This is a genomic window from Chitinispirillales bacterium ANBcel5, from assembly GCA_029688955.1.
GTDB lineage: Bacteria > Fibrobacterota > Chitinivibrionia > Chitinivibrionales > Chitinispirillaceae > Cellulosispirillum > Cellulosispirillum alkaliphilum.
On record JARUKZ010000034.1, the window covers coordinates 1 to 43,586 of the forward strand.

The 43,586-nt window shown below is 44.4% G+C and carries 39 protein-coding genes and 1 riboswitch; of the genes, 31 read left to right on the plus strand and 8 right to left on the minus strand.

Annotated elements, in window-relative coordinates; translation table 11 throughout:
• Positions 1–894: 894 nt before the first annotated feature.
• The gene (locus QA601_14910; GenBank protein MDG5816384.1) at positions 895–1,341 is read right to left on the minus strand and encodes a transposase; all 447 of its coding nucleotides are present in this window, start codon (positions 1,339–1,341) and stop codon (positions 895–897) included.
• Positions 1,342–1,444: 103 nt separating this feature from the next.
• A complete protein-coding gene (locus tag QA601_14915; protein ID MDG5816385.1) occupies positions 1,445–2,158 on the minus strand; it encodes an alpha/beta hydrolase in 714 nt (237 codons plus the stop codon).
• 455 nt (positions 2,159–2,613) lie between these two features.
• On the opposite strand from QA601_14915, the gene pflB reads away from it, so the two are divergent.
• Together pflB and pflA are read left to right on the plus strand one after the other, a co-directional pair.
• Positions 2,614–4,875, plus strand: coding sequence for a formate C-acetyltransferase (gene pflB / locus QA601_14920; GenBank protein MDG5816386.1), 2,262 nt, complete (start codon positions 2,614–2,616; stop codon positions 4,873–4,875).
• A 20-nt stretch (positions 4,876–4,895) separates the two neighbouring features.
• Positions 4,896–5,645, plus strand: coding sequence for a pyruvate formate-lyase-activating protein (gene pflA / locus QA601_14925; protein ID MDG5816387.1), 750 nt, complete (start codon positions 4,896–4,898; stop codon positions 5,643–5,645).
• Between the two features lie 112 nt (positions 5,646–5,757).
• On the opposite strand, the gene QA601_14930 is transcribed toward pflA, so the two are convergent.
• Positions 5,758–7,932 carry an SUMF1/EgtB/PvdO family nonheme iron enzyme gene (locus QA601_14930; protein MDG5816388.1) on the minus strand — a complete coding sequence of 725 codons (2,175 nt, stop codon included), beginning with the start codon at positions 7,930–7,932 and terminating at the stop codon, positions 5,758–5,760.
• A gap of 762 nt (positions 7,933–8,694) precedes the next feature.
• Here QA601_14930 and QA601_14935 point away from each other — a divergent pair.
• Positions 8,695–9,441, plus strand: a complete 747-nt coding sequence (locus tag QA601_14935) for a hypothetical protein (protein ID MDG5816389.1) — start codon at positions 8,695–8,697, stop codon at positions 9,439–9,441.
• Positions 9,442–9,893: 452 nt separating this feature from the next.
• Here the strand turns inward: QA601_14935 and QA601_14940 are convergent, their stop codons facing one another.
• Positions 9,894–11,192, minus strand: a complete 1,299-nt coding sequence (locus tag QA601_14940; GenBank protein MDG5816390.1) for a glycoside hydrolase family 5 protein — start codon at positions 11,190–11,192, stop codon at positions 9,894–9,896.
• 532 nt (positions 11,193–11,724) lie between these two features.
• Here QA601_14940 and nifH point away from each other — a divergent pair.
• The 14 genes from nifH (at position 11,725) to QA601_15010 (ending at position 24,629) form a co-directional block, all read left to right on the plus strand.
• On the plus strand, positions 11,725–12,546 hold the full coding sequence (gene nifH, locus QA601_14945; protein ID MDG5816391.1) for a nitrogenase iron protein: 822 nt from the start codon (positions 11,725–11,727) through the stop codon (positions 12,544–12,546).
• A 39-nt stretch (positions 12,547–12,585) separates the two neighbouring features.
• Positions 12,586–12,924, plus strand: a complete 339-nt coding sequence (locus tag QA601_14950) for a P-II family nitrogen regulator (protein MDG5816392.1) — start codon at positions 12,586–12,588, stop codon at positions 12,922–12,924.
• A 2-nt stretch (positions 12,925–12,926) separates the two neighbouring features.
• Positions 12,927–13,340 (plus strand): P-II family nitrogen regulator, encoded by a 414-nt coding sequence (locus QA601_14955; protein MDG5816393.1) that lies wholly within the window; start codon positions 12,927–12,929, stop codon positions 13,338–13,340.
• Positions 13,337–14,971 carry a nitrogenase molybdenum-iron protein alpha chain gene (gene nifD, locus QA601_14960; GenBank protein MDG5816394.1) on the plus strand — a complete coding sequence of 545 codons (1,635 nt, stop codon included), beginning with the start codon at positions 13,337–13,339 and terminating at the stop codon, positions 14,969–14,971. The genes QA601_14955 and nifD overlap by 4 nt, the downstream gene beginning before the upstream one ends.
• A gap of 33 nt (positions 14,972–15,004) precedes the next feature.
• Positions 15,005–16,387 carry a nitrogenase molybdenum-iron protein subunit beta gene (gene nifK, locus QA601_14965; protein ID MDG5816395.1) on the plus strand — a complete coding sequence of 461 codons (1,383 nt, stop codon included), beginning with the start codon at positions 15,005–15,007 and terminating at the stop codon, positions 16,385–16,387.
• Between the two features lie 121 nt (positions 16,388–16,508).
• A complete protein-coding gene (nifE, locus tag QA601_14970) occupies positions 16,509–17,882 on the plus strand; it encodes a nitrogenase iron-molybdenum cofactor biosynthesis protein NifE (protein MDG5816396.1) in 1,374 nt (457 codons plus the stop codon).
• On the plus strand, positions 17,875–19,233 hold the full coding sequence (locus tag QA601_14975; protein ID MDG5816397.1) for a nitrogenase component 1: 1,359 nt from the start codon (positions 17,875–17,877) through the stop codon (positions 19,231–19,233). Before nifE ends, QA601_14975 begins: the two co-directional genes overlap by 8 nt.
• Positions 19,234–19,246: 13 nt before the next feature.
• A complete protein-coding gene (locus tag QA601_14980) occupies positions 19,247–19,759 on the plus strand; it encodes a GNAT family N-acetyltransferase (protein MDG5816398.1) in 513 nt (170 codons plus the stop codon).
• A 4-nt stretch (positions 19,760–19,763) separates the two neighbouring features.
• Complete coding sequence (locus QA601_14985; GenBank protein ID MDG5816399.1) at positions 19,764–21,041, plus strand: radical SAM protein; 1,278 nt, start codon at positions 19,764–19,766, stop codon at positions 21,039–21,041.
• Positions 21,042–21,077: 36 nt separating this feature from the next.
• Positions 21,078–21,380, plus strand: a complete 303-nt coding sequence (locus tag QA601_14990; protein MDG5816400.1) for a (2Fe-2S) ferredoxin domain-containing protein — start codon at positions 21,078–21,080, stop codon at positions 21,378–21,380.
• A 7-nt stretch (positions 21,381–21,387) separates the two neighbouring features.
• Positions 21,388–22,461 (plus strand): hypothetical protein, encoded by a 1,074-nt coding sequence (locus tag QA601_14995; GenBank protein ID MDG5816401.1) that lies wholly within the window; start codon positions 21,388–21,390, stop codon positions 22,459–22,461.
• A complete protein-coding gene (gene modA, locus QA601_15000) occupies positions 22,461–23,282 on the plus strand; it encodes a molybdate ABC transporter substrate-binding protein (protein ID MDG5816402.1) in 822 nt (273 codons plus the stop codon). Before QA601_14995 ends, modA begins: the two co-directional genes overlap by 1 nt.
• On the plus strand, positions 23,279–23,950 hold the full coding sequence (modB, locus tag QA601_15005; protein MDG5816403.1) for a molybdate ABC transporter permease subunit: 672 nt from the start codon (positions 23,279–23,281) through the stop codon (positions 23,948–23,950). Before modA ends, modB begins: the two co-directional genes overlap by 4 nt.
• Positions 23,951–23,954: 4 nt before the next feature.
• Positions 23,955–24,629, plus strand: a complete 675-nt coding sequence (locus tag QA601_15010; protein MDG5816404.1) for an ATP-binding cassette domain-containing protein — start codon at positions 23,955–23,957, stop codon at positions 24,627–24,629.
• Between the two features lie 156 nt (positions 24,630–24,785).
• Here QA601_15010 and QA601_15015 read toward each other — a convergent pair whose 3' ends face one another.
• From QA601_15015 to QA601_15025, 3 genes are read right to left on the minus strand one after another with little or no spacing between them, the layout of a single operon-like run.
• The gene (locus QA601_15015) at positions 24,786–25,133 is read right to left on the minus strand and encodes a hypothetical protein (GenBank protein ID MDG5816405.1); all 348 of its coding nucleotides are present in this window, start codon (positions 25,131–25,133) and stop codon (positions 24,786–24,788) included.
• Positions 25,134–25,139: 6 nt separating this feature from the next.
• Positions 25,140–25,604 carry a hypothetical protein gene (locus QA601_15020; protein ID MDG5816406.1) on the minus strand — a complete coding sequence of 155 codons (465 nt, stop codon included), beginning with the start codon at positions 25,602–25,604 and terminating at the stop codon, positions 25,140–25,142.
• A 60-nt stretch (positions 25,605–25,664) separates the two neighbouring features.
• Positions 25,665–25,868, minus strand: a complete 204-nt coding sequence (locus tag QA601_15025) for a hypothetical protein (protein MDG5816407.1) — start codon at positions 25,866–25,868, stop codon at positions 25,665–25,667.
• 1,637 nt (positions 25,869–27,505) lie between these two features.
• Here QA601_15025 and QA601_15030 point away from each other — a divergent pair.
• From QA601_15030 to QA601_15095, 14 genes are all read left to right on the plus strand, one after another.
• Complete coding sequence (locus QA601_15030; GenBank protein MDG5816408.1) at positions 27,506–27,961, plus strand: transposase; 456 nt, start codon at positions 27,506–27,508, stop codon at positions 27,959–27,961.
• A gap of 772 nt (positions 27,962–28,733) precedes the next feature.
• Entirely contained in the window at positions 28,734–29,555 is an 822-nt protein-coding gene (locus QA601_15035) for a hypothetical protein (protein MDG5816409.1), read from the plus strand.
• 165 nt (positions 29,556–29,720) lie between these two features.
• Positions 29,721–29,920, plus strand: a riboswitch (cobalamin riboswitch).
• A gap of 313 nt (positions 29,921–30,233) precedes the next feature.
• On the plus strand, positions 30,234–31,637 hold the full coding sequence (locus QA601_15040; protein ID MDG5816410.1) for a cobyrinate a,c-diamide synthase: 1,404 nt from the start codon (positions 30,234–30,236) through the stop codon (positions 31,635–31,637).
• On the plus strand, positions 31,638–32,270 hold the full coding sequence (locus tag QA601_15045; GenBank protein MDG5816411.1) for a precorrin-8X methylmutase: 633 nt from the start codon (positions 31,638–31,640) through the stop codon (positions 32,268–32,270).
• A 23-nt stretch (positions 32,271–32,293) separates the two neighbouring features.
• Entirely contained in the window at positions 32,294–33,844 is a 1,551-nt protein-coding gene (gene cobI / locus QA601_15050) for a precorrin-2 C(20)-methyltransferase (GenBank protein ID MDG5816412.1), read from the plus strand.
• On the plus strand, positions 33,841–34,917 hold the full coding sequence (gene cbiD, locus QA601_15055; GenBank protein ID MDG5816413.1) for a cobalt-precorrin-5B (C(1))-methyltransferase CbiD: 1,077 nt from the start codon (positions 33,841–33,843) through the stop codon (positions 34,915–34,917). Before cobI ends, cbiD begins: the two co-directional genes overlap by 4 nt.
• The gene (gene cbiE / locus QA601_15060) at positions 34,910–35,548 is read left to right on the plus strand and encodes a precorrin-6y C5,15-methyltransferase (decarboxylating) subunit CbiE (protein MDG5816414.1); all 639 of its coding nucleotides are present in this window, start codon (positions 34,910–34,912) and stop codon (positions 35,546–35,548) included. Before cbiD ends, cbiE begins: the two co-directional genes overlap by 8 nt.
• Complete coding sequence (gene cobM / locus QA601_15065; GenBank protein MDG5816415.1) at positions 35,545–36,300, plus strand: precorrin-4 C(11)-methyltransferase; 756 nt, start codon at positions 35,545–35,547, stop codon at positions 36,298–36,300. The genes cbiE and cobM overlap by 4 nt, the downstream gene beginning before the upstream one ends.
• Entirely contained in the window at positions 36,287–37,093 is an 807-nt protein-coding gene (locus QA601_15070; protein ID MDG5816416.1) for a cobalamin biosynthesis protein, read from the plus strand. Before cobM ends, QA601_15070 begins: the two co-directional genes overlap by 14 nt.
• Positions 37,090–37,824 (plus strand): precorrin-3B C(17)-methyltransferase, encoded by a 735-nt coding sequence (gene cobJ / locus QA601_15075; protein ID MDG5816417.1) that lies wholly within the window; start codon positions 37,090–37,092, stop codon positions 37,822–37,824. The genes QA601_15070 and cobJ overlap by 4 nt, the downstream gene beginning before the upstream one ends.
• Positions 37,799–38,590: a precorrin-6A reductase gene (cobK, locus tag QA601_15080; GenBank protein ID MDG5816418.1), complete on the plus strand. Its 792-nt coding sequence runs from the start codon at positions 37,799–37,801 to the stop codon at positions 38,588–38,590. Before cobJ ends, cobK begins: the two co-directional genes overlap by 26 nt.
• 320 nt (positions 38,591–38,910) lie before the next feature.
• Positions 38,911–39,795 carry a TIGR02147 family protein gene (locus tag QA601_15085; protein ID MDG5816419.1) on the plus strand — a complete coding sequence of 295 codons (885 nt, stop codon included), beginning with the start codon at positions 38,911–38,913 and terminating at the stop codon, positions 39,793–39,795.
• Positions 39,792–40,991, plus strand: a complete 1,200-nt coding sequence (locus QA601_15090) for a hypothetical protein (GenBank protein MDG5816420.1) — start codon at positions 39,792–39,794, stop codon at positions 40,989–40,991. Before QA601_15085 ends, QA601_15090 begins: the two co-directional genes overlap by 4 nt.
• A 37-nt stretch (positions 40,992–41,028) precedes the next feature.
• Entirely contained in the window at positions 41,029–43,080 is a 2,052-nt protein-coding gene (locus QA601_15095; GenBank protein MDG5816421.1) for a carbohydrate binding domain-containing protein, read from the plus strand.
• A 194-nt stretch (positions 43,081–43,274) separates the two neighbouring features.
• Here the strand turns inward: QA601_15095 and QA601_15100 are convergent.
• Positions 43,275–43,586 (minus strand): hypothetical protein (locus QA601_15100; GenBank protein ID MDG5816422.1); only part of this gene is annotated, 312 nt, incomplete at its 5' end.

Consider the following 43,586-nt stretch of genomic DNA (forward strand, 5'->3'; position numbering starts at 1 on the left):
CAGAAGCCTAAATGAGTAAGAATAGTTCTATAGGTAACATAAACAATACTAACACATTAGGGTGTGTCACCAGAATGGCTCATTTAGTACTCTAATGCGACCTTTCTGGTCAGCTGATTGCCTATTCAGTACTCTTGATGGAGCTTTCGGACTACAAGGACTACCTATTCAGAACCCATTCGTTCCCCTCTGAGCGTTGGCACCAGGGGCATTATAATCCTTTTTTATACGAATGTAACCTTGGGGTTTTTCCTGCGCACCAAAGGTGCACAATTCTATAGCCAGGGGCAACGCCCCTGGTGACGGTAAAGATAAATATCTAGCCCCGAAGGGGCGCCACTCAAATAAGGCGTCGGGCATTTTCCCTGCAAAATCAGGGGCATTATAATCCTTTTTTATACGAATGTAACCTTGGGGTTTTTCCTGCGCACCAAAGGTGCACAATTCTATAGCCAGGGGCAACGCCCCTGGTGACGGTAAAGATAATCATCTAGCCCCGAAGGGGCGCGACTCAATTTTCATTCCTGCGTACCAAACAAAATAATTCTTCAATAATAAGGCGTCGGGCATTTTCCCTGCAAAATCAGGGGCATTATAACCCTTTTTTATACGAATGTTAACCTTGGGGTTTTTCCTGCGCACCAAAGGTGCACAATTCTATAGCCAGGGGCAACGCCCCTGGTGACAGTAAAAATAATTATCTAGCCCCGAAGGGGCGCCACTCAAATAAGGCGTCGGGCATTTTTCCTGCAAAATCAGGGGCATTATAACCCTTTTTTATACGAATGTTAACCTTGGGGTTTTTCCTGCGCACCAAAGGTGCACAATTCTATAGCCAGGGGCAACGCCCCTGGTGACAGTAAAGATAATCATCTAGCCCCGAAGGGGCGCGACTCAATCCCAAACATATTTTTCATCATATTCAATTTTGTATAGTTCCAAAAACTTTCTGTACTCTTGCTGAAATGTAACAACTTTATGATGTTCCTTCTGAATCTGTATGTATCGAATTAATTTCTCAATTTGTGATTCTCCGATTGAAAAAGCACCGTACCCGCTCTGCCAGGAAAAAATTGGAACCCCCACGTTTTTCATCCATTTTGAGGTTGATTTTTTTACCTCTTCCATAAGATCACACAACGCTACGGTTCGTGAATGGCAGCAAAGTATATGAACGTGATCAGCGGCACCACCAGTTTGTAATGAAGGGCATTTCAGGTTGCTTAAAATTGCTGTTATATAGGCGTACAATCGTGGTTGGAGATCATCGTTTATCAATGGTGTTCGGTTTTTAGTGCTGAATACAAGGTGAAGCAGGATACGTGATAATGATTGGGGCATAAATACGATCCTTTGTTGCGCCCCTTTGGGGCTTCAAAATTATTCCTTTTTGGTCCAGGGGCGCTGCCCCTGGCTATAGAATAACGCCCCTTTGGGGCTCATTTTAATCTGTATCAGCCATCTCACTAAGCACTCCCGCTGTGCCCTCAGGATCTAAAAGGTGAAGATCATGTTCGGTGGCAATCTCACGGTACAGCCAACCCTCGCTCTTTGCTTTCCTGGCAAACGGAATCAAAAAGCCTGCTTCAGATTGGGTGCAGTGAACAAACCCATGTTGCACTCGATCGACATCACCGCTGAGGTGTATCGGTTCTGTGTTTGTGTTTAGTGGCTGTGGACGCATGCGCTTTATGTAGTTCTCCCGAACGCTCTCCGGAATTACTCCTTCAGGGGGATAGACTACCGATGGGTAGGGTATCATCTTACCATCCAACTCTTTTGCGGACCGCATTAGTGTTTCTGCTACTTCCGGTGGAACAAGATCTATGAGGCGATCACCATCCCGGGGAAAAAAAGCATCGATATAAGTTAACAGTTTTACCTTTTCAGGTATGCGGTCTGCCACCCCGGTAATGACCATGCCACTGTAACTGTGTCCACACAGTATAACATCACTGAGCATTTCGAACTGAAACAGTGCCAGTATATCCTCGATATGATCTGACAAACCGATATCGGTACCGATGTGGGACCGTTCACCCAAACCGGTAAGGGTAGGGGTGAAAACCTCATGACCCCGCTGTCTGAGCAGCCCGGCAACAGGTGTCCATTCCCATCCACCACCCCAACCACCGTGGACTATCACAAATGTAGCCAAAGAGAGCCTCCTTAAAAGTACAATCTTGATTACTGAACTATGCCCACCTTTATGCAAAAAGTGAGCCATGATTTGGAGCTTTCTGCATATAACCAATTTTCATTGCAATCATTTTCCCCTGCTGTTTCGTTCCTCCTTCTACTTTGCCGCTATTTGTTCTTTAATCACCCCCTCAGCCTTCCTGCTTAGATGATGGCACCGATATCTCCTTCTTTTTTTTCCACTTAATCCGGCATTTTTATTGCAAAAGATACATCTGTTAGCCAAAACCGGGTTAAGCTTTCGGCTGGAAAATCGGATAGTGCTTTGCCTGTGGTTGTGCTAAGCAGTATATTATTCTTAGAAGATGATAATCATTATCAATAAACCCCGGTCTCTTATCGGGGCAAAAAAAGAGGCTACAACTAAAGCTTCTACTATCGGATCTGGCTGACAGAAAAGCAAGGATGGTAAAGATGAACAATCGTAATCAACCAGGAAAAGAGCAGGAAGTACTTCGCAAACCATTCAGGCCAGGCAACTGGAATAAGGAGATCGACCTTCGGGACTTTATCCAGCGCAACTACACCCCTTATACCGGTGATGATACTTTTCTCAAGGGGCCAACCGGGCGGACCAAAGCAGTCTGGCAAAAGACGACAGTTTTGCTCTCCCAGGAGCTCAAAAGAGGCGGCATGTATGATCTTGATGTTAAAACGATCTCCACAATTGTCAGCCATAATCCAGGATATATCGATAAGGATAATGAGCTGATTGTTGGCGTGCAGACCGATGCGCCGCTTAGACGGGCGATCATGCCCTATGGTGGTATCAGAATGGTTGAAAAGGCCGCCCAAGCCTATGGCTACAAACTGGACCCCACAGTAAAAGAGATTTTCCAGCAGTATCGCAAAACTCATAATGACGCGGTTTTTGACGCCTACACCAGTGAAATGAAAGCTGCAAGAAATGCGGGTATTATTACCGGGCTTCCCGATGCCTATGGACGGGGGAGAATAATTGGCGACTACAGGCGGGTCCCGCTCTATGGAGTAGACCGACTCATTGAGGATAAGCAGGAGCAGCTCGAGTCCCTTGAACTGGATTTAATGGAAGAAAATACCATAAGGGCCAGGGAAGAGATCTCTGAACAGATCAGAGCATTAAAAGAGCTTATTGAGATGGCTAAAAGTTATGGTTATGATATAACCCGGCCCGCACAATCGGCCAAAGAAGCGGTGCAGTGGCTTTATTTTGCCTATCTTGGTGCAGTGAAGGAACAAAATGGTGCTGCCATGAGCATCGGGCGTATCAGTACGTTTCTTGATATCTATATGGAAAGGGATATCCAGGCGGGGGTACTAAGCGAAAAAGAGGCGCAGGAACTTATCGATGATCTGGTGATAAAGCTTCGTTTGGTCAGATACCTGCGTACACCCGATTATAATGAACTCTTTTCCGGTGATCCGACCTGGGTGACCGAAGTGATCGGTGGTACCGGAATGGATGGGCGGACACTGGTTACCCGAACCAGTTTTCGAATCCTGCAGACCCTTTTCAATCTTGGACCGGCACCGGAGCCAAACCTGACAGTGCTGTGGTCAAAAGACCTGCCGCAGGGTTTTAAGGATTTCTGTGCAAAAGTCTCTATAAAAACAAGTTCCATTCAATACGAAAATGATGATCTCATGCGTCGGTACTGGGGTGATGATTACGGTATTGCCTGTTGTGTTTCAGCCATGCGAATAGGTAAACAGATGCAATTCTTTGGTGCCAGATGTAACCTGGGTAAAGCGCTTCTTTACGCGATCAATGGGGGCCGGGATGAGATGAGAGGCATACAGGTGGGGCCGCGTTTTGAACCGATTCTCAGTGAATATCTGGATTATGATGAGGTGATGAGTAAGTTTGATGCTTATCTGGAGTGGCTTTCACTGCTGTATATCAACACACTAAATGTTATCCACGCTATGCATGATAAATACGCCTATGAACGTATTCAGTTTGCGCTCCATGACCGGGACATATTCAGGACCATGGCTTGTGGAATCGCCGGATTATCCGTTGTCGCTGATTCTCTCTCGGCAATGAAACACTCTAAAGTTAAGGTGATCCGTGATGAATCCGGGATGGCTGTCGATTTTGAAGTAGAGGGAGAGTATCCAAAGTTTGGCAATAACGATGACAGAGCGGATCAGATAGCGGTTGATCTTATTGAGCGGTTTATGAAAAAGCTATACAAACGTACTACGTATCGTAACTCCAAACCAACCCTTTCTGTGCTTACTATCACATCCAATGTTGTGTATGGAAAGAAAACGGGGAGCACTCCTGATGGCAGAAAAGGTGGTGAACCATTTGCCCCCGGTGCAAATCCCATGCATGGCCGTGATTCAAAGGGAGCTTTGGCATCACTGGCGTCTGTGGCGAAACTTCCGTATGCCTATGCTCAGGATGGTATCTCCTATACCTTTTCCATTGAGCCGGCATCACTTGCCAAATCCGAATCCGATCAGATAAAAAATTTGCGATCATTGCTCGATGGATATTTCGCGCAGATGGGGCATCATATAAATGTCAATGTTCTTGACCGGGCCATGCTGCTGGACGCAATCGATCATCCGGAAAAATACCCTCAGCTTACGGTAAGGGTTTCGGGATACGCGGTAAATTTCACCAAGCTTACCCGGGAACAGCAGCTTGATGTTATTAACAGGACTTTTCATGCTAAGTTTTAGCCACAGAGGTGTCGGTAAAGATGACTTCACCTATAGCAAGAGTTGGTACTATTCACTCGATCGAGACCTTTGGAACTGTAGACGGGCCGGGGATACGGTATACCATTTTTTTTCAGGGCTGTCCTCTGCGGTGCAGGTATTGCCATAACCGGGATACCTGGAATACCGAAGGGGGGCGGCAGGTAACAATTGATGAGCTTCTGGAGGAGATAGAGCAGTACCGGCCATTTCTGGAATCTTCAGGGGGCGGGGTTACCGCTACCGGTGGTGAACCCCTTCTGCAGGCTGAGTTTTTGTGTGAGTTATTTAGTGAACTAAAGGCCAGGGAAATCCATACAGCACTGGACACTTCTGGTTTTACAGCGATCACTCCTGTTGTCAGGCAGCTTCTTGAGGTAACAGATCTGGTGTTACTGGATATCAAACATATAGATGAAGAGAAACACAAAAAGTTGACTTGTGTTTCCAATGGATGGATTTTGGAGTTTGCGCAGTATCTTTCGCGGAACAATAAAACGATGTGGATCAGGCACGTTGTTCTGGAAGGGTATTTTGAAGACGATCAGAGCGATCACCGTCTGGCTGAATTCGTTAGAAAACTATCCAATGTGGAGAGAGTTGAGCTTTTGCCGTATCATTCAATGGGGGCTTTTAAATGGGAAGCGCTGGGTCTTGAATATCCTCTGGAGGGAATCGAACCGCCCTCTGCGGAGAAGATGGAGGCGGTTGTTGAGATATTCAGGGCTCATGGTATTGAGGTTACGGTTTAGAAAATGCTGTTTTAATTGAGTAAGACCTGTTCGGACAGCACTATTACCCGTAGGTTGTAAAAATACATATATTGACTAGCCCCTTGCCTCGCAGGGGCTATCTGTTTGAGTTTCACTCACACCCGCCCGGTGGACACGGCGCCGGCACAAATGTAGAATGCCCGTTGTCCATGCGAGAATAGAGCGAAGACCCTTCACCCTTTGGGACCTCCCCTTCGCAGATGCTACCGCAGGTGGCGCTGAAGGCAGCACTGTTGTTTTCGGTTACAGAGAACATCCGAAAGTCTCCCCGTTCATACGCCATAAATGAGTTATGATAGAGTGTTCCATTATCATCTATGGCATAGAGGTAATCGGCTGTATAGCCGTCTGAATGCGTAATGCGCAGGAAGGTGTTGTTGACTGTAAACCATTCGCCGTTGGCAAGCATTACGCTGCTTGATCGTTGATTGACGGTGAACCTGAATTCATCAGGGTCTATGTCTTTTCTGTAGTGGTGTACTCCTCCGGCGCTGCTGTTGTCCTGGAACCATCCATGGTCTGGTCCGTCGAGTAGCCGTGGGTCTTGCTCTCTGGCCGACTCCGGAATGTTGATCATGTCCACCATTCTATAGTTATCACCGGCAGAAGCTGCTAATTGGGCTCCGCTCTGCAGATCGGATATGGAAGGTTTTTCGTAATAATCGGTGGACTCTTTTACTATTCTTCCTATGTAGCCGCGGCTTCCGAAACCGAAGCCCTGATCGGAAATAAGAGAAGCCTGAGTTTCATCAAGAAAGATATAGGCAAAATGTACACTGGATCCTGAATTGGGAACAAACACAAACGCAATGTTATTTGAAGTAAACCACTGACCGTTAGTGGTGCCTAATCGTGCGGTTCCGTCCTCCCAAACCCTTAGATCAAAACTACCTATGGCTATTGAACCTACCGTCCAGTGTGCATCGCTGCCGGTTACCCAGCGTGGATCGCGGTAAGAATTCACCGGTTCGTCCCCCATCTGCGGAGCGCTAAGTTCGCATGGTGGAACCATCTCCGGCGGGTAGTTCATCTCAGCCGAGACAGCCAAACGCAACGCGGGACCTGCACCTTCAATTGAGCGGATCAGGCGTCCTGTAATATTGTCGACTGTTCCCTGGGCATCACGTCGTGTTTTTTGAGTGTGCTGCCCGCTGGCCGGCCCTACGGGATCTGTTCCTCCTGAATGCGTGGAATTCCAACTGTTATATGCCCATTCTTCACCGACACCTATTCTGTCCATTCTGCTCAGGTGATTTTTTGCCGCGTACTCCCATTCTGCCTCTGTAGTCATGCGATACCGACGACCTGTTAACTGGCTTAACCGGCAGGCAAATTCCATGGCATCGTACCAGGTCATACCTGTGTGGGAGTCCTCAGGACGGCCGAAACCCGAAGGGCTTTGTTCCATTACTGCTTCCCACAGACCCCTTGTCACCTCGGTTTTACCAATGAAATAGCTGCTGACTGTCACACCCGAAACGGGGTCTGTATCGGGTGGGCAGTTATCGCTTTCGCATCCTATAGTAAATGTGCCGCCAGGGATGAAGAGCATCTCAAAAGATTCACCGTTTACAGTTTCCGTGAAATCGTCCAACTCAACTGCTATTGCTTCCAGTGTGATATCAATGTCTTCCAGGATATAGCCGCTCAGAGGATAGCGTTTCGTGGCGTATCCGAAAGCGGCAACGACCAGTGTATCTACAAAATCAGACTGGACTGCTGCTGATCTATGAAGCTCAGAAGTTCTAACTGTACTGGTTTTGCTGTAGCTGGTAAGATCAAACCCCCTCTGATTCGCTGTTACATATCTGAATACACTCCTGTTGCCATCATGGAGCACAGAAACAACATAAACACCTGAACCAAGCCTGTTCATCGGTAATGCTACTCTGTTTAACCCTGGGTTTAGCTGCCCGGAAGTATATTCATACACCTTTCTTCCGGACATGGAATAAACCGATAATCCGATATCAGACGGTGTTGTAAGGTTAACATCTACACCATTACCTTTAAGCGCGGCATAGGGGGTAGAAGGCTGTATACGATTTTTGGTAATTGAGGTAGTCTCAGGGGTAAGTACAAACTGGCCATCAGAGTTGGTGAAGGTAGTTATGCTCTGATCGCTTTGAAGCTTCACTTCTGCATTTTCTACCGGGTTACCCGATTTATCAACTACACTACCTGCCAGGCTAACTTCACCGGCACTAAGTGATGAGTAAAGAAAGGTAACCAGCATGATAACTGAACAGAATGATTTTTTAGTCATGATCGATGACTCCCTCAATTAAGTAAGTGTTGTCTTTTCAAAGCAAAGCAGGGCAGTAAATTTGGTTGATTGCAAGAGCGCGTGTTATCCCATTATTCAGTATTGATAGTACCAGGTTTTGTTTCTGATTATTTTTTAATACTCATTATTTAGGGATAGTACTGCTCCAAATGGCTCCACCAATAGTCCCTTCAAAAATTGTAATATAAAGGAAAGGGTTTAAAAAAACACTGCATATTTGGCAGAGCAGGATGATTCTGTTGAATAGAGTATCAACAAACCTGGGTTTGGATAACTACTTTTTTCTTCAGTATTGACGTTTATGCTCTGATTATGGAGACTATGGCCTACTACGCAGTAGCAATGCTACTGAGGCTTAGATTTCAGGATTCTATTACTCATAATACTGTTTAGCCCTATAGTGGATAAGCTTACCTTTGCATGATCGAATCTATAAACGACATTTCATTAAGAATTGGCTCGACCACTTGGTAAAAACAGCATTGAAACGAACTGTTACCCACAACTAAATCCTTTTGCTTTGTTTTCAGCTTTATTTAATCCACAACCTCACTTCTTGGAAAAACTGTAATTTGTGCGAATTGATTGCAATTTTGCTCCTAAGCGAGCTGGTGGGGAGATAGTGCCTCCCTGGAAACTGTACCGGACACAGGCTCGGTCATAAAAACTTTACAATACTATTTTAAAGTAGTATTTTGCTAAAAGTATAAATTATGCCTGAAGTGTTTAACTGGGAGAGATATGATTGAACATGACGAATTGTTAACAGAAACACCGATAAGCTTTGGCTGGAAAACTACCATGGCCAACAAGCTGTTTTTTATGATATTTTCAATTGTAATATTGGCTCTGATCATTTTACAATTCTTTTTAGAGTCGATACGTATACCTTTTTATCCAGGAATAAACCAAAATGCGGTGAATTTTATTTTTAATTATGCTACTGCATTTTATATCTATAGTACAATCCATTTAGGCTCCTTGAGTATCGGTCTGAAGTTTATTGAAGATAAACCTGTCAGTCTCTTTTCAGATTTATTTGTCTCAATCCAAACAATAGTTATAAACTTTATTGCAACAATATTTTTTACGTTTATAATTAGTGTGCCAATAGCAATAGCAACCGCAATCGCAATTTATAACACCGAGGCTTTGTTTCTATTTTTATTGGCAATCATAGCTTCGTTTATACTAGCATTAAAATACCAGTTTTATCCTTACGTGATTGTTGATCTTGGCGTAAATCCGATTCAAGCACTGAAGATATCAAGCATAATAACAAAGAATAATAAGTTGGAAGTATTTTTACTACATTTAATTCTGGTCTTTGTAAATATAATCGGGCTACTGTGTTTTGGTATAGGTTTGCTTTTCACAATACCTATATCAGTTCTTTCGTGTTCTTACCAATATGCTCAGTTGAGAGGTGTCGCAATAGGTAAAGTAGACAGTTATAATGAACCATTGAATGCTGAAGGACAAGTTTAAAACTAAATAACGTGTTCAAAGGACTAGCGGGAAGGTAATTTGATTAGTTGGACGGATGTTGTTAGTTCTTAGAATGCGTTTTTACTACCGCTGCATTTAGTAACGGTTTCGACTTCAAATTTGACTCATCATTTTAAGTGAATAATGGGTGAAAAGAGTGTTAAAAGAGCAAAATGCTGTATACCCGAACAATGGCGCTCTAAGGGCAGATGTAACAGAAACGAAAAAATCAGAGACAGGCTTGCCTCAAAAGCCGTAGTCCGGTTCTGGCCCGTGAGGTATTGTTTGAGCTTTGTCTACAGGTGGAGGATGCGGAAGCTCTTTTATGCAATGGCAGTGGAGCAGCATCTTTTCTGATATTTGACTGGTGTCTCTCAAATCAAACTAATGATCTTCACCCTACTGCCACAAGCGCCAGCTCTATATCGGTGTTTGCAAGGACGGTATTGTTATCACTGCACAATTTGTACGGTTCCGTACTGCTGAGCAGAAAAATCACCGTGCATACGTACAATGTAGGTTCCTGACCGTAACGGGACAGGAAATGTATGGTGCCCGTGTGTATCAAAACTGAAAACAGCTCTGCCATTAAGCCGGTAGAGAGTGAGCCCGTCATAATAGTGTGGAATGAAAAGCGATTGTTTGTTCAACTGTATACCAGTGGTTTTGCCAATCACTGCTGTGGTTCCTGAGCTTTTACTTACTGATGTAACTCCGGTATATTGTTTTAATACACTCATATGTGGTCTGTGCTGACCATTTTTCGGTTCACAGCTCAAAGGGTAATCTCCCCACCAGGGCCCGCCTGCCCAGTAGGTACCGCTGACACCATTTTCCTCAAGGTATGCAAGAAAATTTTCCAGTGTAACCAACCACCGTGGATCATCATCGGGAATACCATATTCTCCAACAAATCCCCTGAAGTTGTTTTCCTGAAGCCATTGCACGAAAGGCTTCACCCTCTCTACCCCTGTTTCAGGGGAAGCGTTTTCATCATCGTAGCTGTGCTGGTATCGTCCGGAGGCATCGCGGTCAAAGTACTGATGAGCCTGGAAGATGATGTTGTCGTATGGATCAATGAGATCCCCAAGATGGGCACTTGCCGAAAGCCACCGTTGAGCGCTGCTCCAGTCATCGCCGCTGACGATAACAGCAGTCGCAGTGTCAACCTCCCGTATGGCATCAATTGCAGCCTGTGCCGCATCAAACCAGGAATATTGCCCCATATCGTGGGGTTCATTACAAAGATCATATCCCCAAATGGAAGCTTCATCCCGGTAGTGCTCAGCAAACCTTCGCCAAAAGTCCGCAAACGCTCTAACTGATAGTTCCTGAGATCCAATGATGTGTATCTGGTCATCCATGACTCTGCGTGCATAGTTGTGCATATCAGGAATTACCCACATGCCTCTTTCGCTCACACCGTCGATAAAAGCATCCATCCTTTGGAGCTCAAGGGAGTCCAATTCAGAATACAGTTCTCTTTGCATCCGCTCCCATCGAAAGGGTAACCGGATAAGTTTCAGGCCCTTAGCAGCGTAATAATCAAGAGAGCTAACATCAGGGTAGGTGTAGTCAGATCCGTATACTCCCGGGTACTGGTTTCCAAACTCTGCAGAAGCCAGATTTACCCCAAACAGATGCCCGGAAAATCCCTGACCATAAAAAACAAAGAGTAAGACCAGTAGCCAATTATGCAGGTTGAAAAAGTGCCTGCGGTACTGGACTGAATTTCCTGCTGTGTGCATCATAGTATTTCTTCCTCGTAATTCACTGGACATTCAGATGAAAATGGTGGCTTATTTAATTCCTGGTTCATAGGATCGTAGCTTAATTTCGGCTATACTGCAATAACTGAATTACAATTTTGGTGAAGGGGGAATGGTTAGGGCCACACTAGGAAACAAACCTTATTGATCGATCCAATCCTATTTACCTACTTCATTTTTGTACCAGGTTAAGTTGTTTTTATGATTCATAATTGTACCTGTCTGAACCAAAATTGTAGTGAGAACTGAAAATCAGTACTTTAGGTTTCTTGAAGAGGGTGATAGTAGAAGTTTGTTAACTGAAAAGTGTGAAGAGGCGCAAAACAGTACATATTAGCTGTTTTTTATCGCTACAGGTAGACTAACCACTATTTAAAAGTGACTCTTTCACTATTATAATATAGTCATATTTAATTTACTGTCAATCCTAAAAGTATATGGCATGTTCATTGCATATTTACGGCAACAAGAGCGCTCTGATCACAGGTCATAAACAATCATCAGGAGCATTAAAATGAGAAAAATTGCCATTTATGGAAAAGGCGGAATTGGAAAGTCAACCACCACACAAAATACTGTTGCTGGTCTTGCGGAGATGGGAAAGAAGGTTATGGTCGTTGGATGTGATCCCAAAGCAGACTCTACAAGGCTTCTGCTTGGAGGCCTTGCCCAAAAGACAGTACTCGATACGTTACGAGAAGAGGGTGAAGATGTTGAACTTGAAGATATTATACGGGAAGGTTATGGCAAAACACGATGTGTAGAATCCGGCGGTCCCGAACCTGGTGTTGGTTGTGCAGGCAGAGGGATAATAACTTCCGTTAACTTGCTTGAGCAATTGGGGGGGTACAGCGATGATTGGGAGCTGGATTATGCCTTTTATGATGTGCTTGGTGATGTTGTATGCGGTGGATTCGCAATGCCGATACGTGAAGGAAAAGCGCAGGAGATCTATATCGTGGTATCGGGCGAAATGATGGCAATGTATGCATGTAATAATATATGCAAAGGTATCGTTAAGTTTGCCGATGCCGGTGGTGTGCGTTTGGGTGGTATAATTTGTAATTCTCGGAAGGTAGATAATGAGAGAGAAATGATTCAAGAGTTTGCAAAAAAATTAGGATCCCAGATGATACATTTTGTTCCCCGTGATAACATGGTACAAAAAGCAGAGATTAACCGTAAAACAGTAATTGATTACGATCCTACACATTCTCAGGCAGATGAATACAGGCAACTTGCGAAAAAAGTGGACGAAAATGAACTGAAGGTGATTCCAAAACCTCTGGAAATTAATGAGCTGGAAAACCTACTTGTCGAGTTCGGTATTGTGTAATTCTTTGATTCATAACCTTCATCAATTCAGGAGTAAACTATGTTAATGATTAGAGCAATAGTTCGTCCCAATAAAGCCGACGATGTACTCGCAGGATTGCTTGAGGCCGGGTATCCGGCCGTAACAAAAATCTCTGTTTACGGCAGAGGTAAACAGAGAGGCTTGACAGCAGGGGGGGTGACCTATGATGAATTACCGAAAGAACTTCTTTTGAGTGTTATAAAAGATAAAGATAAGGAATTTGTGATAAATACGATTATTGAGTGTGCAAGGACGGGACGCGAAGGGGTCTACGGTGATGGTAAAATTTTTGTCTCTCCGGTACTGGAATCCTACACGATAAGTTCAGGTGTAAAAGAAACTTCAGAGGAGGGTTAAGAATGAAAGAAGTCCTGGCGATAATTCGAATAAATAAAATCAACGACACAAAAAAAGCTCTTAACGAGGCGGGTATAACCTCGTTTAGCGCCACCGGCCGGGTCCTTGGAAGAGGAAAAGGAACGGTAGATTTTCGTGTCCTCCAAGGTGCCCAGGAGGGATTGCCAGAAGCGATCCCGCTTCTGGGGGATGGTCCACGTTTGGTGCCAAAACGCTTGATCACCGTAGTTGTTTCGGATGATTGGGTAGATAGAACTGTTGAAGCAATTATCAGTGTTAACCAAACTGGTACCGCTGGTGACGGAAAAATATTTGTGATGCCAATTATGGAAGCCACCCGTGTGCGGACCGGAGAGACGGTGTCCGGATTATCGGGGGGAACAGTTCTTGATTCCTCAGGAGGTTTGGAAAAATGAAAAAGGTTATAAATAACGGAAACAAGCTTAAAGGTGATATTCTTGAAAAATATCCTACAAAAGTTGCCAGAAAGAGAAGTAAATCGTTTGTAGTAAATGATCCGGATAATCCTCCTGAAATTCAGGCAAATGTGCGTACTGTTCCCGGTATTCTCACCCAGCGGGGATGTTGCTATGCTGGGTGTAAAGGAGTCGTACTGGGACCTACCCGGGATATAATTAACCTTACTCATGGACCTATCGGTTGTGGTTTCTATAGCTGGTTAACAAGAAGAAATCAAACACGTACAGGTCCTGAAGACGATAACTACATGACCTACTGTTTTTCCACTGATATGCAGGATGAAAATATCGTCTTCGGTGGAGAAAAGAAACTCAGGCAGGCAATTCAGGAAGCGTACGATCTGTTTCATCCTAAAGCGATCGCGATTTTCTCAACGTGTCCGGTCGGTTTGATTGGTGACGATGTCCATGCGATATCGAGAGAAATGAAAGAAAAACTTGGGATTAATGTGTTTGGATTCTCCTGTGAAGGATATAAAGGTGTTTCGCAATCAGCCGGTCATCATATTGCAAACAATCAGATTTTCAAACATGTGGTGGGTCAGAATAATGAGGAGGTGGAGGGTAAATTCAAAATTAATTTGCTCGGTGAGTACAACATTGGAGGAGATTCTTTTGTTATAGAAAATCTGTTGGAGCGATGCGGAATCACACTTGTCTCTACTTATAGTGGTAACTCCACAATCGATCAGTTTGAACAGTCACACATGGCAGACCTCAATTGCATTATGTGTCACAGATCAATCAATTACGTTGCCGATATGATGGAAACAAAGTTCGGAATTCCCTGGATCAAAGTTAATTTTATCGGTGCTGATGCCACTGCCAAATCGTTACGAAAAATTGCACAGTATTTTGATGATAAGAAACTGATGGCCAAAGTTGAAAAAGTAATTGAAGAAGAAATGGTTGCTGTTGAGCAAACAATTAAGGAGGTTAAACCACGCCTGGAAGGCAAAAAGGTAATGTTGTTTGTCGGTGGAAGCCGGGCTCACCACTACCAGTACCTGTTTTCGGAAGTAGGTATGGTCACTGTCGCAGCAGGGTATGAATTTGCCCATCGTGACGATTATGAAGGAAGAAAAGTACTACCGTATATCAAAGTGGATGCGGACAGCAGAAACATTGAAGAATTGACGGTAGAACCAGATCCTGAAAGATATCGTCCGCGTAAAACAGAGGAAGAGCTGAAACAGCTTGAAAAGAAAGGGTTCACTTTAAGGGATTATGAGGGAATGATTCCTGAAATGGAATCGGGATCTCTTGTAATCGATGATATTAGTCAGTATGAAACAGAAGTGCTTATAGAAAAGTACAAACCAGCAGTTTTCTGTGCAGGAATCAAGGAAAAGTACATCATACAGAAAATGGGTGTACCATTGAAACAGCTGCATAGTTATGACTACGGAGGACCTTTTGCTGGATTCATAGGAGCTATCAATTTCTTTAAAGATATTGATAGGATGGTAAACACGCGTGTGTGGGCTCTTGTAAAAGCACCCTGGAGCGAAGAGGGGGTTGAAGACAATTGCCTGATTGATGCAGATTACGTGTCTGAAGTGGCATGAACCAATCTTACACTCTGAAAGGAGAATACAGCAATGTTGTTACGACATACATCGGAAAAAATTCAGGAGCGTAAGGCTTTAACAATAAATCCGGCAAAAACCTGTCAACCAATAGGAGCCATGTATGCCGCGCTCGGTATTCACGGCTGTATGCCGCATAGTCACGGCTCACAGGGATGCTGTTCCTATCATCGAAGTACTTTGACAAGGCACTATAAAGAACCGGTAATGTCCGGTACCAGTTCTTTTACAGAGGGTGCTTCTGTTTTTGGGGGACAGGCAAATCTGGTGCAGGCTATTGATAACCTTTTTACCATATACGATCCTCAGGTAATTGCTGTGCATACAACCTGTCTGTCCGAAACCATAGGAGATGATATCCCGCAGATCGTTTCAAAGGCAAAAGATAGTGGTAAAGTACCTGAGGGTAAGCATGTGATCCATTGTAACACTCCAAGTTACGTCGGTAGCCATGTGACCGGGTATGCAAATATGGTAAAAGCCATGGTTACGTATTTTGCGCAAAACAGTGGGGATAAAAATGAAACAATAAATCTGATTTGTGGATGGGTTGAACCGTCAGATATGAGAGAAATAAAGAGATTATCTCAGATGCTTAATACCCAAATAATTCTTTTCCCCGACACATCGAATGTACTGGACGCTCCGCAAACAGGGAAATTACAGTTCTACCCCAAAGGAGGTACAACAGTTGACCAGTTGACCAAAGCTGGTGATAGCAAGTACTCCATTGGGCTTGGAAAATTCAGTACAGAAGACGCTGCAAAGGAGATGGATTCCAGGTGCGGAGTTCCCTTTTCTGTACTCGATGTGCCCATTGGGTTGTCTGCAACAGATCGGTTTATTATGGAAATGGCTAAAGTCACAGGGAATAAAATACCTGATGAAATTACCGATGAACGGGGTCGGCTTGTTGATATGATAACAGATATGCAGCAGTATCTGTATGGAAAACGGGTCGCACTTTGGGGAGATCCTGACACCATTATTCCACTCACCGAGTTTCTTGTAGATCTTGAAATGAAACCTGTTTACATAGTAAGTGGTACACCGGGCAAATATTTCGAGAAACGAATCACGGAAATCGCCGGAGATAGGGTAGAGGGGTTAAAAGTAAAGGGAGGAAGCTGTGCGGACATGTTTCTGATGCATCAATGGATCAAAAACGAACCAGTCGATCTGCTGATAGGAAATACTTACGGTAAATATATCGCTCGTGATGAGGATATACCATTGCTTCGTATGGGATTTCCGATAATGGATAGAGTTGGGCATAGTTGCTTTCCCAGGGTCGGATACAATGGAAGTATGAGGATACTGGAAGGTATACTCGGATGTCTGATGGATAGACTTGACAGAGATGCCCCTGAGGAGTCATTTGAACTGGTAATGTAACAAAAAGGTGGTGCCGTACTCAAAGCAACGTGTGTGATTAGGTGTGTAATGAAGACGGTGCTATCTTTCTGACCACTTGGTGTTTTAATTATTGTAACCACGCCTGACAGGGGTGATGAGAATGAAAATGACCGATATAGATATACTCAGCGATCGAAAACGGCAGATCAATAAAGCTGGAACTGAAGGGTTGGCAATGGAGTGTGAAAAACATTCCCTTGCAGGGGCTGTTTCGCAGAGAGCATGCGTTTTTTGTGGGTCGCGTGTCGTACTGTATCCGGTTACCGACGCACTTCACCTTATACACGGACCCATTGGCTGCGCTGCCTACACCTGGGATATACGAGGTGCACTGTCATCCGGACCACAACTGCACAGAATGAGTTTTTCTACCGATTTAAGGGAAATGGATGTAATACATGGAGGAGAAAATAAGCTTTATAAGTCGCTAATTGAGCTTATTGACAAGTATAATCCAAAAGCAGCATTCGTTTACTCTACCTGTGTGGTTGGTGTTATTGGTGATGACGTTGCGAGTGTATGTGCAAGAGTCAAAAGGGAAAAAGGAATACCGGTTATTGCCGTTCATTCGGAGGGTTTTAAAGGAAGTAAAAAGGATGGATACAAAGCAGCCTGTGATGCATTGCTTAATTTGGTCGGCACACTTCCGGTTGATACTATTCCCCGTCTTAGTGTAAATATACTCGGAGATTTTAATATCGCGGGAGAGTCCTGGATTATTAAAAACTACTATGAAAAAATGGGGATACGAGTAGTATCGACTATAACGGGAGATGCACGGGTAAAAGACATTATGCAGGCCCATGGAGCATCACTTAACATCGTTCAATGCAGCGGGTCAATGACATGGCTTGCGCAGCAAATGGAGTCGAATTATGGAATACCCTACATACGGGCATCATATTTCGGAATTGAAGATACGGCAAAAGCGTTGTATGATGTTGCCGATTTTTTTGATGACCCTGAGTTGACAGATCGAGCAAGGAAACTGGTTCGCTGTGAGGTCGAAAAAGTTATTCCTCAGATAAAACGGTATAGCGAGGCATTACGGGGCAAAAAGGCCGCTGTTTATGTGGGAGGAGCCTTCAAAGCATTTTCACTGATAAAGTCACTGAGAATGCTTAATATGGATACAGTTGTTGTAGGATCACAAACTGGTAACAAAAGCGATTATGAGGTACTTAAAGCAATGTGTAACAAAGGAACCATAATCGTTGATGATGCTAATACCCTTGAGCTTGCACGCTTTATACTCGAAAAGGATGTGGATCTGTTTATTGGTGGAGTGAAAGAACGTCCTATTGCTTATAAACTGGGGGTAGGATTTTGTGATCATAACCATGAGAGGAAGATCGCTCTGGCAGGATTTGAGGGGATGGTAAATTTTTCGCGTGAGGTTTTCAATACTGTAACCAGTCCTGTGTGGAAGTTTGTTCCGCGAAGACAAACAAAAAAGGAAGTGTATTTTGACTAAAATAAACAAAGTAATAAAGACTCACACTTCAACACGTAATGCTTGTAAATTATGTGCTCCTCTTGGTGCTTCCATGGTTTTAAAGGGAATTGAACAGGCAATGCCGATTCTACATGGATCTCAGGGGTGTGCCACCTATATTCGACGTTATGTGATAGGACATTTCAGAGAGCCATTTGACATAGCCTCTTCAAGTTTCACCGAAGAAACAACGGTTTTTGGTGGAGGCGAAAACCTTATGCGGGCAATTGAAAACATTATTACCCAATACAACCCTGAAATCATAGGAATAGCTACTACTTGTCTGGCAGAAACTATTGGTGAAGATATTCAATTGCACCTTGCCGCACTTGCAGGGAAAAAAGCGGATCTGCCAACAATTGTACATGTCAGTACACCAAGTTATAAAGGAACACACATGGACGGTTTTTTCGCTGCGGTTAAAACTCTAGTTAGAAAATTTGCTGTCAAAGGAACCCGCATTAATAAAGTAGCAGTATTCCCCGGAATGCTATCACCTCAGGATTACAGATACATAAAACAAATGCTCTTTGATTTCCAGTTGCCTTCAGTTGTGATACCGGACTTTTCAGATACATTGGATGGCGGCTCCTGGCAAGACTACCAGAAAATACCACCTGGTGGAACCGCAATTGATGATTTAAAAGATTGCGGGCGGTGTTGTGGTGCAATAGAGTTTGGTTTGTCTATATCTGAAGATCAGTCTTCTGCCGAGTATCTCAGTAAATCGTATGGTATGCCCTCCTACAAAATGCCAATACCAATTGGAATAGAAAACAGCGATGAGTTCTTTTCGACTCTTTGCACCATAAGTGGTCATCCTGTCCCGGATAAATACAGCATGGCAAGAATGCGATTAATTGATGCATACGTTGATGGACATAAATATGCTGCAGGTAAATCGGTGGCATTATATGGAGAGGAAGATTTGGTTTGTGCGCTTGCCTCATTTATGTCTGAAATTGGTATGACTGTATCGGTGTGCATATCTGGATGTAAACCAGAAAGCCTGAGAAAGGCTATGGAAAAAAGGGTACCCGCAGTAGCGGCATCAGCCCGTATACTGGAAGATGCTGATTTTGAGGATTTGTTGAATGCTATTGAGGAATCACCTGTTGACCTGATAATTGGGAATAGTAAGGGGTACACAGTTTCCAGAAAATTATCGGTGCCGCTGGTACGAGTGGGTTTTCCAATTCATGATCGATTAGGCGCACAGCGTTTCAGCCTGGTGGGATATGAGGGTACAACTGAGCTCTTTGATCGTATCATTAACGCAATTATCGAAAAGAAGCAGGAAAGTTCTGATATTGGGTATTTAACATGGTAATAAAGGCTTTCGCATGAATAAAGAAACGTTTGAAATCAGAAATGCCCGCGAAGAGGATGTCGAGGAAATGGTAAAGCTTCTTGCCCAGCTGTTTAGTATAGAAGATGATTTTAAAATTGATGAAGCCAATCAACGTAATGGGCTAGCTGCATTACTTAGAGACCATAAAAGGAGTGTGGTTAAAGTAGCTAAAAAAAATAATCGTGTCATAGGGTTATGCACGGCTCAGGTATCAATATCGACCGCACAGGGGGGGCTCAGTGCGGGAATAGAAGATCTTATTGTTGACAAAACACATCGAGGGTTTGGGATCGGTACTAAATTACTTCAGCATATAACATCCTGGGCACTTTCTGCAGGATGTCTTCGGTTGCAACTGTTGGTGGATAAAAGAAATGAGCCAGCTCTTAGATTTTACAATACACTTGGATGGAACCGTACCCATATGGTATGTATGCAAAAAACCAGGTCTGCTCACAGCATGACATTCAATACCATTACACAATCAGAAAATTCAAGGAGGTAAGTGTATGGCACTTGATATATCCCGACACCCCTGTTTTAATATGAGTATGCGCCACAAATACGGACGTCTTCACTTACCTGTAGCGCCTTCCTGCAACATTCAATGCAGATTTTGCAATAGAAAATATGATTGTGTGAATGAATCCAGGCCCGGAGTTACTTCTGCTGTGTTAAAACCGTGGCAGGCACTCTTTTATCTTGAAAAGACGCTTGCTATTCAGCCAGACATAAGCGTGGTTGGCATAGCGGGTCCCGGTGATCCTTTTGCTTGTCCCCAGGAAACACTAAGTACACTTCAAATGGTGCGGGACCACTTTCCGGAAATGCTTCTTTGTGTGGCTTCAAATGGAATGAATGTTTCTCCCTATGTTCAGGATCTTGCCGCACTTAATGTTTCTCACGTAACCATAACAGTGAACACCATCGATTCGGAAATTGGCAGCAAAGTATACCGATGGATGCGGTATAGTACAAAGGTAATGAGGGGAGAAGAAGGTGCTTCGAAGTTAATCGAGCAACAGCTTGCTGCAATAAAAAAACTGAAAGAAAATGGAATAACGGTAAAGGTAAACACTATTGTGATACCTGGAATCAATGATAATCATATTGAGGATCTGGCGTCCTGTATGAAAGATTACGGAGTCGATATACTAAACTGCATGCCGCTTTATCCTGCTCCGGGTTCAGAGTTTGAAAATGTTAAAGAACCATCAACGGTTACAATGGCAGACATCCGTAAAAAGGCAAAAGCCTTTATTCCTCAAATGACTCATTGTGCAAGATGTCGGGCCGATGCTGTTGGTAAAATTGGTGAGAGGAACAGAGAAGAGATAAATCAATTGTTAAAGGGATGCTGTACGGGACTAAAAAGAGATTCGGAAAAAAGTAATGTTAACTCTATCGCGGTGGCTTCCATGGAAGGGTTGTTAGTAAATCAACACCTGGGAAATGCTTTGGAAGTATCAGTATTTAGAAAATCGGACGATGGTCCCACCCTGGTAGAGAGGAGAAAAACACCCCCACCGGGAAAAGGTGATGATCGATGGCATGAACTGGCCCGAATTCTTCATGATTGTCATACCTTATGCGTGCAATATGCCGGGAAAAGACCAATAGAAATATTGGCACAGCATGGCATAGAGGTCATTTTAATGGAAGGGCTTATTGAGACCGCCTTGAATGAATTGTTCAACGGACGTTGCGTACCGGTGTATATGACACAAAAGGTCCCCCGTTCATGCGGAAGCGGATGTGGTGGATCCGGAGGCGGATGCGCCGGGTGATTTCTTTTCTGTTCCATTTTAACAAAAGGAGTATGTATGCAAAAGCCACAGTACCATATTCTGGTCTGTAATTCTTTCAGAATGAGTGGAGAGCCCCAGGGGGTATGTAATAAAAAAGGGTCAGATTCACTGTTGCAATATCTGGAAGATGAAATTGTTGATCGTGGTATCGATGCGCAAACTTCGGCTACAGGATGTCTGAAAGTATGTGACAGAGGGCCGGCGATGGTCATTTATCCAAATGGATATTGGTACGGAGACGTTACCGAAGAGAAGCTTGATCAGATACTCGATGCACTGGAAGATGGTGAATCTGTTGAAGAATATCTTATGAGTTGAGAAACCGATGAAAAAAGAAGACTCATGTATAATTGTCGATACGACGCTTAGGGATGGTGCTCAGATGCCGGGTGTCGAGGTTTCCCTTAAAGATAAAATACGGATACTATCGGCACTTAGTAATGCTGGCATAACAGATATTGAAGCCGGATTTGCAGCCAGTAGTGATTATGAACTGAATGATTTAAGAACGATTATACATGAGTTTCCGTCGTTAACGCTGTCTGTCTGGGCCAGGGCTAAAAAGGAAGATATCTATGCCGCGCACAAAACAGGTGCTTCTGCCATTCATATTTCGTTTCCCTCATCTTCACGTCACAGTTTAATTGCATCGTTGAGTAGATCCCAGGTGCTGCAGTCACTTAAAGATCTTATCTTGTTTGCGAAGCAATATTTCTCACGGGTTACAGTAGGGGCCCAGGATGCAACCAGGGCTACAAAAAATTTCCTTGTTGAGTTCATTAATTGTGCTGCTGATTCAGGTGCATTTAGAATACGAATCGCTGATACGGTTGGAGTTAGTACTCCGGAATCTACCACTGAATTAATTGAATATCTAAAGAAAAGGACTTTCGGGATACCCCTGGAGTTTCATGCGCATAATGATTTTGGTTTGGCTACTGCAAATGCTTTAGCCGCAGTAAATTCCGGTGCAGAGGCTGTAAGTGTTACGGTAAACGGTGTTGGTGAACGCGCGGGAAATGCTGCTTTGGAGCAAACTGTTGCTGCCCTATCACTGCTTTATGCAAAGAAATGTAATGTACACCTTAATACATTGCCTCTACTATGCGCTACAGTCGCAAATGCGTTCAAACTTAAAACGCAACCTCACCAGCCACTGGTTGGTAATCACGCCTTCACTCACGAGTCAGGGATTCATTGCCACGGAATGCTTAAAGACCCTTTATCATATCAGCCCTGTGAAGCTAAAGTAGTTGGGAGAAAGGAGCAATATGTAATAGGAAAACATGCTGGATCGTCAACGGTACAGGCTTATTTTAAGTCGTATGGATTTAGCATGCCGCGAAAAATGGCATTTCAAATAGTCCGGCTTTATAAAAAGTACCCTAGAGGTAAATAATGAAACGAAACTTTACCATAACCGTTCAATTAATTTGTTTTGCCTTAATGTATTCTCTATTCTTTGCTGGATGTATCAATGTAGAAGAAAAATCACCATCTCAAAATCAAAGCGAAAATGTAACCATATTTTCGACTTCTGGTGCACAACAGGCAGTAGAGGTTTTGAGTAACCAGTTTGAGTCTGAAAAAAAAATATCTGTACTAAGAAACTATGCATCCACAGGTGTCCTGGCACGGCAAATTCAAAGGGGTGCAGAAAGTGATTTGTTCGTTTCCGCAAATGCCCAATGGGTAGATTACCTGATAAAAAAGGGAATAGTTAGCGAAGATAGATCAGTGGCTTTTACATCCAATTCACTGGTTCTAATAACTGCTGTATCAGAAAATCCTCAAGTCCCAAAGTTTCGTAGTGATTATCCTGAAAATAAACTGCTCGAACTTAACCTCACAATAGGGGATCCTGGCTATGTTCCTGTAGGGAACTATTCAAAAATGGTTTTGGACAATCTTGGGTGGTGGAATACAATGAAGGGTAACCTTCTTTTAGCTAAAGATGTTACTACCGTGCTACACTATGTGCAACGGAAAGAGGTTACTTTTGGGATAGTATATCACTCAGAAGCAGTAAATGCACCAAACGTTAAAATAGTGGCAGAAATACCTCAGGAATTTCATGAAACAATCTGTTTTTTCGTTGTATTGTTAAACAAAAACAATACTAATGCTGTTGAATTATTTAATTCTTTCAATTCCCGGAAGAGCAGAGAAATACTCACTGAGCGTGGGTTTCTCCCTCTTGAGGAGCATTGTTTCTTATGATGGGCGAGGAGCTTGTAGTAATCAGGTTAACTTTTTATGTTGCATTAGTGACTTCGATTGCAGTGCTACCATTGTCATTGATAATTGCCTGGGTATTAGCGAGGAAAAAGTTTAGGGGAAAAGCTTTAGTTGAGGCTCTTATTACATTGCCTCTTGTTGCACCTCCGGTTGTCACTGGTTATATGCTTCTGTTACTGTTTGGAAGAAACGGTTGGGTTGGAAGACCATTGTTTCAAATGTTTGGAATAAGAATGACCTTCAATTTCTTTTCATTGATTTGTGCATCTTTGGTCGTATCACTGCCTCTTGCGGTCAGATCAATCAGAGCATCTTTTGAAATGATCGACCCTATGTACGAAACGGTTGCCCAGACCTTAGGAAAGACACCAATAGAAACTTTTTTTCGTGTAAGTCTACCAATGGCATTACCCGGTGTATTGTCTGCAATGGTTCTGACTTTTGCCCGAAGTCTTGGAGAGTTTGGGGCAACTATCACCCTGGCGGGAAATATACCAAATAAAACACAGACAATTTCACTTTTGGTTTACAGCTATATGCAGGTCCCTGGAATGGAAAAACAAGCAGCCCTAATGGTACTTATATCGCTTGCTGTTTCATTTCTTGCGATCGCAGCTTCAGAAATGTTAAACAAGAGGCACTTGAGGTAAAACAATGGAACTGGTACTAAAAAAACTACGCTATCGGGCAGGTGAAAAGGTCTTCTATTATGATGCTGGTATTACTTTTGGAATAGCTGGAATAACAGGCATCTCGGGGGCAGGGAAAACAACTCTTTTCAAGATTATAGCCGGAGTTGTTCGTCCTTTTTCAGGACAGCTAACCATTGATAATAAAGTTATTTTTGATAAGAAGAGAAAAATTGATCTACCCATACATAAAAGAAATATCGGTACTGTATTTCAACAGAATTACCTGTTTCCTCACCTATCAGTAATTAAAAATTTGACTTTTAGTCAAAATAACCTGTCTCATAAACATATGGCTCATTATGAAGAGACAATACAATTACTAAAAATTGGCCATTTGCTTGAAAAGAAGCCAAAACAGATATCTGGTGGGGAGTGTCAGCGAGTTGCTATCGGAAGAGCACTTATTCAAAAGCCTGAACTGCTGCTATTGGATGAGCCGCTTTCGAATTTGGATAAAAACCAGAGGAACCGAATAATCTCCTATCTTTTAAAAATTCATGAGAGATTTTCACTTCCTATGATGATTATCAGCCATGATTTAGAAGATATTAGGAATTTAACAGAGAGAATCATAGTAATTGAGAATGGTACGATTGCAAACGGTAGGTCTAATGTATGCCAGGCATCCACAAGATGAACATTAGAAAGTAATGTTTTCTTATATTCAGTAAGGCACCATGAAATTATTAATGTAAAGCAGGGTGTCCGTTCATACCTCTCAACACATATTGCAAACAGATCTTCCCATATCCACTTACATAGAACAGATGCGTCTAAGTATAGGCCAAAAAAATCACATAAGCACCTGGTCCACTGGCCTGCGTAAGCTGAAAGGTACGCTTGCAGACCGTCCCAATCGTATCATCAATAAAGCGCTCTCATTCTTGAGTCCAAGCCACGAATCGAACTGGGGTCGTAATGAGTTGACCTCAATTGGCTGATTAATGAATGCGTGACGGATACTAAGGTTGGTAGCCTGTAGGGCAATGCGTTCGTAAGCACGTCCGATGTTTATCCATGATTCCTTAGTATTGTGCTCGGCAACCAATACTGCAACAGCCGAAGAGCTTTTAATGAATTTACTATCGGTTTTTATCTGCGCTTTAGGGGTAAGTACGAAGCCGATGATCATCAGCTGCATCTGCCATCACAAGCCTCCATGTTTGGTGATTGCTGTTGGATTGGAAGTTTGAGCAATATAGCCCCTATAGAGAGCGTTATTATTTCCGTGTCGGTAACTTTCCAACTCTTCAGCATCAGCAAGATCTTTCAATCTGTTTGATGCCTTTTTGCTTTGTAGTAAATCGGGTCTGGAAATGGTGTTCAATGTCATTCCTTCGAAATCGGCTCTTTCAATATGTTTAAAGATCTCTGTATTCGAAATGCCTTTGAGCGTTGTTAAGAAATCTATCCGGTTTGGCTCCACTCCAATATGAATCGCAGTGCCTTCCTTTGTGAAACACTCTTCTGGAATTCCTGCGTTTCCAGAACCAAATTCCGTTAATGCTTTCATCACTCTTGAGGCATTTTCTTCTGATGGAAACAGAAGAAAATCAATGTTGTGGGTTGTTCGTACATATTCATAATAGATAATTGCAAAACCACCGACCAAAGCATATTGAACATTATGTTTTTCAAAGAGCTCTATAATCTTTCATATCTTTTGTGAAAATCATGGATACCACGCTACCTCTTCATAAGAAACTACCGGCTCTATCTTTTGATTAGTCCACTTTTCACCCCAACATCTTTCCTGCAAAATGGAAAACTCCACAATACGTTCCTGTGGAGACTGTTGAGATCTGCGCTGGTATTCTGATTTTGCTTCTTCCTCAAAGGAAGAGAAAATTTCAATTTTCATTTTTCGCTGTTTCATACTATTCCTTTTAGTGTGAAAAGAGTTTATGAAGAGCGGTAAACAACAAGATGTCTGGGTTTCATTGCGGTGTATAATCCCGCTACGTTTTTCTGGAAATCATAACTTATCGAATTCAATGAAATCTGCATAATACCTCTAAACCAGGCCCTTTTTAGCACCCGGATTTTCCCGCTGCCCACATTTGCTTAGTTTTGGCTATTTTTCGCATATCAAAATTACGTAACAACTATGAAAATAGCTTAGTTTAGAGATTTGGTGGTAGAAAAATAAACCACATCACAGCCATCCCATCCTCTCGGACTGGCTGCTAAGCATTTTTCCATTCATGTAGGCGTTGGTACTATAACATTCACAACTCTCTGCAATGTGGAAACTTCGTACATCCCCAAAACAACTTACCTGCACAAGCCCTCTCTGACTATATCAATGAGACGTTCTAACAGATATCCCTTCACACCGTAGCAGTAAAAGCCGAGGCTGAACTGGTACAGGAACACGATCCTTTATACTGTTTAAACATTATGAGCAAGACCTTGGAGGCAGCCCTTTTGATTCAGGAGATAGGGAGATTTGCCCGTACGGTCTTCTATAATGACCCCGGGAGGAAAGATTACCCCACCTCCAAACGCCATTTCTGATACTTCCTAGTAACATCTCTGGTACAAATAGGGTATAAGAAATAGTACATGAGAGCATTTTAAACACATCTGAGATCGGGGGAACCCTTAGGGACACTGTCCTTTACCTTTCCCCCGATCGGGGGAACCCTTAAGTGCACTGTCCTTAACCTTTCCCCCGGTCGGGGGAACCCTTGGGGACACCGTCCTTAACCTTTCCCCCGATCGGGGGAATCTTTGGGGACACTGTCCTTAACAGTTCCCCCGATCTCAGATGGCCATTATTGGCTGTTTTGAACCAGTTCGGGGCGATCCTACTAATTCACCTGAGCAACCGGAACCTCTAACCGGTCACCAGAAATGAATCCCCCGGACCCCAGGTAGGAAACCTGGGGCTAGAGCCGTATCCCCTTCGGGGTATTGTTTTCACGATTCCGTGGTTTGATATTTGGAGCCTGTCGGGATGATTCTCTTAAAAATTATACACGCCACACCAAACATTTGGGCATTGATGCTATATTACCCCAACACCGGACCCCAGATAGGAAACCTGGGGCTATGGCCGTAACCCCTTCGGGGTATTGTCTTCACGCTCCCATGGTTTGATATTTGAATCCGGTGGATGATTCTCTTAAAATTGTACACGCCACACCAAACATTACGGCATTGATGCTATGATACCCAACACCGGACCCCAGATAGGAAACCTGGGCTAGAGCCGTAACCCCTTCGGGGTATTGTTTTCACGATTCCGTGGTTTGATATTTGGAGCCGGTCGGGATGATTCTTTTAAAATCGTACACGCCACACCAAACATTACGGCATTGTCGCTATAATACCCCAACGGGGTTATGGCTCTAGCCTGGGGTTTCCTACCCCAGGAAGAGGTTGTATTGCATTTCGGTTTCGAAATCAAAATTGTGCAATCGTAATTTTTACATTTAAAACGTTTCCACACCCTATACAAATATTAAATTTCAGTATACCCTTATTGTCACATCAACAAAAGGAAAAATCATGTCACAATCCCTCACCAAACTCTATACGCATATTGTTTTTTCGACAAAAAACCGCGTACCTTTTTTAGCTGATAAAATGCTTCGTTACCAATTTCACGATTATATTGGCGGTGTTTTGAGGACCTTGGATACAGTGCCGTTGGTCGTTGGTGGTGTAGATGATCACATTCATATTCTATGTGTTACATCAAAGAATAACGCAATCTCAAAATTAGTAGGTGAAACCAAACGCATATCTTCCATGTGGATTAAATCCAGAGATGTTATTTACAGTAGTTTCTATTGGCAACGTGGTTACAGTGCTTTTTCTGTAGGACGAACTGAGATAGACAAGACGAGAAATTATATCTCCAGCCAGGAAACACATCATCAGAATGATTCTTTCGAGGATGAATACCTTCGTTTGTTGGATGAGAATGAAATGAATTATGATCTTCGATATGTTTGGGATTGATTATGAATATCCCTGACCACCGGACCGGACCCCAGGTAGGAAACCTGGGGCTAGGGCCGTAACCCCTTCGGGGTATTGTTTTCACGATTCCGTGGTTTGATATTTGGAGCCGGTCGGGATGATTCTCTTAAAATTGTACACGCCACGCCAAACATTTGGGCATTGATGCTATATTACCCCAACGGGGTTACGGCTCTAGCCTGGGGTTTCCTACCCCAGGAAGATGATCCATGTATCAGGTGGTTGATTGCGGTTTCGAATTTGGGAGAGTGGGTTCGATTGCGATGTATCGACCATTATTCCATATCGGAAAATGTCACCAATATACCGGACCGGATCCCCAGGTAGAAAACCTGGGGCTATGGCCGTAACCCCTTCGGGGTATTGTTTTCACGATTCCATGGTTTGATATTTGAATCCGGTCGGGATAATTCTCTTAAAATTATACACGCCACACCAAACATTTGGGCATTATCGCTATAATACCCCAACGGGGTTACGGCTCTAGCCTGGGGTTTCCTACCCCAGGAAGATGATCGGGAGATGTGACCATTCAACAGGTAATTGATTTCGTTTATTGATCATCGTAAAATGGATGGATGCGATTGCGACACGTCACATCAAACCTCATTCAAAAACATCTCCCTTTGCACAATCATTTTCGACAAAGGTATATTTCACATCAAACAACACAGTGGAAACGATCACATGAAGAAAAACCCTGTCTAAATAGCCCTATACGTATAGTTAGAGAAACAGGCGAAAATAAGCCATGAAACTCACTCCAGCTCAAAAAGCATCATTTAGAAAAACAGTAAAAGAGTTTTATCTCAGCCATAAGCGTTTGCTGCCCTGGAGAGAGAATGTCAGCCCCTACACCGTGTTTATCTCCGAAGTGATGCTTCAGCAGACACAGGTGCAGCGGGTGAGAACAAAATTTGGCCCGTTCGTCGAGCGTTTCCCCGACTTTGCAACCCTGGCAGCTGCAACCCTGGAGGAGGTGCTTCAACTGTGGAAAGGGCTTGGGTATAACAGACGGGCACAATCACTGAGAAATGCTGCGCAGATTATAGTGAACGAGTATGACGGCACCCTGCCATCATCACCCGAAGAGCTTAAAAAACTCCCGGGGATCGGTGTCGCCACCGCTGCTTCAATTGCCGCCTTTGCATTCAATGCCCCCACACTGTTTCTTGAAACCAATATCCGCACCGTGTATATACATCACTTTTTCCCCAATAGAAGCGATGTAAGTGATCATGAGCTGCTTGAGCTGGCAGAACAGACAATAGATCGCACCAATGCTTCAGACTGGTACTCCGCTCTCATGGACTATGGAACCGAGCTTAAAAAACAGGAGGGCAATCTTACCCGCAACAGCGCTTATTACAAAAAACAGTCCTCTTTTAGCGGCTCACGGCGGCAACTACGGGGGCTTGTTCTGTCACTGCTACTTGAAAACAAAACCATGAACCTCAACCTCATCGTCCAAAACCTCGAACGTGATGCGGAACAGATCAGCGAGGTTCTGGAGCATCTGACCAAAGAGGGGATAGTTGCGAAAAAGAGGTCTTCTTATGTGCTGGCGGAATGAGATCTTGGGGTCCCAGGTTCCAGGCGTTTAAACGCCTGGTGGGGGGGGCGAAATGAATTCTCCTCGTCCTGTAGGGACGACTTTCTTTCCCGATGCCAAATCGAAGGGGGCAAAACAACTCTCAATAAAAATCTGGCAGCGTAAAAAATCCAACAATTATATTAAGAAATGGAAAATTCAGCCAGCTGTTCGGGCTGAAACGACATTAAATAACGGAACGGGGTGTGAATCCCCGGCGGACCCGCCGCTGTAACCGGGGACTGCAGAGCAAAGAACCACTGTCGGATAAAACACACCGATGGGAAGGCTGCTCGAAGCGGTTTGATCCGGAAGCCAGAAGACGATTTAGTGCCTAAATCCCTTAAGAGGGGATTTGCCTTTGAACTTTGGAAGAGTTCTGAGGATTTGAAATTGGAACACCTGTGCATCCAGTAGCATAAAGTTTATATGGTACTGTCCTCGTACACCTTTCATTTTCAGCACTCGGCGGGAAAGAGCGGAACACCAGCGTGCCGCGTCCATCTTTTTTCAAAGTGGGAGACCGGGTGTGTGAAGAGATTCCTTCAGAGAGAGAATTTTTAGGATTATGCTTCGTCTGCGGAAGACCGCGCTCAGTATGAGCGGACCCTTCGGCTGTACGCTCAGGGACCGATGGGAATACGGAAAAGGACTTAGAGCTTGAAATCAAACAAACAATACGCATTTATGATTGCTGCTACCGGAAGCGGGGTGGGGAAAACCTCCGTGTCAACTGCTCTATGTGCGGCGTTTATAGCCCGCGGTATGAGTGTGCAGTGTTTTAAAGCCGGGCCTGATTTTCTTGATCCAACTTTCAGCACCGCGCTCACTGGCCGCCCATGCTACAATCTTGATATCTGGATGTGTGGCGAAGAATATTGCCGCGAGCTGTTTGAGCATAAGAGTGAAGGTGCCGATGTTGTCGTGGTAGAAGGGGTGATGGGGCTTTATGACGGAGCGGATTCATCATCGGATTACGGCAGTTCCGCTCATCTTGCACGCCTGCTTGATATCCCGGTGCTACTCCTTATTGATGTAAGGGGCAATGCCAGGACCGCCGCAGCAGTGGTGCATGGCATGGTTAACTTTCCAAATGCACCGAAGGTTGCCTCAGTGATTGCAAACAGGGTCGGAAGTCCGGCACATGGGCAGATTATTGATACTGCACTCCGTTCAGTTAACCTATCTCCACTCGCAGGAGCTGTTGTTCGCGGGGCTTTCCCGGAGATTGCCAGCAGACATCTCGGGTTAATGCCAATCGACCCTTTGTCAGTAGAGAATCGCTTCTATGATAATTTTGCTCAGGCTGCAGAAGAGCATCTTGCAATCGATTCGATCCTTTCGCTAACTGAAAAGAGAACTGCCTCTGCCGATGATATAATTACGAGAAAGCAAATACAGGAAGATACAACTAAACGGGTGCGTATGGCGATAGCCCGTGATGAAGCTTTCTTTTTCTATTATGCCGATGACCTTGAACGCCTTACCAGTGAAGGGGTAGAGTTGGTCCCCTTTTCTCCACTGCACGATGAGATATTGCCCCATGATATCGATGCACTATGGATTGGCGGAGGCTATCCCGAAGAGCATGCTGCAAAGCTGAGTCGTAACAGTGCAATGCGTAGCTCTATACGACAGTTTGCAGAGAATGGCGGCGTCGTGTATGCAGAATGTGGTGGGTATATGTACATTGGAAACGGGATTTTTGATCGTGAAGAGAAGTATTATGAGATGTGCGGTGTATTGCCGGTAAAGTATTCAATGCGGAAAAAAATTTCACGTCTCTCCTATGCAGAAGTGACGTTTAAGACGGACACTTTCTTTGGCCCTGCAGGTACTGAGTGCCGTGGTCATGAATTTCATTACTCTGATATCGTTGCCCGTACAGAAAAAAGCAATGCTGCATATTCTGTGTCATATCGAAAGGGTGGAAGTACAGAGGAGCAGGGGTGCAGTTATAAAAATGTGATTGCAGGCTATGTTCATCTGCATCTGTCTTCTCATCCGTTCGCACTGAAATATTTTGTCAGTTTTGTTGAAAAGAATATAACGGAGAACTTATAAGTGAATAAACAAGTGATGGCCGGAAAGGCTATAGAGTGCAGGAGTCATCAGATTATCGACCGGGCTCTCAGGCGGTTTGGGTATGGTGGCGGGGATGATGAAAAGGTGATAGTACGCCGTGTTGTTCATGCAACTGCAGAGTTTTCCTTTTCAGAAAACCTCTATATTCATTCGAATGCGATTACACGTGGGGTTGCGGCTCTTGGTGCAGGCAGTCGACTTATTTGTGATGTGAGAATGCTTGCAGCAGGATGTACCCATTCACCTTTACCGGTACAGTGTGCGCTGGATGTAGCGGGTAACGCTGAACTTGCGACTAAAAAAGGAATCACTCGCTCCTCTGCAGCATTTGAGCTGTTGGAAGATCAGTTGGATGGAGCTATCATTGCAATAGGTAATGCCCCGACTGCGCTTCGTACAGTGATTGCGCTTTGCACCGCTCCAAAAGGGCCATCACCGGCCTTAATTATCGGTATGCCAGTTGGATTCGTTGATGCAAAGGAGTCCAAAATTGCTTTGAAAACTTCGGGTCTTGTGTGTATCACCAATACCAGTCGCAAAGGGGGAAGCCCCGCAGCAGCAGCTGTTTTCAATGCTCTATGTACCTTATATAAAGAAAGGAGCAGGGTGTAACTACCCTATCTGTGAAAAACCGTATGAAACTGCTCGAGAGAAAAATTATTACTGATCATATAAAGGGACCAATGGACCCATCCCTTCCCGCGATTCTTCTCGCTGCGTTTGGAAGCAATTCTGAAGCCGGACGCAGCACCTATGAAAAGATCGATAAGGCGTTTGAACAGTCGTTTCCGGACCACCGTCGTATATGGGGGTTTACCTCCAAAACGGTGAAAAAGAGGATGAGTGAACGTAATACTCCGATAGCTGACGTTTCGGAAGCACTTGAGATACTGAGAGCTGAAGGTGTGGAGTCGTGTGCTGTTGTACCGCTGTTTGTTATTCCAGGCGAGGAGTACGAGCGTATCACCGGGCTAAAGGTTAGTGGAATGAAGATTCACACTGCACTTCCTTTACTTGCCGGCGCACAGGATATCGAGAGGGTAGCTTCACTGTGCCTTTCGATGATCCAAAAGGATACAGCCACAATTCTTGCAGGACACGGCAACGGATCTGATTCCAGTCTTAATGCCCCACTGCTGTCACTTGAACGCCATATCCGCAAACAGTCTGAACACGCCTTTCTCGCAACATTTGACGGGGAACCGGGTGTTGCATCGCTTGAACAGTTTAGCTCACTTTCGGGGCAGAATAGATCGATTGATGTACTGCCATTACTAATGGTAAGCGGAGTGCATGTGGAGGATGATGTTCTGGGCGAGAAACCTTCATCGTGGAAAAATATCCTTGGCGATTATGAGTTGAGTATTCTACCATCACTGGGGATGCATCCCGGAATACAACAAGTTTTTATTGACCATTGCAGCGCGGCACTTGATACCCTCACCAGTCGAAAAGCATTTAAACCACAGAACGGGCACTTCTATGCAGTAGGTGTGGGACCTGGTGCGCCGGATCTTCTGACAAGGCGGGCTGAGACTGTAATCAGAGCTGCGGATGTAATTATTGCCCCTAAATCTGCAGTAACCACCGAAAGCTTAGCATTGGAAACCGTTGCTGATTGTTTACGCCCTGATCAGCAGATTCTGGAGCATGTGTATTCGATGTCACGAGATCTGACCCGGACAATGGAAAACTGGTCGCAAATCGCCAGAAAAGTAAAAGAGTACTGTAATGAAGGGAAAAAAGTTGTACAGATCACGCTCGGTGATCCTCATCTTTACAGTACCACCGCTTATCTGATGAGTATGCTTAGAGAGCAGATGGATGAAACGCTTCTTCACATTATACCGGGGATCAGCGCTTTTCAGGCAGCTGCGGCTTCATTTACCGAACCTCTTACGAGTCAGGAGGACCGGATGATACTCATGAGTGCTCAGGATATGGATGCTGTAAGTGACGCGCTTGAACGGTGTGAAACATTGGTTCTGTACAAATGTGCTTCAGTGCTGGATCAGCTTGCCACTTTGCTTGAACAGAAGGGGCTTATCGATCAGGCAAGGCTGGTTTGTTACGCTGAACAGGAACAACAGCTTGTCTTTAACGATATTCGTGATGCGGTGCATACGGCAAAAGGATACATGGCTACAGCAACGATCCATGTGCGGCGCAAGAGCTGGGCTGTATGAACGGTGTGCAGGGAAGAGGGCGCACCGGTTACACCACCGGATGCTGTGCTGCAGCAGCTGCCAAGGCAGCAGCACTGGCACTATGCAAAAAAGAAACGGTGAAATCGGTAACAGTTGCCCTTCCTGAATGCAGGACAGTTCAAATTACTATTGAATCAGTATGGTTTGACAGTACAAAGGGGGGCGCGTCGGTTAGAAAAGATGCCGGAGATGATCCCGATTCTACTCATGGAATGCTTGTTTCTGTTGAGCTGGAGCAATCTGATGAAAATCGTTTCTATGCCGGGGAGGGAGTAGGGACTGTAACACTGCCAGGTCTCACCGTCGCGGTGGGTGAGCCGGCAATAAATTCTATGCCACGACAGATGATTGTGCAGGCTATACAGTCGGTAACCAGAGAAAAAATGAGCATAACAGTGTCGATCCCCGGGGGCGAGGCAGTTGCAAGTCGAACATTTAATCCACGTCTTGGAATAGAGGGTGGACTTTCTATACTTGGCACTACCGGTATAGTGCGCCCCTTTTCAACAGATGCTATCGCTGAGACGATCAGGTGTTCACTGAGCATCGCTGCTGCACGGGGAGTTAAAGATCCTGTTCTGGTTCCCGGTAATATCGGGCGTAATGCCGCACTAAAGATCTTTCCTGGCAGCAAGAATCGAATTGTTGAGGTTGGAAATGCCTGGGATAGTGCAATGCAGCGTATTGGTGCGTTTGGTTTTCGTAGCTTTACTGTGGTCGGTCATCCGGGAAAGCTTGTAAAGCTTACACAAACAGTGGGGGATACCCACTCGTCACGATCTCTTCGGGCGGTTGATATACTCAAGAACTATCTGCTGGATACAGGAATCTCTGTAACTGAAGATCGTATCACCACCGAAGACCTGCTTCTATCACTCGATTCGCCCGTTCGTGAAAAGCTGCTTAAGGACGCGTGTGCACAAATCGCACTATCACTTGATAAGGCTGTGAAGACAGCTGCTGCAGTAAAGTGTCTCTGTGAAGAGGTGGTGCTGGTATCCATGAGTGGGGAGGTAATCTCAGGATGGAAAAGAGGTACAAAAATTGAATAGAGGGTGGTATTTTACAATCGCAGGGTGCGGTCCCGGGTCAAGCGATTATCTTACACAGGCGGTTAGCAACGCTGTAGAGGAGAGCGAAATCGTTGTTGGGTCAAGGCGTTTATGTGAACTATTTACATCCTTTAAAGGAGAGATAATTACCACATCCGATCTGAGCCATGTTAAAAGTGTGATTGATTCAGCTCGTAAAAAGGGCCAAAGGGTTACAGTGCTTGTTTCAGGAGACCCGATGGTGTCAAGTCTTGCGACTCCTTTAAGAATTGCCTATCCTGATGAGTATCGTATTGTTAGTGGAATAAGTGCCGTGCAGGTAGCAGCCGCAGCTGTGGGTGTTGATTGGACCAGCGCAGAGATTCTTTCGGCTCATGCTGTGACCAACGCGGTGGATTACGATCTGCTTTTGAGAAAAGGCGCATTGATCCTGCTTGCGGGTAACAGAAAACATATCGCATGGATAAACTCACTGCATCAGGCGCTAAAGGATAGTTATACACTTTTTATCCTTAAAAATCTAACACTTAAAACTGAATCGATAGACGTTTATTGTGATGCAAATATAACTGAAGAGATTATTGCAGGGCTTACCATTCTTATTTGGAAAAGAGCGAAGGAGAAACAATGAAACTCTATTTTGTAGGAGCGGGGCCGGGTGATCCGGAACTGCTCACGCTAAAAGCAGCCCGCCTGCTCTCCGAATGCGTCTGCTGTATTTATGCCGGATCACTTGTTCCCGAGACGGTAACTGGTATGGTGAATAAGGATGCTGTTCTTTATGATTCCTCGCGTATGACACTTGATCAGATTATTGCTACTATGAAAAGTTATGCTGATAAGGATTGTACGGTGGTGAGGCTTCACACCGGAGAACCGTCATTGTACGGGGCTATCGGTGAACAGATGGCACGACTGGATGCCTGTGGTATAGAGTATGAGATCGTTCCGGGTGTCTCATCATATCAGGCAGCTGCTGCAGCACTCAAATGTGAACTTACCGTCCCCGGTGGATCACAGACCGTAATTCTTTCAAGGGTTGCCGGAAGAACACCTGTTCCAAAAGAACAATCCCTTGGGAATATCGCACCACTAAAAGCTACTCTTTGCCTTTTTCTGTCGGTTGGTGCAATGGATACAATTGTTAAAGAACTTTCTCCTCATTACGGCAGTGACTGTCCTGTTGCTGTGGTGATGTATGCATCCCGGAAGAATCAAAAGGTAGTGAGAGGTACTCTCATTACTATAGCTGAGCAGATTGCAAAATCTGATATAAAGAAAACTGCTATGGTTATTATAGGGGAAGCATTGAGTGGTAGTCAATCGGAATCGTACCTGTATAACAAATTTTTCTCCCATGAGTATCGTGATGCGCAGTCATGAAGAGTTCATGGTGAAGGTAGCAATCATTGCTCATAGTCCGCAGGGGGCGATGATTGCAGAGCAGGTCTGTTCCCGCTTTTCGGGAGCGGTACTGTATCTGCATAAGGATCTGCAACCGGTTTTTGGCTCTCTACCTTTTGAGTCGATCTTTGAGCTCATCTCTTCTTCCTTTAACAAATACAGCGGAATAATCTATATCGGCCCATCAGGTGTGATCGTACGGGCTATCGCGCCTCATATCAAAAGTAAGCTCAGTGACCCTGCAGTTGTATGTGTTGATGCAGCAGGGTTATGGTGTATGTCGATTCTTTCGGGGCATGAGGGGGGAGCCAATGAATTAACTGTTGCGGTAGCAAACGCAACAGGTGCAGAGCCAATCATCACCACCACAACTGAAGCACTAAAACCCTACTACATAGGGGTGGGATGCAGACGGGATACATCAAGTGAAAATATTGTTGAGCTTATCCATGATGGACTAAGCCAGATTTCGCTTACACTCGAATCTGTAAGATATATCGCTTCATCGGTTATTAAATCAAACGAGCGGGGACTTATTAAAGCAGCTCTGTCCTGCGGAGTGCCGTTGCGTTTCATACCCGACTGGTGTATAAGGCAGTTTGCAGGAATGGTAACTGTTTCAGAGCGGGTGATGTCACAGTTTAATTTACCGGCAGTCGCGGAACCATCAGCACTTGCCGCAGGAAGGAACACAACATTAGTACTCAAACGCATTCAGAAAAACGGAGTGACCGTTGCGATAGCAAGGGAAAACTCTACCTGGTCGGAATAGGTCCGGGCAATAAACTCGACAGAACACACAGGGCAGAAAAAGCTGTCCTTGATTCCGATATCATCGTTGGCTATGCGCCCTATCTTGAAAGTATCGCTGATCTTACATCTGGTAAACAGTGCTATTCAAGTGGCATGCGAAAAGAGATTGAAAGGTGTACCGGTGCTGTGGAGTATGCCTGCAACGGCCACACTGTATCGGTGATCTCTTCGGGTGACAGCGGAATCTATGGTATGGCTGGTTTGGTGCTTGAGATTCTTCACCGAAAAGGGCTAGACATTCCCGTTGAGGTGGTGTGTGGTGTAAGCGCGGCAAATGCAGCAGCTGCAGCGCTTGGGGCCCCACTTATGAATGATTTCGCGGTGATAAGTCTTTCAGATCTTCTTGTGCCACTGGAGAGGATAAAAAAGCGGTTGGAAGCACTTGCGGCTCTGGATATGGTCACAGTGATCTATAACCCTAAGAGTAAAACAAGGACTGAACCGTTTGAGATGATGGTTTCGATCTTCAGTGCACACCGGAGCGCTGAGACTGCCGTGGGAATTGTGACAAAGGCAAGCAGCGAAGATGAAGAGGTGGTGACAGTTACAACTCTGGGGAAATTGAGAGAGTGCCAAATCGGGATGAGCACTACGATAATTATTGGCTCTGGTGATGTAGCGCTTCTGGATGGGCGAATGGTTTCATTGCGGGGATACAGGCTGGATGGCAACAGAGCAGATCATGAATAGAAGCGTGCTTGTGGTTGGGGGAGTTGCAGAAACGGAATCGATCGTTACTGGCTTAGAAGAGGTCGGTGCAAACGTTGTTCTCTGCACTGCTACTGATGAAGTTTTCCCGACTCTTCATAACTCGGCTGCAGTTAGGATCTCAGGAAGGCTTAACACCGAAGGTTTTGTAGCTCTGATCAAAGAGCAACATCCGGTGTGTGTGGTGGATATAACTCACCCCTATGCTACTGAGGTGAAAAGTACTCTCACTGAAGCGTGCGGAATGTGTGGGGTTAAGCTTATTCGTTACGTGCGTCCCGCGACCACTGTTAAGGAAGCTACTGATATAATGGTAGTTTCTTCACATGAAGAAGCAGCAAGCCTGGCTAAAGGTTTGAGTGGAACAGTACTTCTTACTACCGGTGCCAATACGGTTGCACTATACGCTTCGGTATTCATTCAAAAAGGTATACCCTTTTATGCCCGGGTTCTTTCACGCAAAGAATCGGTTGATGCCTGTAGTAAGGCAGGGTTGAGTGAAAAGCAGATTGTCACAGGCAGGGGGCCTTTTTCGGCAGAGGAAAACAGAAGGCTTATAACGGAGCTGGGAATTGAAACGCTTGTTACCAAAGATGGTGGAGTATCCGGTGGGTTACCGGAAAAGGTGAGCGCGTGCAGGGCTTGCGGGGCGAAACTTATAGTTGTAGAGCGACCACAAGAGCCCCGGGGTTCGTTTTCAGAGATTGAGGAAGTGATAGATGCGGTGTTTAAGGTGATGGGGCGGTAGGGAGCGCTGTTTTCCTACGCTCACCCTGAGTGATCACTGAGTTTTTACCATATTGCATAGAGGTTGAAAGCCGGTCCGGGGCTCACTGTAGCTATTGTGTCTGAAATATATAGAGATAAATGTTGGTTGATCTCGCATTTTTTATGCTTCAAAAGGTTTTGTAATAGCATCTCTTGCTCTCTTTTATTTAACCAAAATAGGGCGCTAAAGAATAAAAAGAGCATAAATATAGCAAAAAAGGCGTTATTTGCTCTCTTGCAAAAATGCATTGTCAGCTCTTAGGGGTTGACATCACCACCCTTGTTACCTATATTATCCCCATGAAACAATCACCAGATCCCGGAACCCTACCCCTTCCGGCCATAAAAAACTATCTGGATTACAGGTCTTACCTTAAAGACTGTCTTCAGTGCTCAAAAGAGTGTGGCAGGAAAGTGACCAACAGAAGCTTTGCACAGGCAATTGGGATAACCTCCTCATCCTGGCTCACTTCGGTTTTACAGGGTGAAAAAGGAATCCGAGTCAAAACAGCAACAGCCATTTCACAGTTTCTCAATCACAACTCCTGGGAAGAGCGGTTTTTCATGGCGCTTGTTCTGTTTAATCAGGCTCAGAGTATCGAAAAACGCAACAACTACTTTGCTCAGCTAAAAAGTCTTCTAACCCATAAGGGTTACAGCGCATCTAAAATTCTCCATACCGATCAGTATGAATTCTACTCTAAATGGTACTATAGTGCTGTCAGATCTATACTGGGGATGAAGAAGCTCGGTGATGAGTATGAAACCATAGCACGTCTGGTAACACCCTCAATTACAACACGACAGGCCAAAAAATCTGTAAAGCTTCTTAAGAAACTATCCTTTATTCGGGAGAATAAAGAGGGGTACTATGAGCTTACAGATAATGCTATCTCAACGGGTTTAGAAGTTCGCTCACTTGCTGTAGCTAATTTTCAAAGAGAAACAATGAGCCTTGCAATGGAAGCTCTTGAGCGTTTCCCTTCACACTCAAGAGATATCTCTTCTCTGAGTGTAGGGATCTCACGCAGTAGTTTTGAAAAAATACGCGCGGTATTAACCGAGTGCCGGAAACAAGTGATAGAGATAGCCAACAATGATGAAGATGCCAATCAGGTCTTTCAGTTAAATCTTCAGCTCTATCCATTATCCAGAACGCTTAATGAAGAGGATCAACAATCATGAAGCGACTATTACACTATTCCATACAGTTCGCGCCAGCTCTGTTCTGGTTTTTTCTTTCGTGTAATTCTCCTCTGAGTGGCGGGAACAGTTCTGAAACTACCAACGTAGCGATTGTCACCCAAAACGGAGAACCTGCCGAATTCGCGAAGGTGACATTTGTTCATTCAGACTGGATCAGTAAAACACTGCAAGGGATATCACCTGTTATTGATACTGTTAAAGCAGATGATAGGGGAACTATCACCACTGGATTATTTCCTGAGGAAGTGTATAATATTCAGATTGACCATCACAACTCAACCCTTTTTATCCCTGATTTCTCTGTGGAAGGTAAGGTTTTGGACACACTTTTTCTTCAAAAGAGCGCGTCACTTAGTGGCGCTGTAGGCCATAGCGATACGGTTTCTGCTTCTATCCATCTTACAGGGACATCTTACAAAAGCAGTATTTGTAGTGAGGGAACTTATTTGTTTGAAAATATCAGTCCCAGATCCTATTCTCTTGTCGCGAAATCAGATGATGGCAGAGCTACCATTATAGGGAGTCAATTACTGGAAGCCGGAGCTCGGGTTGAAGCCAGGGAGGTCCCACTCTCTTTTTCCGGTTTTTTACTTGATGATTTTGAGGATGGAAATACCAAAAGCGCCCTGGGGGAATTTACAGGTGGTTTCTGGTACTCCTTCATGGATACAATTTTGGGAGGTAATTCACAACTGCAGTGGAGTGTTGAGCCTGATGAGGATGGCTATGCGCTGAAATCAGAAATAGCGCTGGACACAACCCCTGATGCCTGGGCGGGAATAGGGTTGGGTTTAAGTGACTGTGGGTTTGAATTTGACCTTACCGCCTTGGAATCAATCTCTTTTAGGGCAAAGGGTACAGGAACAGTGCGTCTCAGTATAGAATCTTCCACCGTTGATTCTATCTCACACTGGCCCCATTTTGGGTACACAATCGACCTGCAACCCCAATGGGTAAAGTACACCATTACAGCTGATTCCCTCGGGGTGTTAAAAAATACTGAAGTTTGGGACTCGGGGATTACCTGGAAGCAGGCAGCACAAAGGATTACAAGAATAGAGTTTGAGGCTTCAGGCTATTACAGCGAAACACCTCTGATAGAGTTTTGGATTGATGACCTTCGAATAGAGGGCGTTACACTTGAAGAGATTTTATTGCAAATGGAGAATCAATAATTGTTAGAACCCTTTTCCTTCTAGAGGAGCAGATAAAATGAAAGTAAAAATTCTTTTTAGTTTAGCACTTCTTATTTATCCTGTAATTATAGTGGCACAAACGAATCTGCTAACCAATGGGGGGTTCGAAAATGAGATGGAAAACTGGACACATTTGGTTGCTGGAGATGGAGAGGCTACCTTCAGTTTGGAAACCACAGATGTTCAGTCAGGAGCAAATGCATTAAATGTGGAGGTTGAAAGGGCCGGAACCGATGCATGGGACATCCAGAGCATACATTCCGGATGGGCCTCAGTACAGGGGCAGGAATATACACTTACCTTTTATGGAAAAAGTCCCACCGGAAGCAGCTTGCGGATGGTACAACAGAACAGCACCTATTCATCCAGGGATTTCGCGCTAAGTAACAGTTGGGAAGAACACAGCTGGACTTTCACTGCCCAGGAAGACGACTTGCAGCTAAAGATTCACTTTTTTGAGTCTGGTACTTTTCTGGTCGATGAATTTGTAATCAGCGGAGAGGACAACGCGGGTGGTGCTATCCCTATCACTATAGATCCATCTTCAAGATATCAGGAGATGGTTGGTTTTGGTGGTGCGCTTACCTGGCACTCCGACCGTATCACCAGAAGTCCTCATAAGGAGGAGTTGTTTACCTTGCTCTTTGAGGAGTTGGGAATGGATGTCCTTCGCTTAAAAAACTGGTATTATCCTCAAGACTATCCAACAAGTAAATCTTCTCAAACTATGGAAGTAGATTGGTTTAGGCCTCATTTTGTTGCTGCACAGGAGCTTTTTGAAGAGGCCAAGAGCAGAAACCCCGAAATAGAGGTATTACTCAGCTCCTGGGGACCACCTTCCTCTCTAAAGAGCAACGATGATCTTAGTGAAGGTACTTTGAAAAAAGACGATTCAGGTAATTTCATGTACTCTGAGTTTGCTCAGTATTGGGTCGATGTGCTTGATAGCATCGGCTTTACACCAGATTACATAAGCATTCAGAATGAACCAGGTTTTACAACTGAAAATTGGACCACCTGTGCCTGGCGACCTACAGAAACCTCAGAATTCCCCGGGTTCGATATCGCTCTTGACAGTGTGTATGGACGGATCAGCGGCAGATCAGATGTACCTAAAATCATTGCCCCCGAGACAGAAAACATCGGACAGGCTATTTGGGATAACAGTATAAATACATTCAGTTCAATGAATGAACCTTTAAGTACAAAAGATTATATCGATGCCTATGGATACCATATTTATAATTTCTACAATGGACCGGGAACAATTGACGCGGATCTTCTCAATATGATCCGTGATGATTTCGGCAACAAACCAAACTGGATGACAGAGTTCTCTTCAACCAATTATGACTGGCTGGCTACCGCTCATACAATTCAGCAAAACCTTCTGGAGGCCAACACATCTGCGTATATTTACTGGGAGCTAATGTGGGATGAGGAGAGCGATCAGGCAATGATTGCAGTTGATACAGACGGTAATTATCAGGTTCAAAGCCACTACTATACAATCAAGCACTTTTCAAAATACATTCACCAAGGGTACCACCGTATTGCTTCAAGTGGCGCTACAGGTCAGCTTTCTGCCTCATCTTTCATTTCACCCGATGAAACCTCAATCACAACGGTGCTTGTAAACCGTTCACCTTTGTCTCAGGAACTCACGTTATCGCACGCTGGAGTAGGTGTAAAGAGCGTAAAAGGTTATCAGTCGGTTGAAGATCAATGGTTCACTTCTCTTTCAGGCATAGATCTTGGTGAAGATCTGGTTGTTCCAGGTCAGTCCCTGACAACTCTGGTAGTTGAGCTTGGTGATACAACAGTTTCAGTAGTACCCCGTAACAGTGGTGTCAGACGTACATCCGTCTCTCCCTCTAATGAGGAGTGGTCACTTTTTTCAATTCGTGGGGAACTGGTTCGCAGAGGCACAGGGCAGAACATAAATTTTAACAATCTTGCAACAGGACTTTATTGGCTGCGTGTGGGACGGGAAAAACCAAGAGCTGTGAGGATAAACTTGGATAGGAACGTAATTGAGGTGGGTAATAAAAAGATAAAAGTCAGGTAAATGTAAGCAGAAGTGATAGTGTGCAAGGTAGTACGGGCCGCTATAGGGGCCCCAACACTACACCCTTTTTTTCAGGGCAAGGAAACCAGTGCGGTGGTCAAAGATGGCCTCCGCATCGCACTGAAGAACGGCAAAACAAGGATAGTGAAGGTTAAAAAGGGGGGCTTCATAAAAGCTCCCTCAATATAATGACCTCATAGTACTGATAATTGAGCAACGCCCAAAACATATCCGGATGCAATCGTAGATTTTTTACATGTTGTAGTTTTGGTTTGCTGCTCTCCGGATAATTTTAAAAATTTTCTGGAGATGTATGCTGTGAACAAATTCCACTTTTTGGATATGAGTGATGAACCCTTATACTTCACAGATGATTGATGAGTGAATGCCACCCAGTTGGTAAGGAATTTTCTCCAAATCGCACTTCCGGCACTCCAAATCGTACTTCCGGCACTCAAAATTGCACTTCCGGCACTCAAAATTGCACTTCCGGCACTCAAAATTGC

Bases quoted from the DNA above. Each gene is read 5' to 3' on its own strand.
- cobM (MDG5816415.1), top strand. From the start codon at position 35,545: ATGAAACTCTATTTTGTAGGAGCGGGGCCGGGTGATCCGGAACTGCTC.
- QA601_14935 (MDG5816389.1), top strand. From the start codon at position 8,695: ATGATTGAACATGACGAATTGTTAACAGAAACACCGATAAGCTTTGGC.
- QA601_15085 (MDG5816419.1), top strand. From the start codon at position 38,911: ATGAAACAATCACCAGATCCCGGAACCCTACCCCTTCCGGCCATAAAA.
- cobI (MDG5816412.1), top strand. From the start codon at position 32,294: ATGAAACTGCTCGAGAGAAAAATTATTACTGATCATATAAAGGGACCA.
- nifE (MDG5816396.1), top strand. From the start codon at position 16,509: ATGAAAATGACCGATATAGATATACTCAGCGATCGAAAACGGCAGATC.
- QA601_14940 (MDG5816390.1), bottom strand. From the start codon at position 11,192: ATGATGCACACAGCAGGAAATTCAGTCCAGTACCGCAGGCACTTTTTC.
- nifK (MDG5816395.1), top strand. From the start codon at position 15,005: ATGTTGTTACGACATACATCGGAAAAAATTCAGGAGCGTAAGGCTTTA.
- modA (MDG5816402.1), top strand. From the start codon at position 22,461: ATGAAACGAAACTTTACCATAACCGTTCAATTAATTTGTTTTGCCTTA.
- QA601_15035 (MDG5816409.1), top strand. From the start codon at position 28,734: ATGAAACTCACTCCAGCTCAAAAAGCATCATTTAGAAAAACAGTAAAA.
- modB (MDG5816403.1), top strand. From the start codon at position 23,279: ATGATGGGCGAGGAGCTTGTAGTAATCAGGTTAACTTTTTATGTTGCA.
- QA601_14985 (MDG5816399.1), top strand. From the start codon at position 19,764: ATGGCACTTGATATATCCCGACACCCCTGTTTTAATATGAGTATGCGC.
- QA601_14950 (MDG5816392.1), top strand. From the start codon at position 12,586: ATGTTAATGATTAGAGCAATAGTTCGTCCCAATAAAGCCGACGATGTA.
- QA601_15015 (MDG5816405.1), bottom strand. From the start codon at position 25,133: ATGCAGCTGATGATCATCGGCTTCGTACTTACCCCTAAAGCGCAGATA.
- QA601_15095 (MDG5816421.1), top strand. From the start codon at position 41,029: ATGAAAGTAAAAATTCTTTTTAGTTTAGCACTTCTTATTTATCCTGTA.
- QA601_14995 (MDG5816401.1), top strand. From the start codon at position 21,388: ATGAAAAAAGAAGACTCATGTATAATTGTCGATACGACGCTTAGGGAT.
- QA601_15010 (MDG5816404.1), top strand. From the start codon at position 23,955: ATGGAACTGGTACTAAAAAAACTACGCTATCGGGCAGGTGAAAAGGTC.
- QA601_15070 (MDG5816416.1), top strand. From the start codon at position 36,287: ATGCGCAGTCATGAAGAGTTCATGGTGAAGGTAGCAATCATTGCTCAT.
- QA601_14980 (MDG5816398.1), top strand. From the start codon at position 19,247: ATGAATAAAGAAACGTTTGAAATCAGAAATGCCCGCGAAGAGGATGTC.
- pflB (MDG5816386.1), top strand. From the start codon at position 2,614: ATGAACAATCGTAATCAACCAGGAAAAGAGCAGGAAGTACTTCGCAAA.
- nifH (MDG5816391.1), top strand. From the start codon at position 11,725: ATGAGAAAAATTGCCATTTATGGAAAAGGCGGAATTGGAAAGTCAACC.
- nifD (MDG5816394.1), top strand. From the start codon at position 13,337: ATGAAAAAGGTTATAAATAACGGAAACAAGCTTAAAGGTGATATTCTT.
- QA601_15025 (MDG5816407.1), bottom strand. From the start codon at position 25,868: ATGAAACAGCGAAAAATGAAAATTGAAATTTTCTCTTCCTTTGAGGAA.
- QA601_15030 (MDG5816408.1), top strand. From the start codon at position 27,506: ATGTCACAATCCCTCACCAAACTCTATACGCATATTGTTTTTTCGACA.
- QA601_14910 (MDG5816384.1), bottom strand. From the start codon at position 1,341: ATGCCCCAATCATTATCACGTATCCTGCTTCACCTTGTATTCAGCACT.
- QA601_14955 (MDG5816393.1), top strand. From the start codon at position 12,927: ATGAAAGAAGTCCTGGCGATAATTCGAATAAATAAAATCAACGACACA.
- cbiD (MDG5816413.1), top strand. From the start codon at position 33,841: ATGAACGGTGTGCAGGGAAGAGGGCGCACCGGTTACACCACCGGATGC.
- QA601_15090 (MDG5816420.1), top strand. From the start codon at position 39,792: ATGAAGCGACTATTACACTATTCCATACAGTTCGCGCCAGCTCTGTTC.
- QA601_14990 (MDG5816400.1), top strand. From the start codon at position 21,078: ATGCAAAAGCCACAGTACCATATTCTGGTCTGTAATTCTTTCAGAATG.
- QA601_14930 (MDG5816388.1), bottom strand. From the start codon at position 7,932: ATGACTAAAAAATCATTCTGTTCAGTTATCATGCTGGTTACCTTTCTT.
- pflA (MDG5816387.1), top strand. From the start codon at position 4,896: ATGACTTCACCTATAGCAAGAGTTGGTACTATTCACTCGATCGAGACC.
- cobK (MDG5816418.1), top strand. From the start codon at position 37,799: ATGGCAACAGAGCAGATCATGAATAGAAGCGTGCTTGTGGTTGGGGGA.